The sequence below is a fragment of the Delftia sp. S65 genome, assembly GCF_016516495.1.
Taxonomy (GTDB): domain Bacteria; phylum Pseudomonadota; class Gammaproteobacteria; order Burkholderiales; family Burkholderiaceae_C; genus Comamonas; species Comamonas acidovorans.
Genome location: NZ_JACVUR010000024.1, coordinates 1 through 56,925 on the forward strand (window position 1 = coordinate 1; position 56,925 = coordinate 56,925).

51 protein-coding genes, 1 pseudogene and 1 riboswitch (1 of these 53 only partly in view) are annotated in these 56,925 nt (G+C 61.9%); of the genes and pseudogenes, 20 read left to right on the top strand and 32 right to left on the bottom strand.

Annotated elements, in window-relative coordinates; all coding sequences use genetic code 11:
• Positions 1-180: 180 nt before the first annotated feature.
• On the top strand, positions 181-1,392 hold the full coding sequence (gene trpB, locus IAE24_RS18470) for a tryptophan synthase subunit beta (RefSeq protein ID WP_197956305.1): 1,212 nt from the start codon (positions 181-183) through the stop codon (positions 1,390-1,392).
• Positions 1,393-1,534: 142 nt separating this feature from the next.
• A complete protein-coding gene (locus IAE24_RS18475; RefSeq protein ID WP_126312259.1) occupies positions 1,535-2,080 on the top strand; it encodes a PepSY domain-containing protein in 546 nt (181 codons plus the stop codon).
• A gap of 109 nt (positions 2,081-2,189) precedes the next feature.
• Here the strand turns inward: IAE24_RS18475 and IAE24_RS18480 are convergent, their stop codons facing one another.
• The 11 genes and pseudogenes from IAE24_RS18480 to IAE24_RS18530 all read right to left on the bottom strand — a co-directional run bounded on the left by IAE24_RS18480 (position 2,190) and on the right by IAE24_RS18530 (position 16,192).
• Positions 2,190-2,567, bottom strand: a complete 378-nt coding sequence (locus tag IAE24_RS18480) for a hypothetical protein (RefSeq protein ID WP_199962180.1) — start codon at positions 2,565-2,567, stop codon at positions 2,190-2,192.
• A 268-nt stretch (positions 2,568-2,835) separates the two neighbouring features.
• Positions 2,836-3,575, bottom strand: a pseudogene (locus IAE24_RS18485) (IS5 family transposase).
• Positions 3,576-3,623: 48 nt separating this feature from the next.
• Positions 3,624-3,887, bottom strand: coding sequence for an H-NS family nucleoid-associated regulatory protein (locus tag IAE24_RS18490; RefSeq protein ID WP_199962182.1), 264 nt, complete (start codon positions 3,885-3,887; stop codon positions 3,624-3,626).
• Between the two features lie 347 nt (positions 3,888-4,234).
• Positions 4,235-5,065 (bottom strand): EAL domain-containing protein, encoded by an 831-nt coding sequence (locus IAE24_RS18495; protein WP_199962184.1) that lies wholly within the window; start codon positions 5,063-5,065, stop codon positions 4,235-4,237.
• 79 nt (positions 5,066-5,144) lie between these two features.
• A complete protein-coding gene (locus IAE24_RS18500; RefSeq protein WP_157158276.1) occupies positions 5,145-6,089 on the bottom strand; it encodes an IPTL-CTERM sorting domain-containing protein in 945 nt (314 codons plus the stop codon).
• Between the two features lie 192 nt (positions 6,090-6,281).
• Positions 6,282-8,009 carry a peptidoglycan D,D-transpeptidase FtsI family protein gene (locus tag IAE24_RS18505; RefSeq protein WP_013802483.1) on the bottom strand — a complete coding sequence of 576 codons (1,728 nt, stop codon included), beginning with the start codon at positions 8,007-8,009 and terminating at the stop codon, positions 6,282-6,284.
• A 76-nt stretch (positions 8,010-8,085) separates the two neighbouring features.
• Positions 8,086-9,315 carry a D-alanyl-D-alanine carboxypeptidase family protein gene (locus IAE24_RS18510; RefSeq protein WP_199962186.1) on the bottom strand — a complete coding sequence of 410 codons (1,230 nt, stop codon included), beginning with the start codon at positions 9,313-9,315 and terminating at the stop codon, positions 8,086-8,088.
• Between the two features lie 24 nt (positions 9,316-9,339).
• Complete coding sequence (locus tag IAE24_RS18515) at positions 9,340-11,643, bottom strand: penicillin-binding protein 1A (RefSeq protein WP_199962188.1); 2,304 nt, start codon at positions 11,641-11,643, stop codon at positions 9,340-9,342.
• A gap of 422 nt (positions 11,644-12,065) precedes the next feature.
• Positions 12,066-12,173: riboswitch (glycine riboswitch) on the bottom strand.
• A 687-nt stretch (positions 12,174-12,860) separates the two neighbouring features.
• Complete coding sequence (locus IAE24_RS18520) at positions 12,861-13,109, bottom strand: hypothetical protein (RefSeq protein WP_199962189.1); 249 nt, start codon at positions 13,107-13,109, stop codon at positions 12,861-12,863.
• 287 nt (positions 13,110-13,396) lie between these two features.
• A complete protein-coding gene (locus IAE24_RS18525) occupies positions 13,397-14,977 on the bottom strand; it encodes an esterase-like activity of phytase family protein (protein ID WP_199962191.1) in 1,581 nt (526 codons plus the stop codon).
• Between the two features lie 114 nt (positions 14,978-15,091).
• Positions 15,092-16,192, bottom strand: coding sequence for a porin (locus IAE24_RS18530; protein ID WP_199962192.1), 1,101 nt, complete (start codon positions 16,190-16,192; stop codon positions 15,092-15,094).
• 598 nt (positions 16,193-16,790) lie between these two features.
• On the opposite strand from IAE24_RS18530, the gene IAE24_RS18535 reads away from it, so the two are divergent.
• Entirely contained in the window at positions 16,791-19,283 is a 2,493-nt protein-coding gene (locus IAE24_RS18535) for a hybrid sensor histidine kinase/response regulator (RefSeq protein WP_199962193.1), read from the top strand.
• Between the two features lie 54 nt (positions 19,284-19,337).
• On the opposite strand, the gene IAE24_RS18540 is transcribed toward IAE24_RS18535, so the two are convergent.
• The 7 genes from IAE24_RS18540 to IAE24_RS18570 all read right to left on the bottom strand — a co-directional run bounded on the left by IAE24_RS18540 (position 19,338) and on the right by IAE24_RS18570 (position 26,950).
• Entirely contained in the window at positions 19,338-21,065 is a 1,728-nt protein-coding gene (locus IAE24_RS18540) for a hypothetical protein (protein WP_199962194.1), read from the bottom strand.
• 185 nt (positions 21,066-21,250) lie between these two features.
• Positions 21,251-21,745, bottom strand: a complete 495-nt coding sequence (locus IAE24_RS18545; protein ID WP_139093425.1) for a discoidin domain-containing protein — start codon at positions 21,743-21,745, stop codon at positions 21,251-21,253.
• A gap of 177 nt (positions 21,746-21,922) precedes the next feature.
• Positions 21,923-22,870, bottom strand: coding sequence for a LysR substrate-binding domain-containing protein (locus IAE24_RS18550; RefSeq protein ID WP_199962195.1), 948 nt, complete (start codon positions 22,868-22,870; stop codon positions 21,923-21,925).
• 167 nt (positions 22,871-23,037) lie between these two features.
• Positions 23,038-24,201, bottom strand: coding sequence for an acyl-CoA dehydrogenase family protein (locus IAE24_RS18555; protein ID WP_012205503.1), 1,164 nt, complete (start codon positions 24,199-24,201; stop codon positions 23,038-23,040).
• A 57-nt stretch (positions 24,202-24,258) separates the two neighbouring features.
• Positions 24,259-24,654, bottom strand: a complete 396-nt coding sequence (locus tag IAE24_RS18560; RefSeq protein WP_012205502.1) for a cupin domain-containing protein — start codon at positions 24,652-24,654, stop codon at positions 24,259-24,261.
• A complete protein-coding gene (locus IAE24_RS18565) occupies positions 24,639-25,955 on the bottom strand; it encodes a CoA transferase (protein ID WP_199962196.1) in 1,317 nt (438 codons plus the stop codon). The genes IAE24_RS18560 and IAE24_RS18565 overlap by 16 nt, the downstream gene beginning before the upstream one ends.
• Before the next feature lie 11 nt (positions 25,956-25,966).
• Complete coding sequence (locus IAE24_RS18570) at positions 25,967-26,950, bottom strand: Bug family tripartite tricarboxylate transporter substrate binding protein (protein WP_199962197.1); 984 nt, start codon at positions 26,948-26,950, stop codon at positions 25,967-25,969.
• A 234-nt stretch (positions 26,951-27,184) separates the two neighbouring features.
• Between IAE24_RS18570 and IAE24_RS18575 the strand changes: the two genes are divergently transcribed.
• The 5 genes from IAE24_RS18575 to IAE24_RS18595 all read left to right on the top strand — a co-directional run bounded on the left by IAE24_RS18575 (position 27,185) and on the right by IAE24_RS18595 (position 32,415).
• Positions 27,185-27,637, top strand: coding sequence for an SRPBCC family protein (locus IAE24_RS18575; RefSeq protein ID WP_013802495.1), 453 nt, complete (start codon positions 27,185-27,187; stop codon positions 27,635-27,637).
• Positions 27,638-27,737: 100 nt separating this feature from the next.
• Positions 27,738-28,067, top strand: a complete 330-nt coding sequence (locus IAE24_RS18580) for a cupin domain-containing protein (RefSeq protein WP_013802496.1) — start codon at positions 27,738-27,740, stop codon at positions 28,065-28,067.
• 200 nt (positions 28,068-28,267) lie between these two features.
• On the top strand, positions 28,268-28,798 hold the full coding sequence (locus tag IAE24_RS18585) for a sigma-70 family RNA polymerase sigma factor (RefSeq protein WP_051940748.1): 531 nt from the start codon (positions 28,268-28,270) through the stop codon (positions 28,796-28,798).
• Positions 28,795-29,787, top strand: coding sequence for a FecR domain-containing protein (locus IAE24_RS18590; protein ID WP_199962198.1), 993 nt, complete (start codon positions 28,795-28,797; stop codon positions 29,785-29,787). Before IAE24_RS18585 ends, IAE24_RS18590 begins: the two co-directional genes overlap by 4 nt.
• Before the next feature lie 192 nt (positions 29,788-29,979).
• Positions 29,980-32,415: a TonB-dependent siderophore receptor gene (locus tag IAE24_RS18595; RefSeq protein WP_233626383.1), complete on the top strand. Its 2,436-nt coding sequence runs from the start codon at positions 29,980-29,982 to the stop codon at positions 32,413-32,415.
• A 9-nt stretch (positions 32,416-32,424) separates the two neighbouring features.
• Here the strand turns inward: IAE24_RS18595 and IAE24_RS18600 are convergent, their stop codons facing one another.
• Positions 32,425-33,222 carry a hypothetical protein gene (locus tag IAE24_RS18600; RefSeq protein WP_442778770.1) on the bottom strand — a complete coding sequence of 266 codons (798 nt, stop codon included), beginning with the start codon at positions 33,220-33,222 and terminating at the stop codon, positions 32,425-32,427.
• Positions 33,223-33,334: 112 nt separating this feature from the next.
• The gene (locus IAE24_RS18605; protein ID WP_197943360.1) at positions 33,335-34,861 is read right to left on the bottom strand and encodes an aminotransferase-like domain-containing protein; all 1,527 of its coding nucleotides are present in this window, start codon (positions 34,859-34,861) and stop codon (positions 33,335-33,337) included.
• A 126-nt stretch (positions 34,862-34,987) separates the two neighbouring features.
• On the opposite strand from IAE24_RS18605, the gene IAE24_RS18610 reads away from it, so the two are divergent.
• A complete protein-coding gene (locus IAE24_RS18610) occupies positions 34,988-35,623 on the top strand; it encodes a LysE family translocator (protein WP_199961805.1) in 636 nt (211 codons plus the stop codon).
• A 27-nt stretch (positions 35,624-35,650) separates the two neighbouring features.
• Here the strand turns inward: IAE24_RS18610 and mnmH are convergent, their stop codons facing one another.
• The 3 genes from mnmH to IAE24_RS18625 all read right to left on the bottom strand — a co-directional run bounded on the left by mnmH (position 35,651) and on the right by IAE24_RS18625 (position 38,712).
• Entirely contained in the window at positions 35,651-36,715 is a 1,065-nt protein-coding gene (gene mnmH, locus IAE24_RS18615; protein WP_199961804.1) for a tRNA 2-selenouridine(34) synthase MnmH, read from the bottom strand.
• A 240-nt stretch (positions 36,716-36,955) separates the two neighbouring features.
• The gene (locus tag IAE24_RS18620) at positions 36,956-38,086 is read right to left on the bottom strand and encodes a serine hydrolase domain-containing protein (protein ID WP_199961803.1); all 1,131 of its coding nucleotides are present in this window, start codon (positions 38,084-38,086) and stop codon (positions 36,956-36,958) included.
• A 47-nt stretch (positions 38,087-38,133) separates the two neighbouring features.
• Positions 38,134-38,712 (bottom strand): retropepsin-like aspartic protease family protein, encoded by a 579-nt coding sequence (locus IAE24_RS18625; protein WP_233626334.1) that lies wholly within the window; start codon positions 38,710-38,712, stop codon positions 38,134-38,136.
• Between the two features lie 137 nt (positions 38,713-38,849).
• Here IAE24_RS18625 and IAE24_RS18630 point away from each other — a divergent pair, with 137 nt between their 5' ends.
• Positions 38,850-39,617: a DsbA family protein gene (locus IAE24_RS18630; RefSeq protein WP_071955777.1), complete on the top strand. Its 768-nt coding sequence runs from the start codon at positions 38,850-38,852 to the stop codon at positions 39,615-39,617.
• Positions 39,618-39,683: 66 nt separating this feature from the next.
• Here the strand turns inward: IAE24_RS18630 and icd are convergent, their stop codons facing one another.
• The gene (gene icd, locus IAE24_RS18635; RefSeq protein ID WP_199961801.1) at positions 39,684-40,946 is read right to left on the bottom strand and encodes an NADP-dependent isocitrate dehydrogenase; all 1,263 of its coding nucleotides are present in this window, start codon (positions 40,944-40,946) and stop codon (positions 39,684-39,686) included.
• 209 nt (positions 40,947-41,155) lie between these two features.
• Between icd and IAE24_RS18640 the strand changes: the two genes are divergently transcribed.
• The 7 genes from IAE24_RS18640 (at position 41,156) to IAE24_RS18670 (ending at position 47,599) form a co-directional block, all read left to right on the top strand.
• Positions 41,156-41,377 carry a hypothetical protein gene (locus tag IAE24_RS18640; RefSeq protein WP_012205488.1) on the top strand — a complete coding sequence of 74 codons (222 nt, stop codon included), beginning with the start codon at positions 41,156-41,158 and terminating at the stop codon, positions 41,375-41,377.
• A gap of 214 nt (positions 41,378-41,591) precedes the next feature.
• Positions 41,592-42,044 (top strand): DUF192 domain-containing protein, encoded by a 453-nt coding sequence (locus IAE24_RS18645; protein ID WP_224986032.1) that lies wholly within the window; start codon positions 41,592-41,594, stop codon positions 42,042-42,044.
• Positions 42,045-42,053: 9 nt separating this feature from the next.
• Positions 42,054-42,425 carry a DUF2946 family protein gene (locus IAE24_RS18650; protein WP_043821811.1) on the top strand — a complete coding sequence of 124 codons (372 nt, stop codon included), beginning with the start codon at positions 42,054-42,056 and terminating at the stop codon, positions 42,423-42,425.
• Between the two features lie 122 nt (positions 42,426-42,547).
• A complete protein-coding gene (locus IAE24_RS18655; protein WP_199961809.1) occupies positions 42,548-44,755 on the top strand; it encodes a TonB-dependent receptor in 2,208 nt (735 codons plus the stop codon).
• Positions 44,756-44,769: 14 nt separating this feature from the next.
• Entirely contained in the window at positions 44,770-46,302 is a 1,533-nt protein-coding gene (locus IAE24_RS18660) for a PepSY domain-containing protein (RefSeq protein WP_199961799.1), read from the top strand.
• A 23-nt stretch (positions 46,303-46,325) separates the two neighbouring features.
• Positions 46,326-46,817, top strand: coding sequence for a MarR family winged helix-turn-helix transcriptional regulator (locus tag IAE24_RS18665; RefSeq protein ID WP_199961798.1), 492 nt, complete (start codon positions 46,326-46,328; stop codon positions 46,815-46,817).
• On the top strand, positions 46,814-47,599 hold the full coding sequence (locus tag IAE24_RS18670; protein ID WP_199961797.1) for a DNA alkylation repair protein: 786 nt from the start codon (positions 46,814-46,816) through the stop codon (positions 47,597-47,599). The genes IAE24_RS18665 and IAE24_RS18670 overlap by 4 nt, the downstream gene beginning before the upstream one ends.
• On the opposite strand, the gene fur is transcribed toward IAE24_RS18670, so the two are convergent.
• From fur to IAE24_RS18700, 6 genes are all read right to left on the bottom strand, one after another.
• Complete coding sequence (fur, locus tag IAE24_RS18675) at positions 47,586-48,035, bottom strand: ferric iron uptake transcriptional regulator (protein WP_013802513.1); 450 nt, start codon at positions 48,033-48,035, stop codon at positions 47,586-47,588. The genes IAE24_RS18670 and fur overlap by 14 nt on opposite strands.
• 17 nt (positions 48,036-48,052) lie before the next feature.
• Positions 48,053-48,613: a gamma carbonic anhydrase family protein gene (locus IAE24_RS18680; RefSeq protein ID WP_013802514.1), complete on the bottom strand. Its 561-nt coding sequence runs from the start codon at positions 48,611-48,613 to the stop codon at positions 48,053-48,055.
• Complete coding sequence (ykgO, locus tag IAE24_RS18685) at positions 48,610-48,759, bottom strand: type B 50S ribosomal protein L36 (protein WP_199961796.1); 150 nt, start codon at positions 48,757-48,759, stop codon at positions 48,610-48,612. Before ykgO ends, IAE24_RS18680 begins: the two co-directional genes overlap by 4 nt.
• A gap of 44 nt (positions 48,760-48,803) precedes the next feature.
• Entirely contained in the window at positions 48,804-49,694 is an 891-nt protein-coding gene (gene folE2, locus IAE24_RS18690) for a GTP cyclohydrolase FolE2 (RefSeq protein WP_199961795.1), read from the bottom strand.
• Positions 49,695-49,740: 46 nt separating this feature from the next.
• Positions 49,741-50,961, bottom strand: a complete 1,221-nt coding sequence (gene zigA / locus IAE24_RS18695) for a zinc metallochaperone GTPase ZigA (protein ID WP_199961794.1) — start codon at positions 50,959-50,961, stop codon at positions 49,741-49,743.
• Between the two features lie 66 nt (positions 50,962-51,027).
• Positions 51,028-51,426: a Fur family transcriptional regulator gene (locus IAE24_RS18700; protein ID WP_013802518.1), complete on the bottom strand. Its 399-nt coding sequence runs from the start codon at positions 51,424-51,426 to the stop codon at positions 51,028-51,030.
• Positions 51,427-51,779: 353 nt separating this feature from the next.
• On the opposite strand from IAE24_RS18700, the gene IAE24_RS18705 reads away from it, so the two are divergent.
• Positions 51,780-51,989, top strand: coding sequence for a hypothetical protein (locus IAE24_RS18705; protein WP_012205475.1), 210 nt, complete (start codon positions 51,780-51,782; stop codon positions 51,987-51,989).
• A gap of 112 nt (positions 51,990-52,101) precedes the next feature.
• Entirely contained in the window at positions 52,102-52,449 is a 348-nt protein-coding gene (locus IAE24_RS18710; protein ID WP_012205474.1) for an RNA recognition motif domain-containing protein, read from the top strand.
• Positions 52,450-52,603: 154 nt separating this feature from the next.
• Here IAE24_RS18710 and IAE24_RS18715 read toward each other — a convergent pair whose 3' ends face one another.
• Complete coding sequence (locus IAE24_RS18715) at positions 52,604-54,838, bottom strand: NADP-dependent isocitrate dehydrogenase (protein ID WP_013802520.1); 2,235 nt, start codon at positions 54,836-54,838, stop codon at positions 52,604-52,606.
• A gap of 338 nt (positions 54,839-55,176) precedes the next feature.
• On the bottom strand, positions 55,177-56,136 hold the full coding sequence (locus IAE24_RS18720; protein ID WP_233626333.1) for a helix-turn-helix domain-containing protein: 960 nt from the start codon (positions 56,134-56,136) through the stop codon (positions 55,177-55,179).
• Between the two features lie 87 nt (positions 56,137-56,223).
• On the opposite strand from IAE24_RS18720, the gene IAE24_RS18725 reads away from it, so the two are divergent.
• Positions 56,224-56,925 carry the 5' portion of a cytochrome P450 gene (locus IAE24_RS18725; RefSeq protein ID WP_199961807.1) on the top strand. Its footprint extends 798 nt past the window's final position, so only the first 702 of its 1,500 coding nucleotides appear in the window; it begins with the start codon at positions 56,224-56,226; its stop codon lies off the right edge, out of view.

Below are 56,925 nucleotides of genomic sequence, written 5' to 3' on the forward strand. Positions count from 1 at the left end.
AATTAATGTCGGTCGGCCGCCGGGCCGAAACCCGGCCTCGAAAAACAACCACCTGGCAGGGTCAAACAGCAAGAAACCCCGGTCAATCCAACCGGGGTTTTCTCTCTTCAGCGGCACAGAAGCCCTACGTAAGCTGCCACCGCCACCATCCGCCATTCCACAGAACACCCGCCAGCAACCATGACCACTACACCCCCCACCTTCGCCCCCATGCCCACAGCAGAAGGCTACTTCGGCCCCTACGGCGGCCAGTTGGTCCCGCCCCACCTCAAGCAGGCCATGGACGACATCAACACCGCCTACGCCGAAATCACCAAACGCCAAGACTTCCAGCAGGAACTGGCCCAGCTCTTCGCCGACTACGTGGGCCGCCCCAGCCCCATCTTCCACGCGCGGCGCCTGTCGGAGCAGCTCGGCGGCGCACAGATCCACCTCAAGCGCGAAGACCTCAACCACACCGGCGCCCACAAGATCAACCACTGCCTGGGCGAGGCCCTGCTGGCCAAGTTCATGGGCAAGAAAAAGGTCATCGCAGAAACCGGCGCCGGCCAGCACGGCGTGGCCCTGGCCACGGCCTGCGCGCTGGTGGGCATTCCCTGCGAGATCCACATGGGCCAGGTGGACATCGAGAAGGAGCACCCCAACGTCACCAAGATGCGCATCCTGGGCTGCAAGCTCGTGCCCGTCACGCGCGGCGCGGCCACGCTCAAGGAGGCCGTGGACAGCGCCTTCGAGGAATACCTCACCAACCCCACGGACTACATCTACGCCATCGGCTCCGTGGTCGGCCCCCACCCGTTCCCGATGATGGTGCGCGACTTCCAGAGCATCATCGGCCGCGAGGCGCGCGAGCAATTTCAGGCCAAACACGGCAAGCTGCCCGACCACGTGGCCGCCTGCGTGGGCGGCGGCTCCAACGCCATGGGCATCTTCACGGCCTTCCTGGGCGATGCCTCGGTCAAGCTCGTCGGCGTGGAGCCCTCGGGCGAAGGCACGGACAAGCCCGGCCGCCACGCAGCCACCCTCAGCATGGGCAAGCCCGGGGAAATCCACGGCATGAAGTGCTACGTGCTGGAAAACGCAGATGGCACGCCGGCTGCCGTGCACAGCATTGCCTCGGGCCTGGACTATCCGGGCGTGGGCCCGCAGCACAGCTACCTCAAGGACCTGGGCCGCGTGCAGTACGAATCCGTCACCGACAAGGAATGCCTGGACGCCTTCATGCAGCTGTCGCGCGTGGAAGGCATCATCCCCGCGCTGGAAAGCGCCCACGCCGTGGCCTGGGCCATGCGCGTGGCGCCCGGCCTGCCCAAGGACCAGCACATCCTCATCAACCTCTCGGGCCGGGGCGACAAGGACGCCGACTACGTGGCCAAGGTATTGGGTCTCTGACCCAAAGCCTGCGCTGGATCAAACAGCAGCACACCGGAGAGGGCAAAGGGCGCCCTCTCCGACAACCGCTCTCCGGGACGGTAGAGACAATGGCCCCGACCGTTGTCTTGTCCAACCCCATTCCCGGAAGGAGCCCACACCCATGAAGCCCGCCCCGTTCGCTCGCACTGCCGCCCTCTCCATCGCCCTGGCCCTGACCTGCGCCACCGCCGCCCTGCCCGCCGCAGCCAAGTCGGTGGCCGAATGGCAGACCATCACCAGCCAGGCCAAGATCCCGCTGGAGCAGGCCATCACCCGCGCCACCCAGGCCGTGCCCGGCAAGGCCATCGAAGCCCAGCTGGACGACGGCGACGGCATGGGCCCGCGCTACGAAATCGAAGTCATCACCCCGGGCGGCGACAGCGTGGAAGTCTGGGTCAACGCCATCACCGGCCAGGCCGCCCAGCACAAGAACGACGGCGCCGCCAAGCGCAAGGACCGCCAGCGCCTGGAAAAGGCCAAATCCACCATAGAGCAAGCCATCCAGGCCGCCACCCGCCACACTCCGGGCACGCCCGTCAGCGCGGAACTGGACTCCCACTGGGGCCAGACCAGCTACCAGGTCGAAGTGCTGCAGGCCAACGGCACGCTCATGGAAGTCAAGATCGACGCCGTGGGCGGCGAAGTCATCCGGGCCAAAAAGGACTGAGTCTCGACCCCAACCCGACAGCGCGCTTCAGCATGAGGCGCGCTTTTTTTCGCCCATTTTTTGCGTCGTTCCCGCCATATCCGCAGGCCATCCGCGCCTGCAGCACTCCTCAGGCCAACGCCACCGACACCCCCTCATCCGCAAACCGCTTCGCCGCCCTGAGCAGATAGCTCACGGCATAAAGAATGGGGTCGTCGGCCTCATCGCCATTGAGATGCTCCACCACCTCAATGGCATAGCCCAGGTTCACCGCCATGTCGTGCAGCAGGCCCACCAGTTCCCTGTCCTCCGGCTCCAGCGACTGCGCCTGATCGGCCTTCACGTAGTAGATGCGCAGCAGATCGCGGCACACGCAATTGATGGCCGTGACCTTGTGGCGAGCGTGCAGGTCCAGCACATCCAGCGCAGCGCCCATGTGCAGGACGGCGTCTATGGCCAGGTCTTCGAGTTTGGGTGGGGGTGTGGTGGCGAGGGTTGGCTGGGGCATTGGAGTCCTGTCGAGAGGGTCCCGATCCCAGAGCCACTGCACGCAGTGGAAGCGAGAGAACCGGACAGCAAAGCTTCCGGCTTTACCAAGTCTCTGTCTGCCACCTGTAGTTGGAATTTTGTAAAGAGGCAGAGAAGACAGAAGCTGATAAGAGGCCAAGCCTTCGGTCTGCCTTCAAGCTATGCAAGATGTTGGGGGTTGCGCCGGGGGATGTGGTAAATGAGGTGGATGGGCGAGTAGAAAGAAGTGAAAGCGGTATTTAGAGTGGCTAACACCACCGATCCACGAAGCGTGCACAGATGATCACCGCTGCCAGTTTCAGCAGCGCTTCGTGGATATCCAGTCGTCTTTCAAAGCGGATTCGCAACTTGCCAAAGCCTGCAAACCAGCTGTGCGTGCTCTCCACCACCCACCGGTGTTTGCCCAGCCGCTCGCTGCTCTCAATGCCTCGTCTGGCAATCCGGCCAATGATGCGCCGCTGCCTCAAGTGGGCTCGGCATCGCTTGAAGTCGTAGTCTTTGTCGGCGTGCATCTTGGCCGGTCTTTTACGTGCCTGTTCACACCGCTGAACAAGATCACCAGAGGAATGCCTCTGGCATCTACAACGATGTGTCGCTTGGAGCCGAGCTTGCCTCTGTCCCGTTGGGTTGGGTCCCGTTTCCTGGCCCCTGGGGGCTTGGTACCGAGGAGCCATCAATGCTGGCCCGGCTCCAATCGATTTGGTCATGTCCACGCAAGCGAGTCAGCATGGCCTGGTGCAACTGCTCCCAGACACCGGCGGCATTCCAGTCGTGCAGGCGCCACCAGCAGGTCATGCCGCTGCCATACCCAAGAAATTGGGGAAGTCTTCCCAGGGAATGCCTGTTTGCAGCACGAACAAGATGCCGCTGAGGGCGGCTCATCACTGACTGCGAGTTTGCGCGCACCGCCTTTGGCAGAAGGCACGAAGGCTGGGATGAGGGGTTGCAGCTGTCGCCACAGTTCTTTGCTTACGGGACGTCGTGCCATGAGGGCAGCCAGCGTAACTGCTTTGAGGGCACCTCTGATGGATTAGTTTTAGCAGTGCTTAATCAAATTAGGCGGTTTCCCTCTACCAGGCCGTGTTGATCCTGGCGTTGGATCGCGAGACTTTGCTCCATGTCCCGCATCTTGCGACTTGCGCGCATTAGAAGCAAAAACGTCCGCTGGCTTCAATTGAAATAACTCGATCAGATTTCTCGCACTGGCGATAGACTTGTTTTTCTCTGATTTCAGAATTTCAGCAATAGAAGCTTCAATCTCCGCCTTTTTCCTAAGTAGTGTCTCGTAGTCATCTGTCATTTGCATTTGTCGTATAAAATCTGTTTATGAGATAGAAATTCAACATCATTGCGACACCAAATCTATTTAGCCTTTCTTCTTAATCTAACTTCTTCCGCTGCCTTGAGGGCCCTGTCGTATCTGATATGCGACTGTTCTTGATAACTCCTCGCATCGTCTCTCTCGGCCTTGTAACACGTATCCCTGCTCACGCCATAGGCCTCGCACTCCGCTAATCTTTGTTCCATTCTATTTGCACAGGAACACATTGAAAGAATAAAGAAAATGGAAAAGAAAACCTTATGGTGTATTTTTTTGAGCTTAATGCTTCCGGCTTGTAAATATAACATGTTAAATCTGATCACTTTCTAAATGCTATGCCATGAAAGATTCTTACGACGCTGCAACCAGCGGACAGCCTCGCCAGGATCCATTGGTGCACTTATCAAAAAACCCTGTGCAGCATCACAACCAATGGTTTGAAGAAACAATAGATCCTGCTCTGTTTCTACGCCTTCCATCACGCTTTCAATCCTCAGTTTTTTAGAAAGGCTAATAATCGATTCCAATACTAAAAATGCATTTCTATGCTGATGGGCATTGCGAAGAAAGGTTTTGTCTATTTTTAGACCATCTACTGGAAGTGAGCTGAGTCTACTAAACGATGAAAAACCAACACCGAAATCATCTATGTAAATTCTGAACCCGCTGCTTCTTATTAATCGAATAGCCTCCGTAAGCCTCTCAGGAAATGCAACAAAAGCAGTTTCAGTTATCTCCAGGTCATAACAATTTGGAGAAAGATGGTGAGTTTTGAAAAACTGAAGAAATGACTCCACAAATAATGGCTCCAGAAAAACTGCTGCCGATACATTTATGGATATTGGAAATGACAATCCTAAATCAGACCAAGCTTGCTGCTGAGTAGCCACGGACTGTAAGACGAAGCTTGTTAACTCCTTAATTTGCCCTGTTTGCTCTGCAATACGAATAAAAACCTCTGGTGGAATATTCCCAAGTGATGGATGCACCCATCGTGCCAATGCTTCAAAACCGATGATCTGTCCTGTTTGGACTTGAATTTTAGGTTGGTAATAAACATCTATTTTAGAGTTCTTTAATGCATCCCGTAGGTCAGTTGAAATTCTTAGCTGAGATGATACTTTTATGAACTTTTGAGAACAATTTTCGGAAAGCATTAATTTCTTTCTTGATGACGACTCACATAGCCCGATCGAAACTATTCATTGGATGAACTTTTCTTACGAAAATTAGAAATTACGTCCTCCTGCGAAAACCACGAATACCAAAAAATGTAACCATTAGCGTTGACAATCCAATTAAGGAAATATGGCTCAACGTAGGCACTGCATGTGTTTTACCAGGCACAGGGTTCAGATCATTCTTCAATAAAATTTTCAAATTATATGAAGCACATGCAATTTCAGATTTAGAGTCACAAAGCTTGTAAGAAATAGTGTAATTGCCAGGCGAAAGTTTTGATGACACGTTGAGAGATCCTGCCTCCGTATTGAAGAAAATTTCTGCAGGCAATGTACTCGTAGTTGAAATAATGGCGTTGCCGGTCGAGCCAAGAGTTATGGACTTCCCATTGATTTTTTTTCCAGAAATTAGATCAATGGAGTGCTCTTGCCCTTTATCCAGAGTCAGCATTACATTCTCATTTTCATTTTCATTTTCAAAGCTGTACCATTTTCCGGTACCCCAAGTGATTAACCCGTAGGAGTCAGGATCTTCATAGATCTCTGGAATTTCACAGTTCTTCCCATAAACCGTATCACTGGGGCATTTTGCGTTAAACATCATTGTTGTCCCCACATCCTGAGCAATTGGTGATGAAAAAGGGCCTACAATTGTAAAAATATCATAAAGCGGTAATGAAGGATTTTTTGTCACAAAAGCAAACTCATAATTCACAATATTCCCATCATTATCAGTAATGACGGATGACGAACCTCGACCGGAACCAGGTGCGCTAAATTGAAGGGCAGGATCTGTATTAGTGATGGTGCGGATTCCGTTGTTGAAACTTGACTCTTCAATTAAGTTAAGTCCATTCGGCCCAATATCCGTGAATTGATCTAGATTTGAAGGCAGCCTTTTTTTTGTAACAATTCTCGCCGTAGCCCTCATTCCAGAACTAAATGGCTGTGGAATTGGAGCATATGTTGGAACGGGTATGCCGTTAACAATTTTGACCAAGATTACATGTGAATGGTACGGCTGACCGACATATACATACTCAGTGGCCTGAGCACTTCCAAGAAATAGAAGGAGCAGGGGCGACGTAATTTTGAGACAAATATTCTTGCAATTAGACATAATTCGATATCAGTAAGTTATCTATGTGAATAAACACAATGGGGAATTGATTAAAAATAGAGCCACAAGAGATTAATCTGAATTCTGCTTTCCCCTTTCAATGATTGTGTCAGGTTGATAGCCCATTAATCTCAAGCTTTCTGAAATTACAGAGTTAAATATCGGAGCAGCCACGGCACTTCCATAGTATTTTCCCGCCCTGGGCTCATCAATCATTACAGCAACAATAATTTTTGAATATGAGTTCGAAATTGGGGACATTCCGACAAACCAAGAACGATAAGACCCGCGTTGATAGACGCCATCAATAAGCTTCCTTGTCGTCCCTGATTTCCCACCAACCGAGTAGCCCTCAGTGTTGGCACGCGCATTTTTTCGTCCAGCCCCTCCAGAAAGCCAAATCATGTTTCGCAGCTCCTCTGCAACTTCTTCAGAGAAAACTCTAACGCTCTCAGGTGGCTTTGAGTTCTTTAATAAATAAGCAGGGCGTAGCCGACCATCACCAGCAATAGCTGTATATGCCGTAGCCAATTGAAGCAATGACATGGAAAGGCCATATCCATAAGCCATCGTTGCCTGCTCCACAGGGCGCCAGTTGTGCCAATGCCTAAGCCTTCCACCTGACGCGCCAGGAAACTCGATTTCTGGCTTACGCCCGATGCCGAGGAGACTGTACATATGCCACATTTCTTCGGGCTTCATAAGATCCGCAACTTTTACCATCCCTATGTTGCTTGATTTAGCAATGACCTCTCTAGCTGTTAGAACACCGAAATTACCCACATCGGATATCCGGCTTCCCTGGTAGTTAAGAACGCCGGGGCGTGTATCGAAAGTGGTTAGTGGCGTCAGTTTTTTTAGCTGCAAGGCGGCCCCCATTGCCAAAGGTTTGATAGCGGATCCGGGCTCAAAACTATCAACAACGGCAGTGTTTCTTGAGTTGGCAAAGGACGAATGGTTTCTGTCCAAAGGGTCGAAACTAGGATAATTAGCCAAAGCTAGAACTTCGCCAGTCATTGCATCCAAAACGACAGCACTGCCGGATGTCGCTTTGTTTTTTATGACTGCTTCGCTAATTTTTTGATATGTGTAATGCTGGATGGTGCTGTCAATAGACAATTGAATATCGGAACCGTTAATAGGAGCGACTTCCTCACCCACTTCGGCGATCACTTTGCCAAGCCTGTCTTTGAGTACGCGTCTAAGTCCTGGAAATCCACTTAGCTCGCTTTCAAAATTTAGTTCAATTCCCTCCTGGCCTCGTCCTTCCACATTTGAAAAACCAACCACTTGGGATATTGCTGCGCCGAGTGGGTAATGACGCTTATGCTCCAATCTCTCGTATATTCCTTTAATCTTTAAGGATGCAATTTTTTCAGCCAGGGAAAAATCAATGTGGCGTTTTAGCCATACGAAATTTCCTGCACGGACATTCGACAGTCTCTTTTCCAGATCCTTGGAATCTATTTCCAAAAGAGCAGCCAGCACTTGCAATTCTTCTTGGCTAGGTTTTGCTTGTTTACGATCGGCCCATATACTTTTGGCCGGTGCACTTGATGCCAGAACTCGACCATCCCTATCTAGGATATTTCCACGCATAGGAAGATGATTTACTGTTCTTGTGTATCGAATGTCACCTTGATGTAAGAAGAAATCGTTGCCAATAAACTGCACCCAAATGGCACGAAAGCAAATAATAGTAAATCCTAAGAAGAAGATAATCATGATGAGCTTGCTGCGCCACACAGGAGTCCTTGTCGCCAATAGGGGACTATTCGAATATGTTACAGATTTCACCAATTTCGATAAACCTAAATTCAGCAGATATTCGTAGTTGACCTAGATGTAAAACATAGAAATGCATCTAACATTTTCGCTATATCTTTGAAAATAACCCTAGAAATTGGTTTACTAGATTTTTCGAATGGATGATAAATGCATGAAAAAGTCTTTTTGGATAGCTACCTTTAATAATTTCCCGAGAAACCAATAAAGGATGTCGGCTTATAAAAACACCGTCTCTGGTCATTATTTTTACCCATCCTGCCTGCTGGCCTTTCTCAAGAGGCGCAGTTAACGGCTCATCCACTTCGAAATCAATGACCAAATTTTTTCTATCTGTTTCTTTTGGCACAGCAATGGACACATCTCGATCTACGACAAGTTCTACATTTAAGATGTCTCCTTGCCACACTCGCACTGATTTGACTACACGATTTTTCTCAAAAAGGCCCTCCCACCTGAAAGCACTGAACCCCCAGTTCACGAGTTTGAGTGTTTCAAGCTTCCGTGAATCCTTAGATGTGGCGCCCATGACAATGCTGATAAGTCTGCGGTCATGCCCATTTTCATCTTTGCGATGCGAGGTTGTAGCGAGGCAATACCCAGCAGCATCTGTATATCCAGTTTTTCCGCCATCAAAACCATGATCAATATCTAATAATGCATTTCTATTCAATTGCCTAATTCCATTAAACGTATATTCTTTTAATGAAAAATATGAATGAAACAGTTTTGGATGATCCTCCAGAATTTGACTCATTATTTTTGCTGCATCCATTGCACTCATTTTGTGATTTTCATTTGTCAATCCAGTCGAATTAACAAAATTCGTATTTTTCAAATCCCACTCTTTTGCTTTGTAATTCATCATTTGAACAAAGCCTTCCACTGACCCGCCAATTGCTTCCGCCAGTACAACAGCTGCGTCGTTACCAGATTGAACTATTAACCCGCTTAATAACTCATCCATAGTAGGAGACATTCCCATGGCCAAAAACATCAACGTACCGTTTCCCAGCCGCTCATCCCAAGCACGTTTTGAGACTGGCAGACGCTGATCGAGCGATATACGACGGTGCTTGACTGAGTCAAATGCCAGATAAGCTGTCATCAATTTGGTTAGCGAAGCAGGATGTACTGGATCGTTCGCATTATTTTCAGCGATGACCTGGTGTGTATAAGCGTCAATTAGCACATAGCTTTTAGCATCCAGAGGAATTGATCTACTAATCTGTGCAAAGACATGCTCGCTATTGAACAAAGTAGCACAACAAATTGTTAGATACAGATATACTTTTGGCAAAATTTTGGTAACTGCAACCATTTTCATACTCAACTGGATTCCTATTTACTTAATATCGCAAGAATAGGGAGATCGAACATAATTCGACATAGAGTTCGAACATATCCTTTTCTCGAGAAATTCTGTGTAAATATAATCTCCGCCAATAAGAGAAACTTCTGGTGGAACGGTTACTTGTATTTCAGGCCTACCGCTCAATGCTTGCTCCATGAATTTGATCCAGACCGGCAATGCGATTGTTCCGCCAGTGACAGCACCCAAGCTCTTTGGATCGTCATAACCAATCCAAGTGGTCGCCGCGATTCCTCCGGCGTAACCCGAAAACCAGAGATCCTTGGATCTGTTGGATGTACCTGTTTTTCCTGCGACATCCTCTCTTCCCAATCTAAGAGCCTGCCTGGCTGTTCCGCTGCGCACAACATCTCTAAGTAAGGAATCAACAATAAAGGCATTTCTTTCCGAAATTACCTGATGCCTAACGCTAACATCCGGTGCCTTATACAATAAATCACCATTACGCTGCCTGATGGACTTGATTAATATAGGGGACACCATCGCTCCATTGTTCCCAAACACAGAAAAGGCTTGTGTAAGATGCATTGGAGACGTCAAACCGGCCCCCAGAGCTAGAGGAAGCCCAGGAGGATGAAAATCGGGAATAAAACCAAAAGATAGAGCCTTGTTACGGACATAGTCCTCACCTGCGGCTTCCATCAAATTCACTGTTGCCACATTTTTCGACCTAATAAATGCGCGTCGAATGGTGATATCACCTTCATAGTTGTTTGCATAATTTCTTGGAGCCCAGGATGCGCTACCTCGCTGCGCCGGCTTGACTACTCGACGTGTGTCATCCACGATGAATCCGGGAAAGAATCCTTTTTCGATAGCTGCACCATACACAAACGGTTTGAATGTGGAGCCAGTTTGTCTTTGAGCTTGAGTGACATGATTAAAGTTGTTGAGAGAAAAATCAAATCCCCCAGTCATTGCAAGAATATTCCCACTTTGCATATCCATTGCAATCATGGCACCTTCCATATGTGGCTTCTGACTAAGCACCCATTTATTTTGGGCGTGCTGTTTTACACGTACCACCGTTCCTTTTTCAATTCGTCGTTTACGTGAAATAGAACTTTTTGTCAGTTCCAAGACGGAATATGCACCTGACTCAGAAAATAATGTAATCACCTCACCATTTCTGAACATTGCCTTGACAATTCCGTTGGGTAATACTTCGGTGATAACGGCCGCTTTTAATACGCCACTATCTGGGAAGTTAATGAGAAATTTTTCTATATTTTTTTTGTCCAGTACTTTTTCTTCGACATTAAATCTTCCCTCCACACCCTCCCATCCGCGAATTTTTTGCAAGCGCATCAGCCCATCTCTTAATTCCTTATGAGCAGCCTTTTGTAGGCGTGTATCTATTGTTAGTTCGACATCAAAGCCTTCCTTATATGTGCTTTCCCCATAGTGTTCGTAGATCATTTTGCGCGCTTCTTCGACTGCAAATTGCACAGAGGAATCCCTGGTGTTAGCCCTCTTTGTAATTTTTACTTCTTCTGAAATAGCTTGAAGAAACTCTTCTTGATTCAAATAATTAAGCTCCTTCATTCTTTCTAGAATATAGTTCTTCCTAATCATTGCTCGTTGATAGTTTGCGACTGGGTTAAAAGCTGATGGAGCCTTAGGGAGGCCAGCTAGCACAGCGGATTCTGAAATGCTCAACTCACTCAAACTCTTATTGAAATAAGTTGATGCTGCAGCTGCGAACCCATAGGATCTCTCACCCAGAAAGATTTCGTTTACGTAGATTTCAAGTATTTGATCTTTAGAGAAAAGTGCTTCAATCTTGAACGCCAACATGATCTCTGCAATTTTTCTTATATAGCTCTTTTCCTTGGAAAGAAACATATTGCGAGCTACTTGCATGGTGATCGTGCTGGCTCCCTGGGAATTTTCTTGGCTAGCAATATTTCTGACTACCGCTCTAAATACTCCAGAATAATCCACGCCTCTGTGATGGTAAAATTTTGCATCCTCTATTGAGATAATTGCATTTTTCAAAGCCCGAGGAAACTCTCTAATTGAGACTATCTCACGACGTTCTTCGCCATATTCAGCCAGCAGTTCCTCACTAGCTGCGTAAATTCGTAGAGGTTGGGCGGGTCGATGGTGAAAAAGGTTAGCCACATCTGGCAGAGTTTTTTCTATTTCATTAGCAACATAAATTATCACTGGTACGAAACAAATGAAAAATCCGCAAAAAAAAGCCAGGACAGTACGAATTGCGGAATAACCAGTACTTTTATATCTAGTGTTTTTTGTTTGATCTGCAACCATCATTGGCACCTAGCTCTATTGATTTTTGAGGCTATAAATCTATCAAGCAGCATTAACCGCCACATTGAATCCAGTGGTTTTATTTAAAGCCCAAAAATCAAAAATTAATGATCTATTAAGATCAAATCATCGAACCGACACGACGAATTTAACCAGTGCAAACGCAGATGGTTTTCCCGTGTGAATGTCGATCTTCTAAATCAGTGGATGTCTTGTGGGCGGTGGCCGGCACGCATTGCCATTCGCATCTTCTGAAATATTCGATTTCTCGCCGAAAAATGATGCGAGAGAACCAGAATTTTGAAGAATGCAAATAAGAACGGCAAAAAGACCCAATGCCAAGATAGCTTTGTAGCTCATGGCCAAATCTTTCATTGATGTATACCGTGTCTGAAATGGCGGTGGATGCCAAAGACGGTATAGATGCCGCTCCCCCTGTCCTCGGTACCTGAGAGATTCACCTGTTGACCAGACAACAGGCTTGCTCCTTCGGCGCGCTACAGCGATTGCAGCGACTCTCCAGACGGCGTGTTAGATGTGCAGTACATCCCCGGGTGAGGGGAACCTGAGCGTTTATGGGAGTTTGCGCCTTCGGCAGAGGTAAAGGCTACCTCTTTCTCCTGCCAGGTCATCTTACGTCAGATGCGCTATTTACTGGCTTTCAGTTTCCTTACCCTACTTGACCAAAGTCAAGTGTGTATATTTCGATGAAGCGAATTAGTTCTCGCAGAACTGTTAAAATTTGTTAATTGAGACAATTTTTAATATTTCGTCAGAATAGAGCGCCTGAGACCTAGGACGCATCGCACCCACCAAAAAAGCCTCGACAGGAAGTTCCTGCCGGGGCTTTTGTGTTTTGCCGAATGGACAGCTAGGCGGCAAGCAACTCTCTGATCAGCCACCCAATGCTCTCGCTTCGATGCATCCACGCTGGCGCGCAGCACAGCGGCCTTGAAGCCCCGGGCTTCCAGGTGCATTCGCAGCCTGGCGGCCCTGTGCTTTTTCTTCAGCACACAGCTGCATCAGCCAGCTTTCCCTGATGAGGGCCGCCGCCGTGAATGAGTTGCTGATCTTGCGCAACGGCAGCGCTGCTCTGTCCAGATGCCGGAGGAGGCCCCGCACTTGCCTGTCTTGAGGTCGCCCTCACGAGCCAGCCCAACCAGCCACTCACAGCCATGATCCCCAAAGCAAAATCGCCGTCCCCGCCAGCGGCGATCTGACTACCCTCCTCCACCCGAAGCTGCGCTCCATTCCCCATGATCCAAGAGTCTGAAGAGATTGCCCTGCTTCGCGAGGAAAACGCCAAGCTGCGGGCGCAGCTGGCGATTGCCGCGGCTGGCCATGCCAGCGCTGCGCAGGCCGCAAGCGCCAGCGATCAAGACCCTTTCTATGCGCAGGTCGCGGATCAGAAAACGCTGTTCTCGGATTTCATCGAGCATCTGCCGATAGGTCTGTGCCTGGTGAGCCATAGTGTGGGCAGGTGCTGATGTCCAATCCGGCCTAGCGCCATTTCCTGCCGGAAAGCCCTCCACCATCGCTTGTGGCGCCCGAGGAAGACCGGGGGTGCTGGCGCAGTTGGGACCAGGAAGGCAAACCGATCCCCAGGGACCAGTTTGTGGGCGCCAGGGCTGCACGTGGCGAGCTGGTTCGGCGTGGCGACTACCGAGCTGGACGAACCGCCCTGGAACAACGTGGCCCCGTTGTCTTGCCCATGCCATGCAGTCCCAGTCCCAGTCCCAATCCCAGTCGCAGTCATTCAAGGAGCGCCGTATTCGCTCAGCTTCTTGCTGAACCCAAAGGTCCACAGTCGCTGCGTGCGATCGTTGACGTCATTGGTGGTAAAGCGCAGGCTCGCCGCGCCCTTGGCGCATTGGCCATCGTTCACGATCTTGCCTTCGGCGTCCACCATGCATTTGGTGACGTCCGAGCCTTCGATTTCCTTTCCGCTGGCGTCCAGCACGGCCAGCGAAACACCGAAGTCGGTGTCGTTGGTCAGCGCCAGCGTGTAGTCATCGACCAGTGCCAGGCCTTCGGCCTTCTCGGCCACCCAGCCGGTGGCGTTCAGGTTGAAGAGCCGGGTCTTCTTGAGCGTCACGACCTTGGAATAGTCCGAGCCATTGACCGGCTTGCCAGTCAGGCTGCTCTTTTCCAGGTCGGAGCCCAGCGCGGTGATGTCGGTGGCGTTGGCCGGAAACTCGATCAGAACCAGGTCGTTGAAGACTTTTTTGTCCTTGCCCGTGCCTTGCTCGATGGCGACGAACTTCCCCTTGCCCAGTGAGACCACATCACCCAGCTTGGCATTGCCGGTCTTGCCTTGGTTGTACCAGCGACTGTCCACGGGCAAGGCAAACAGGCGGGTTTTCTCGGTGGTCGGGTCAAACTCCACCCAGCGCACAAAGCGAGCGTAGTCGCGCACGTTCTCCAGCTTGCCAGTGGCGCCGGGAACGGCAGCGGTGGTGTAGTCGGCCTTGCCGTCGTCCAGAGGGCTTTGCAGGAAACCGTGCAGCTTGCCGCTGGCCGCATCGATGCTCAGCCCCTCCATGCCACGGTTGGCGCGGCGCTTGGCGAGAATGGCCGGCAGATCGGCCGCGCCGGTGCCGGGCCCGTATTTCTTCTGGATGATGCCGGTCGCCGGGTCGATCTTCACGATGAAGGGCCCGTATTCGTCGGACACCCACAGCACATTGCGTGCGGCATCCACCACCACGGATTCTGTGTCCAGGCCGAATTCGCTGTAGCCCTTGGCCTTGCCGGGATAGGTGAAGGAGTCGTCCAGGACTTGCTCGCCCGTGTTGCCTGTGATGCCCCGTGGCTGCACGCGGCCGTTGGCGTTCTGTGTGGCGCCGAATCTGAGCGGCAGGGTGGAGACGAGCCTGGCTCCGTCCTTTCCGAGGGCGATCACGCCGATGGACGGAGTGAAGTTGGGCGAGGGAAACACCGTGGAACTGGCAAAGCCCGTGGGATTGGAGCCGTCGGTGATCTGCGTGACCGGGCCGGTGGTCGCGTTCGGGCCGCGATCGGTGATGGCGTAGAACTCCAGCGTGCCGTCGGCACGCCTGCCCTTCAAGGCCAGGCCCGAACCGTAGGCTGGCAGAAAGCCCTTGGGGAAATCGGCCTTGGTGGCGGGGTGTTGGCCTTCGTAGGGGAAATAGAACCTGTCGTCGAACTGGACGTCCTGGCGCGTGACGATGGCGCGGATGCTGCCGACGCCGGTGGTCTGCGTCACCGTCTCGGAGCCGGCGGCCTGGATCGGGCGGGTGTCGGCGCAGGCGCTCAGCAAGGCAGCCGCGGCGGCGATCACTGCCATCAGGCAGGAAGAAGAAGTGGGGGGTCGCATGGCGAGTAGGTCTTGAGAAGAAGAGGCAAGCCTGATAGGCAGATCGGCAGGCCCTGCGTGGCAAGGGCCTGCCCAGCCTTGAAGGCTTCGTTTCTGGAAAAGGCGCTGTGCCGCTCAGAACGAGTGGCTGATGCCCAGATCCACACCGGTCGAGCCGGCGTTGGCCACACCCGCAGGGCCGCCGATCAGGCCGACGCTGGCGCCGTTCTTGTTGTTGACGCGCGCCAGCCCGGCGTACAGAGAGGTGCGCTTGGAGAAGTCGTAGACATATCCGATCGAATATTTGTCGGCCTTGCCGCCGCTGCGCGTGAGGGCAGAGGCGTTGCCGCTGAACTTGGCGCTGGCGTACTTGACGCGCCAGCTGCCTGGCCCCATGGGGATGGTTGCGCCCAGGTAGAAACCGTCCACCTTCCCGGAGGTTGCGCCGTTGACGGGCTCCCACTTCAGGCTGTTGTATCCGCCATTGAGCAGGAAACTGCCGAAGTTGTACGAGGCGCCCAGCACCAGGTCTTCGAGATCGCTGGTTGCGGCGATGGCGCTGGGCGAAGCCACGGCTGCGGTGCCGTCAATCCTGCCGTAGCCGATACCCACGTTCAGCGGGCCAGAGCGATAGCCCAGGTTGCCGCCTATGTATCTGCGGGCCTTGCTTGCGCCAGAGCCGGAGGCGTTCTCGTCGCCAAAGGAAACCGAGAACTGGCCATAGACACCGCCCAGGTCGCTTGGCAGGAAGTAGCCCACGGCGTTGCTGATGCGCGTGCGGTCGACCACGCCGCTTTGGCTGGCGGCGTTATAGGCAGTCTGGCGGATCGTCTGGAACAGATTGGCCTGCACACCGGTGGTGGTGTCGGGGCCCGCGAAAGCGGTGAAGATGTTGTAGCTGGGGGTGTAGTCGCGACCCAGCCGGATTTCACCCCAGGAATTGTTGCTCAGCCCGATCGTGGAGCGGCGCTCGAAGCCAAGGGAGCCGCTGCTGCCGCCAGTGCCGACATCGGGGTTGAGGCCGCCTTCAAGCCAGAGCTGAGCTCGGTTGCCGCCGCCGAGGTCCTCCGTGCCACGCAAGCCAAGCAAGCTGGTCTTGCCTTGGCTGGAGTTCAGTGCATTGAGCCTGTTGCTGCCGGACTTGGCAATGGTGACACCGACGTCCACCACACCAAAAATGGTGACGGAAGATTGTGCCAAGGCCAAGCTGGAAGAAGAGGCGAAGAATGTGCCCATCGCGAGTCCCAGAATGCGCGAGCACGTTTTTTGATTTTTCATTGGCGAGATACGAACTGAACTTATTAATGAGAATGACGGTGGCCTCCTGCCACCGCTGCGGGAACTCTAAGCAACACATAAGTATTCTTCGTGACAGCTGTGCTGTGTGACATGAAAGTCACAGCAGCGGCGGTGCCTGCGGCACGTTTCCTGCAGGGAAGCCCTCTCGCCGCCACCCTTCAGCCATGGCCTGCACGACGGGGCAGATCATTCATTGCCGATTTGTTTGTTTCATATTCGAGAAATTGGCGGGAATATGCATCCTTTTGCCATTTTCCCAATAAGGTTCTCGACTTCCATATTTTCAATGGCACATTTCGAGCGTTCGTCGACCGATTCATCGGTCATTGGGTACCCAAATTCAGCCCATTGCACGGCCAGTTCAACCCCATAGTCCCTGGGAGGCCGAAAACCCACAAGAATTGCCGCACCGAGGACTGCAGCCTCAACATCGGTCGCACCAGCAGTCACAGCTATGATCCCCAGGCAGCATCGCCGTCCCCGCCAGCGGCGAGCTGCCCCCTCTCCTCCACCCAACGCCCCGCTCCATCCCCCCATGATCCAAGAGTCCGAAGAGATTGCCCTGCTTCGCGAGGAAAACGCCCGGCTGCGGGCGCAACTGGCGATTGCCACGGCGGGCCATGCCAGCGCCGTACAGGGCGCGGGCGCCAGCGATCAGGACCCGTTCAATGCGCAGGTGGCGGACCAGAAGACGCTGTTTTCGGATTTCATCGAGCATCTGCCTATAGGCCTGTGCCTGGTGAGCAAGGGCGGCAAGGTGCTGATGTCCAACCCGGCCTACCGCCATTTCCTGCCGGAGACCCCCATCCCTTCGCTGCTGTCGGCCGAGGAAGACCGGGGGCGCTGGCGCAGTTGGGACAAGGAGGGCAAGCCCGTTCCCCGCGACCAGTTTGTGGCTGCCCGCGCGTTCCGCGGGGAGCTGGTGGTGCCGGGTGTTGACTGCGTCTATGACACGCCCCAGGGGCTCGAAGTATGGACGCGCGTGTTCGGGGTGCCGCTGCGCAATGCAGACAAGGAAGTCGTGGCCACGGCCATCGCCATTTTGGACATCGATGCGGAACGGCGGGCGCTGGACCTGTTGCGCCAGAGCGAGGAACGGCTGGATGCGCTGGTGCGCTCCTCCTCGGAAGTGCGCTACTCCATCAGTGCGGACTGGAGCGAGCTGCACCAGCTGGCAGGCGGCGGGTTCATCCCCGACACGCAGGCGTCCAACACGAACTGGCTGGAAGACTACATCCCCCCGGAGGACCGCGACCTTGTGCGCGCGGAGATCGCGCGGGCCATCCGCACGAAGACGGACTACGTGATCGAGCACCGGGTGAACCGGGTCGATGGCAGCGTGGGCTGGGCGTTCTCGCGCGCCGTGCCGCTGTTCGATGCAGCAGGCGCCATCACCGGCTGGCTGGGAGCGGCCTCCGACATCACCGAGCGCAAGCAGGCCCAGGCCGCGCTGGAGCGCTTGAATGCCACGCTGGAGGAACAGGTGGCAGAGCGCACGGCCGACCGCAACGCGCTGTGGCAGCTGTCTTCCGACATCATGATGCGCTGCACGTTCGAGGGCATCATCACTGCGGTCAACCCGGCCTGGACCGAGGTATTGGGCTGGCGTGAAGACGAGCTGCTCGGCACCACGCTTTTTCATCTCATCCATCCGGAGGATCTGGCGCGCACCATCCAGGACACGCAGGAGCTGGCCACAGGCATGGCGCATGCCCGGTTTGACAACCGGTATCGCCATCGGGACGGGAGCTACCGCTGGATCTCCTGGTCCACCCGTTCGGCGGCAGGCCGCATCAATGCCGTGGGCCGCGACATCACCTCCGAAATGGCCAAGGCCGAAGCGCTGGCCAAGGTGCAGGAGCAACTGCGCCAGTCGCAGAAGATGGAGGCCGTGGGCCAGTTGACGGGCGGTCTTGCGCACGACTTCAACAACCTGCTGGCGGCCGTCATGGGCAATCTGGAGCTGCTGCAGCGGATGCTGGCGCGCGGCCAGGTGGACAACCTCACGCGCTTCATCCATGGAGCGCAGGGGGCGGTGCGGCGCGCCGCCACGCTCACGCAGCGGCTGCTTGCGTTCTCGCGCCGGCAGATCCTGGACTCCAAGCCCACCGATATGGCCGCGCTCCTGGCCGATTGGGAGGACCTGCTGCGCAGGACCGTGGGCGCCAGCGTGGACATCGACATCGTGCCGGCAGCCCATCTGTGGCATGCGCAAATCGATGGAACGCAGCTGGAGAACGCCATCCTGAACCTGTGCATCAACGCCCGCGATGCCATGCCCGAAGGCGGCCGGCTGACCATCAGGACAGCCAATATCGAGCTTGAAGAGGCGGCAGCCCGGGAGTGGGATCTTCCGCCGGGCGGCTATGTGTCGCTGTGCGTCACCGATACGGGCACCGGCATGTCGGAGCAGACCATTGCGCGCGCCTTCGAGCCGTTCTACACCACCAAGCCGGTGGGCCATGGAACAGGGTTGGGGCTGTCGATGATCTACGGTTTCGCACGGCAATCGGGAGGAGCGGTCAGGATCTTCTCCAAGCCGGGCCAGGGCACCACGGTCTGCCTGTATCTGCCCAGATGCGACGCCGCGCCCGTTGCAGAACGCGCGGTCGACGCGGCAAGGCAGGTGGTGGTTCCTGCCCAAAGGACCTTGCTGGTCGTGGATGACGAAGCCCCGATCCGCCATCTCATCGACGAGGCGCTTGTCGACCTGGGCTACACGGTGCTTGCCGTGGCCGATGCAGCCGCCGCGCTGCAGGTGCTGCGCGCCGGAACCCGGGTGGACATGCTGATCACGGACATGAGGCTTCGCGGCGGAATGAACGGCAAGCAGCTGGCCGACGAGGCGCGCCTGGCCCGTTCCGACCTGCCGGTGCTCTTCATCACCGGGTTCACCGAGGCATCTCCGCTCAGCCAGGAAAACCTGCACCCCGGGACGCAGCTTCTGACCAAGCCGTTCACATTGGACGCGCTGGCGCTCAAGGTGGCGGAGATTCTGGGCAGTACAGACGCTGTGCTAGCGGACTGAAGCTGACACGTGGGCACGTGGGCACGTGGGCACGTGGGCAGAGTCGATCGCCGACTACAGAGGCGCGCTGTCAAAGCGGGACGAGCACTCGGTGCCCAGCGCCTGACTGTCAACTTGATAGATTGCAGAGTAAGGCGAGAAATCGTTTTTCTTTGTCAAGGAAAAGGCATCCGGGCAAACCTCAATCAGTTCGCGCAGATGAGAAGAATAAGGTCCGTAAGTCCATTCTCCCGCATCGAAAATATATTCAGGTTTGAAATTGGCAAGTTCTTCAAGAAAGTCCTTGGGTGTCAATACACTCCTGTGTAGCTCTGGCCGGCCAATGATGGTCCTGTTGAAGAACATGCCATATTGATAGTTGCTGACAACAAAAATTCTTCGCTGATTATCTATGATATCTCGGTACACATCATTTGATTCGCCTCCAAATTGAGATATGAAAATTGCCTTATTCCCATCTTGCAGATTTGAATAATTCCGCTGATATGCAAGATATACGGATGAAGTCAACAGAACTACAGACACCGCCACGCAAATCGTATCCGTTGGAATTTTCTCTTGAAAATTGAAGATCCTTGGTTGTCTTGAAACATCAATACATGGATATCTTTGAATCAACAGATAATTGGCAAGAGCTGTGGACACAAACAGAACATGGATTCCATGGCGTTGTTCATAAGCACCTACGGTAAACCAAATAACCAGAAATGGCAGGACACAAAGAATCCAGAAAACCCTGCCCCTACCTGAAAACAAGGAGACCAGCATTGTCCCAATGAGAAGCATGCCTATATCCGGGGAATCGACGATGTACTTTTTCAGGGATAGCATGACTGACGCCATCCATCCGCCATTTTTCTTCACGATATCAAGCACCCCTTGATTTCCCGTGAACTCCGGGGCAACAAAGAGGGGCCAGATTGCTGCAAGCAGCATCGCTACAATGCACGCAGCCAATGCCGCAGGCCGCCATTTCCAACGCCATACGCCATAGATTATCAGCATGGGAAGCGTGGCAAGGCACCAGACCAATCCGGGTTGTTTGGTGAGAGATGCCAACAAACCGCAGAACAGCGACAGCATCAAGGGACGCAATTTGGCAGGCTTCTCGGAATACTGCAGCAAGAGCGTGAAGCTCAATAGAATCAATGCCGTAGCAAGCGGATCGGCATAGGCCCAAAACAGCAGATTTCCAAAACTTGCCAATGCTCCGAAAGTGAGCAGCAATGTCAGCCAGTTGATGAGTTGGCTGGAGCTTCTTGCAACAAGGTCGGAAAATGCAATAACGATGACGAGAGCGGGTATGCCGCACACAAGCTTCGCAGCGAAATGTGAGACGTGATTGCCTTGCGCCAGGAATACGGAGCCAAGTTCATATGCAAAAAACTGAGGATACGGAGCCTGAGTGTAATAGGTGTCATAGGGCTGACCCAAAAAATGCTGCACACCCCACATTCCCCAGCTATATATTTCGTCGTGCCTGATGAATCCTGTGCTTGTGGACTTCAGTGCAAAGAAACAAACGCCAAATACCAACAGCAAGGCAAATAAAAGCAAAGGCAGGTTTGCGCTAGTCAGCACCCCGGAAATAACACGTGCGAGGGCAAAGATCAAAAATATAAATCCCACAATCCATGGCAATATATACAACAATCTGGGCAGCTCAATATCACCATTATAGAACGCAAGTCCTACCGCCAGGAAAATCCCCACTAACGCAAATGCTGCATACTCCGATGCAGATATATCTGCAGAATTGAATTTTCTCTTAGAAAACAACATCAATATTGCCAAAGATAAGCCAGAAAACTCAAAGAATTAAAAAATACAGTGAGCATGCTTTTTCAACGTGGGGAGGTATTTGGCCAATTTTGCATAGCCACAATCAAAAACAGCCTCAATTTTCCCAATAAATTCTCAACAGGAATAAGAATTCAGGAGGCTCAGGCTTTTCCAAGAATCAACATCTATTGATATATCTCAATATCAGCCCATGCCACCCAAGATGGTGATGATATTGTTTCAACATAGACAACTCGCACAGGGTCTGGGCGGCGATTCTGAAATTCCAACCAAAGACCACCACTCGTGTAACTCGTGATTGCGCCGAGGAAGATCATTTTCCCTCCATTGGTTCTTCCCCATATTCGATGATTTGTATCCCCTGCAGGACTTTGCACCGTCAACAAACGAATAAGAGAAAAATTCCTTTCCCACCCAAGATCCAAGGCAATCCACTGGGTTGAAAATCCATTGGAATTCCAATATGTACCGGCATTTCCGTCAATTGCTTTGAGTGAATCCCCATAGTTTCCAGAAGCGCCAAAAATACCGAGCGGGATCTTGGTCCCATAGCTATTCGCAGATACGGTTTTTTCCTCAGAGAGTACTTCTGCACTGGCTGACAAAGCAGTTGCAGAAAGTAAAACGCAAAGAACAGATCCGATGAAATTTTCTCGCATGATTGCATCTCCTTCAATATTGCGCAAAATTGCGCAATGCAAGGCTAGGACGCAATAATGGCTAAGGCAATAAGACCAATCCTATTATTCGATCTACCATATTCAGGAGAGCGATGTATCTGCAGGCGACAACAGAAAACGTGTGGCCAGGGCCTCAAAAGGCGTAACCCATCTGTGTCAAAGCCCATTCGACTCTCTCAATACCAGACGCCGAACATGCTCAATAAACGCCTCCAGCACCGCCGCAGGCTGGTCCGCCCGCCAGGCCATGACAGCGGGCGTCATGGCCTGCTGCGGACCGCGCAGCGGCACGAACACCACGCCGTTCATGCCCACGTGCTGCATGCAGCTTGGCACCAGGGCCACACCCTGTTCTGCCGAGACCAGGGCCATGACGGTGAGCCACTGGCGCGCGGCGTGGCGTGTGTGGGGGTGGATGCCGGCCTGCTGCAGGCAGGCGATGACGTTGTCGTAGTTGGCCGGGGCCACTTCGCGGGCGAACATGACGAAGGTGTCGCGGGCCAGTTCGCGCAGGTCGATGTCCGGCTGCTGCGCCAGCGCATGCGTGGCGGGCAGGCAGCAGACAAAGGGTTCCTCGCCAATCGACAGGGTCTGCAGGCCGTCTGGCGGGGTGGCTATGTTGAGAAAGCCGCAGTCGATCTGGCCGCTGGCAATGGCCTGCAGTTGCTCGCGCGTGGACATTTCGTGCAGGCAGACTTCGACCAGGGGGCGTTCTGCGCGGAAGGCGCGGCAGAAGTCCGGCACCTGGCGGTAGACCATGGAGCCGGTGATGCCCACGTCCAGCCGGCCCTGCATGCCTTCGGCCACGCCGCGCACCACGTCGGCAGCATGCTGCAGCTGGGCGAGCACCTTGCGTGCCTCGACCAGGAAGGCCTCGCCTGCGGGGGTGAGGCGCACGTTCTTGGCGTCGCGGTCCATGAGGCTGGCGCCCAGGTCCTGCTCCAGGGTCTTGAGCGCCATGCTCAGCGGCGGCTGGGTGATGCACAGCCGCTGGGCCGCGCGGCCGAAGTGGCGTTCCTCGGCCAGGGCGACGAAATAGCGCAGCAGGTGGGTCTTCATGAGAGGCGGCGGATGGGGAGCAAGCGAGATGGCATCTTGCACCATGGCTACCTCTGAAATACAGATTGATAAATCATGGGACTTCAGATGGTTCGCAGCCACAAAACCCGCGCACCTCAACTTTGAGACACCGAGGAAGGGCCGCCCCGCACCGAGGGTGTCGTCCCCCTCCGCGCAGCGAGAAGGGGGAAGGCGCGAAGCGACTCAGGGGGTCAATACGATTTAGGCAAGCCCAATACCTTTTCGGCGATGAAGCACATGATGAGCTGCGGGCTGACGGGCGCCAGGCGCGGGATCCAGGATTCGCGCATGTAGCGCTCCACGTGGTATTCCTTGGCGTAGCCCATGCCGCCGTGCGTGAAGATGGCGGTTTCGCAGGCCTTGGCGCAGGCTTCGGCCGCCAGGTACTTGGCGGCGTTGGCCTCGGCGCCGCAGGGCAGGCCCCTGTCGTAGAGGAAGGCGGCCTTTTGCACCATGAGGTGGGCCGCCTCAAGCCCCATCCAGGCCTGGGCCAGCGGGTGCTGTATGCCCTGGTTCTGGCCGATGGGGCGGTCGAAGACCACGCGCTCCTTGGCGTACTGGGTGGCACGCGCCAGAGCGGCGCGGCCCAGGCCCACGGCCTCGGCGGCGATGAGGATGCGCTCGGGGTTGAGGCCGTGCAGGATGTACGAGAAGCCCTTGCCCTCTTCGCCGATGCGGTCCTCGGCGGGGATGCGCAGGCCGTCGATGAACAGCTGATTGGTGTCCACGCATTTGCGGCCCAGCTTGTCGATCTCGCGCACCTCGATGCGTTCGCGGTCCAGGTCGGTGTAGAACAGGCTCAGGCCTTCCGTGCCCTTGCACTCTTCCACGGGCTTGGTGCGCACCAGCAGCAGGATCTTGTTGGCAACCTGGGCGGTGGAGATGAAGACTTTCTGGCCATGGACCACGTAGACGTCGCCATCACGCACGGCGCGGGTCTGCAGCTTGAGGGTGTTGAGGCCCGCATTGGGCTCGGTGACGCCGAAGCAGGCCTTGTCCGTGCCCGCGATCAGCGGGGGCAGCCAGCGGCGCTTTTGCTCGTCCGTGCCGAAGACGACGACGGGGTGCAGGCCGAAGATGTTCATGTGCACGGCCGAGGCGCCCGACAGGCCTGCGCCCGTGGCCGAGATGGTGTGCATCATCAGCGCCGCCTCGCTGATGCCCAGGCCCGCGCCGCCGAATTCTTCGGGCATGGCAATGCCCAGCCAGCCCGCGTCGGCCAGGGCCTTGTGGAAGTCGTGCGGGAAGCCGCCTTCATGGTCCTTGCGCAGCCAGTAGTCGGCGTCAAAGGGGGCGCAGGCGCGCTCGACGGCGTCGCGTATCTGTTCCTGTTCTTCGTTCCACAGAAAGTCCATGGTGTGTTCTCCGTTGCTTGTTGCTGTTCGCTTGTTATGTCTGTGGGGTGACGGGGCTCAGGCTGCCGGCCGGCGCACGCGCTCGGGGTTCTCGCCGTAGGGCGGGCTGTAGAAGACCAGCAGGCGCACGGGCTCGGCGCTGGTCACGCGGAAGATGTGCATGCAGTCCTCGGGGAAGAAGCAGGTGTCGCCGGGCTGCATGGCAAAGCGTTCCTTGCCGTCCGGGGTGTCGATTTCCACCTCGGCCGTGCCGGCCAGCAGGTAGCAGGCCTGCTCCATGCCGGGGTGGGCATGGGGCAGCGCGCCACCGCCCTGCTCCAGCGTGCCCAGCACCAGCTCCATGTGGCGCGCGCCCACGTTGGCGGCGCTGACCAGGCGCCGGTTGACGGTGCCGTGGTGGTTGGCGGGGCTGTAGCCGGGCACGTCTTGTTCGCGGATCAGGTAGCGGGGCATGGGCGGTTTCCTTCGGTTTGTGTTTGTGTTTGTGTTTGTGCTTGTGTTTGTGGTGGGGCGTCTTGCAGCGCGGCAGCCTGGCTGCAGGCGCGGCTGGCCTGCAGGGCGGCCAGCTCGGCCTCGGTCAGGCCCGCGTCGCGCAGCACCTGCAGGGTGTGTTCGCCCAGGCGTGGCGCGGGGGCGGCGCGTTCTGCGGGTGGCGTGGCGCTCCAGCGCGTGGGGCTGGCCGTGGTGCGCAGCCGGCCTTCGCTGGGGTGGTCTATCTCGTGCACGAAGCCGGTGGCCTGGTGCTGGGGGTCGGCGATCAGGTCCTCGGGCGAGGCCATGGGCATGTTGGGCACATCGGCCGCGTCCAGCAGCGTGCGCCATTCGGCGGTGGTGCGCCCTGCCATCAGCCGCGAGACTTCGGCATAGACGGCATCGATGTGCAGCGCGCGCTGGCTGTGGGTGGCGAATATGGGCTCGGCCATGCGCTCGGGCTGGCCTATGGCGTTGAAGAAGCTGTGCCAGTGCTTGTCGTTGTAGATGAGAACGCACAGGTGGCCGTCGCTGGTGCGATAGGGCCTGCGGTGGGCCGTGAGCAGGCGCGCATAGCCGGGGCCGCCCAGCTGCGGCTCGAACGACAGGCCCGCCATGTGGTCGCCCAGGATGAACTGGGTCATGGCCTCATACATGGGCACGACCACGGCCTGGCCCTTGCCGGTCTTCTCGCGCGCATAGAGGGCGGCCGTGACGGCGTAGACCGCGTGCAGGCCGGTGACGCGGTCGCCCAGGGTCATGGGGGCATAGGCCGGCTCGCCACCGCCGTATTGCTGCGCCAGCCAGGGCACGCCGGTGGCGCCCTGGATGAGGTCGTCATAGGCGGGCCGGGCCGCGTAGGGGCCGCGCTGGTCGAAGCCGCAGCAGCTCACGTGGATGATGCGCGCGTTGCGCGCCGCCACGTCCTCATAGGCCAGGCCCAGGCGCGCCATGGCCTGGGGCCGCACGTTGCTGACCAGCACGTCGCAGCCTTCGGCCAGGCGCAGCAGGGCCTCGCGCGCGGCGCCCTGCTTGAGGTCCAGCACCACGGAGCGCTTGCCCTGGTTCGCCTGCAGGAAGATGTGGCCCATGGCGGGGTTGCGCATGGGGCCGACGTGGCGCATGTTGTCGCCCTCGGGCGATTCGACCTTGATCACCTCGGCCCCCAGGCCCGCAAGGATCTGGGTGGCAAAGGGGCCCATGACCACCGAGGTCATGTCCAGCACCTTCACGCCGGCAAGAGGGCCTTGCTGCCCTTGCTGCCCTTGCTGCGCTTGTTCCATGCGGCTCTCCTTCACTGCGCCTCGATGCCCGCCTGCTTGACCAGTTGCCCCCAGCGGGCCATCTGGTCCTTCACATAGGTGGCGAACTCGGCGGGCGTGGCCGTGGGCCAGACCTCGAAGCCGACCTGGGCCAATTGCTCCTGCACGGCCTTGTCCTTGAGGATGACCTGCAGCTCGGTGTTCAGCCGCTCGGTGATCTCGGCGGGCATGCCGGCCGGGCCGAAGATGCCGTTCCAGGAGGTGATGTCGAAGCCCGGCAGCGTCTTGCCGATGGCCGGCACATTGGGCAGGAGGGTGGAGCCCTTGGCCGCCGTCACGGCCAGGGTGCGCACGCGGTCGGTCTTGATCGTGCCCCAGGCCGAGCCCAGGTCGGCCACATAGACCTGGATCTGGTTGCCCATGAGGTCGGTCAGCGCCTGCGGGCTGGACTTGTAGGGCACCGAAGTGATCTGGGCGTGCGTGACGTACTTGAAGGTTTCCGAGGCCACCAGCGAGGTGCTGTTGGGCGTGCCGTAGGACAGGCGGTCGGGATTGGCCTTGGCGTAGTCGATGAGTTCCTGCACGGTCTTGGCCGGAACGGAGGGGTGGACCAGCAGCGCGAACGGCAGCTCGCCCACGCGCGCCACGGGCGTGAAATCCTTGACGGGGTCGTACTTCAGGCCCTTGACCAGCCAGGGGTTGGCCGAGTGTGAGGTGTTGGTGGTCATGAACAGCGTGTAGCCGTCCGGCTTGGCCTTGGCCACATGGTTGGCGGCGATCTGGGCATTGGCGCCGGCCTTGTTGTCCACGATCACGGGCTGCTTGAGCCGCTCGCCCAGCCGGGTGGCCACCAGGCGCGCCACGGCGTCCGTGCCGCTGCCGGCCGCGAACGGCACGACCAGGGTGATGGGATTGGAGGGGTAACCACCCTGCGCCAACACGGAGGGCGCGGCCACGGCCGCCATGGTGCTGATAGCGCCAAGGGCCAGGGCCCTGCGCAACGGGGAATGCTTCATTTGCTTGTCTCCTGTTTCCTATCCTGTTTTCCTATGGAAAGCGGCGCTGTGTGTCCAGCGCTCGCCGCCATGGTGCGGGTGTCAATGATTCAAGTCCAATTCTTTAAAACCAATCAAGGATTCGATTTATGAATCATTGAGTCCTGCGTCAGGCTCCATGTCCCGCCTCTTGCGCAAGGACTGCATCGGTGCGAGGCTGGCAGCCTTGCACGACACCACGCCAAGGAGTTCCGCATGTCACACACCGTCCACACCATCCGGCTGCACCGCGTCCTCAAGGCGCCGCCGCAGCGCGTGTACCAGGCCTTCACCACGGCCGCTGCCCTGGCCAAATGGCTGCCGCCCCACGGCTACATCTGCGAGGTGCCCGAGTTCGACGCCCGGGTCGGCGGGCGCTACCGCATGGCCTTCGTCAATCTGTCCACGAGCGGGCGCAGCGGCTTCGGCGGGGAGTTCCTGGACCTGGAGCCTGGCCGGCTGGTGCGCCATACCGACCGCTTCGACGACCCGCAACTGCCTGGCGAGATGATCACCACCATCACGCTGCGCGAGGTGTTCTGCGGCACTGAAATGGATGTGACCCAGGAAGGCGTACCCGCCGTCATTCCCGCCGAGGCCTGCCACCTGGGCTGGCAGGAATCGCTGCAGTTGCTGACCCTGCTGGTGGAGGCCAGCGTGCCGGGCTGAGACCCTGCACAAGCCCCTGCTGTCACACAGCTGCGGTTGATGGATTGCCGTGCTTCGGAGGACAATGGCAGTATTGCCCGCCAACGCCCGGAGGTCCGCCATGGCCACCCCCTTTGCACTGACCGCTCAAGCCATCGATGTCCTGCCGTTTGGTGCGCGGCTGGCGGGCGCCCGGACCTGCGCCCTGTTCAAGTCCCAGGACATGGAAGTCATCCGCGTGGTGCTGCGCGCCAGCCAGTCGCTGCCGCCGCACAAGGTGCCGGGCAGCGTCAGCCTGCACTGCCTGGAAGGCGAGCTGGAGGTGATGCTCGGCGAAAGCCGCCAGTCCTTGCAGGCCGGCCAGCTGATGCACCTGCCGGCCAACATGGCGCATGCGGTACGCGCCATCGAAGACACCTCCGCTTTGGTCACCATCGTTCTGTGCAGCTGAACGGCTAATGCGGATCATGCAGCCTCGCGCACGGCCTGCCCGCGTGCGAATGGTTGTGCCTGCGCCTCATTTGCGATTCATTCTCATTACCAAATCTATAATCACGCCTTTCTCGTTAGCTCACGCCATGGACGCAGCCGCCGCCAGCCCTTCGCAATGCATGACGAGCCCCGTGATTGCATTCGTTGAATGGACGCTCCATGGACGCGCAGATTTCCCAGTCCGCCAAGGCGGCAACCAGCGTGGAAAGCCTGTACCACAGCCACCAGAACTGGCTGCAGGGCTGGTTGCGGCGCCGGTTGGGCGACTCCTTCGACGCGGCCGACATGGCGCAGGACGTGTTCATGCGCCTGCTCACCCGCCAACCCGGCCCTGACGCAACCGGCCTGCGCCAGCCCCGTGCCTACCTGAGCACCATTGCCCATGGCCTGCTGGTGGACCACTGGCGCCGCCGCGAGCTGGAGCGTGCCTGGCTGGAGACCCTGGCCCTCATGCCCGAGGCGCAGGCCCCCTCGCCGGAAAGCCGACTGATCTTCCTGGAAACCCTGGTCGCCATAGACCGCATGCTGGATGCCTTGAAGCCCCGCGTGCGCAGCGCCTTTCTGTGGGCGCAGCTGGAAGGACTCACCTGCCCGCAGATCGCCGAACGACTGGGCGTGTCCCTGGCCACGGCCGAGCGCTACATCGCCACGGCCCTGCGCCACTGCTACGCACTGCGCTTCGGGGCATGAGCAGCGATCTTTCGCCCGGCCTGATCGACGAAGCCATCCAGTGGTCCGTACGGCTGGACTTCAACACGCCCAGCCCCGCCACACGGCAGGCCTTCGAGCAATGGCTGCATGCGCAGCCCGCCCACGCCCTGGCCTGGGATCGGGTGCAATCACTGAGGACCGACTTTGGCCGCATGCCGCATCGCCTGGCACTGGACACGCTGGATGCAGCGCAGCGCCTGCGCCAGTCCCGCAGCGTCTCGCGCCGCCGCGCCCTCAAGCTGCTGTCCTTGTCCGGAATCGCCACGGCAACGGGCTGGATGGCCTACAGCCACACGCCTTGGCAGCGCCTGCTGGCCAGCGCCAGCACCTCGGTGGGCGAGCAGCGCACCGTCAGGCTGGACGATGGCAGCACCATCGTGCTCAACACGGACACGGCCATCCGCACGGAGCTGGACCTGCAGCAGCGCCTGGTGGTGCTCAGCCGTGGGGAAATCCTGGTGACCACGGGCGCCGACGAGACTGCACCCGGCCACCGGCCCTTCAGAGTGCGCACGCCGTTTGGCGATCTGCAGGCCCTGGGCACGCGCTTCGTGGTCAGGCTGCACAAGCATCGGGCCCTTGTCAGCGTGCAGGAAGGCGCCGTACGGCTGAAGCCTGCAAAGGCCGCAGACAGCGCCGCACGGCAAACGGCGATGCCCGGCTCGCCGTGGTGGCTGTCGGCCGATGCCAGTACCCCGGCACCTCCCCCCGACTTTGGTGCGGACGACTGGGCAGATGGCGTGATGGCAGGCCGGGCCATCCGCCTGGGTGACCTTCTGGCGGAACTGGGGCGCTACCGCCATGGGCACATCAGTTGCGACGAGCGCGTGGCAGGCCTGCGCCTGTCGGGCACCTTCCATGTGCGCCAGACCGAGCAGGTGCTGCAGCTCATCGCGCAGACGCAGCCCGTGAGCATCAGCCGGCGCACGCGCTGGTGGGTTCATGTGGGGCCGGCATCCGGCCTGTGATTTCCACTTTTTTTTCAGAAAAAGTGAGGGGATCCGGATTTTCGTACGGCCTGGGAATGAGTCCTTCAATCCTTTCCCGTATTGCATCCAGGAGAACCCAGCATGTCCCGTCATCACCCGTCCAGGCCCGGTAGCCAACCACAGTGGCGTCCCCGGCCGCTTGTCACCCTTGTGCAAGCCGCCGTCATCGGCATGGCGATGTCCGCCTTGGTGCCTTCAGGCGCAGCATGGGCGCAGACGGCCACAGGCCAGGCCGGAGCGCTCACGCGCGATTTCAGCATTGCAGCAGGTCCGCTCGATGCGGCACTGGATCGCTTCTCCCGCGCAGCGGGCGTCAGCCTGTCCTATGACCCGGCACTGGTGGCGGGCCTGCGCACGGGCGGGCTGACCGGCAGCCACGGCGTGTCTGCCGGGTTGCAGCAACTGCTGGCGGGCAGCGGCGTGGCAGCCGAGCAGCAGCCTGGTGGAGGCTTTTCACTGAAGGCTGCCGCGCCCTTGCCTGCTGCGGCAGGCCCCACCCCACCGTCTTCCGCCAGCACGCTGCAGACCGTCAATGTGACGGCCGATGCGGAGCGCAGCAGCGCCACGGAAGGTACGGGCTCATACACCACGCCCAGCATGGCCAGCGCCACGGGGCTGAACCTGTCGCAGCGCCAGACGCCGCAGTCCGTGAGCGTGGTGACGCGCCAGCAAATGGATGACTTCCACCTGAGCACCCTGCAGGACATTGCCAAGGTCACGCCCGGGCTGTACGCCAAGAACCCGGCCGTGACCGATTCGGAGTCCACCTTCTACGCGCGCGGATTTGCGCTGGAGCATGTGAATGTGGACGGCCTGCCGCTGGACGTGACGGGCTTCAATTCGCGCAATGTCTCGGCCGACCTGCTGATATATGACCGCGTGGAGGTGGTGCGCGGCGCCACGGGCCTGATGGATGGCGTGGGCGCGCCTTCGGGCTCGGTCAACCTGGTGCGCAAGCGTCCCACGGCCCAGCCGCTGCTCAATGCCACGCTGGGCCTGGGCAGCTGGAACAACCGCCAGGCCTCGCTGGACGCAAGCCGTGCGCTCAATGCCAGCGGCAGCGTACGCGCTCGCGTGGTGGGCGGCTGGCGCGACAGCGACAGCTTTGTCGATGTCACCAACACCCGCAATGCCAGCCTGTACGGCATCGTGGAAGCGGACCTCACGCCCGACACCACGCTGGGCCTGGGCGCCTACCGCCAGCGCACGCGCACCAAGGGCGTGTTCACGGGCCTGCCCACCCTGCCCAATGGCGGCCATATGGACCTGCCGCGCTCCACCTTCCTCAACAACGCGGAGTCTTTCCAGAACCGCGACAACGATGGCGTGTTCGTTGATCTGGAGCAGCGCCTGCGCAATGGCTGGACGGTCAAGCTGGGCATCAACCATGTCGAGGCCGATTCCGACATCCGAAACACCACCAACAGCCGCGTCGCGGGATCGACCACACAGCTGGAGCAGTCCGAGACGGGCTGGCGCTACGGCACACGCCAGACCGTGGCCGACCTGCGAGCCCGGGGCCCGGTCGAGTGGTTCGGGCGCGCGCACGAGATCGCCGTGGGCGCCAGCTACCGCAATGACAGCTCGCATGCGGCCGAGACCTGGGGGTCGTCGGCCTCGCGCATCGTCGACATTGCGAACTGGAATCCCTACTCCGCGCCCTGGACCGGCTCAGTGCCGGCCAATGGCGACCTGTGGGGCCGCAAGACGCGCGAAAAAGCCATCTACGCCAGCGGCAACTTCAGCCTGGCCGATCCGCTGCACCTGATTCTGGGCGGGCGTCTGGGCTGGTACGAGCAGGACACGACGGGCTGGTACACCGGCACGCCCAACTGGAAGCGCAGCCTGGACGAGAGCGCCAGGTTCGTTCCCTATGCGGGCCTGGTCTATGACGTGGATGACAGGCATTCGGTCTATGCCAGCCTGACACAGAGCTACCAACCCCAAAGCTCTATGGACGTGCGGGGCAACACCCTGGACCCGATGACAGGCACCAACTACGAGCTGGGCGCCAAGGGCGAGTACTTTGACGGGCGACTGCATGCCAGCGCCTCGGTGTTCCGCATCACGCAGCGCAACCGTGCCGTGCGTGACGATGCCAATTGCCCCACCAGCGGCGCCATCAGTTGCTTTCGCGCGGCCGGCGAGATCCAAAGCGATGGCCTGGAGTTGCAGCTGTCCGGACTGCTGCAGCCCGGCTGGCAGGTTTCGGCCGGCTACACCTATGTGCGGGCGCGCTACACCAAGGACCGGATTGCCACCAACATCGGCCAGCGCGTGAGCACCGACGAGCCCCAGCACCTGCTCAAGCTCTACACCAGCTATCGCCTGCCCGGCGAGTACGGGCGCTGGAGCCTGTACGGATCGCTGCATGCGCAAAGCAAGATGTTCCGCCGCGAAACCGGCTTCGAGACCACGCAGCGCAGCTACGCCCTGCTGGGCCTGGGCGTGGGCTACCAGGTCAATGCCAATGCCCATGTGCAGCTGAGCGTGGACAACCTGCTGGACCGCCGCTACTACCAGGATCTTGGCTATTCATGGTCGGGGGGCCTGGCGCGCTACGGGGCACCGCGCTCGGTGGCCGTGACGCTCAGCTACAGGCTCTGAGGCCGCGCCTCAACGCACGGGCAGGAACTGCATGAACGGCCCCGCCACCAGTCCCTGCCCGTAGCCGATGAAGGAGCGCCTGTAGCGCTCGGTGGTGTAGTTGGCGATCAGGTCCAGCCGGCCGATGATCTTGCCCATCTCGCGCTCGAAGCTCAGGTTGCGCGCGTCGTCGCCCAGGTGGTTGGACAGCAGCAGCGGCCCGCCCGCTGCGTTGCGCCGTGAGTTGAGAATCCAGTTGGCCACTTCCACGTTGCGTGCGGCGTTGTAGATCAGCTGCGGGTCCAGCCCATGGACCAGGGTGAAGCTGGTGCGCCCGCCGTGGGCGGTGATGATGGTGTCGGCCAGCGCATGGACGAAGGCGGCCACGCGGTCGCCCTTGAAGTCGGGCTGCAGCGCCAGCGAGAGCGCGGCCACGTCCTGGGCACCGTGCAGGTCGGCCCAGGGCTGGTGCTCGGTGATGGCGATGCGCACGTAGGCGGATGCAGCCTCGCGGCTTTCGGCGGTTTTCTTCCACTCGGCGGGGTTGCGCAGGTACAGCTTGTCCATGATGCGCATCAGGCTGTCCAGGTTCTCCTTCATGGCCAGGGTGGCCATACGGTTGCTGTCGGACTGCACGATTTCGCTGGGCTCGAACGAGGCGCCTTCCACCTTGCCGCGCGGCGCGGGCGTGTCGGCACAGCCCGCTGTCAGCAGCAGCGCCAGCACCGGCGCCAGGCGGCGCGCCGCGCCGCCTCCCGGTCGGGGCCGGCTGTCGTTCACCCCGGCTCTGCGGCCGGCCTCCCCTGGCAAGACAAGCTCAATAGTCATCCCGGAACGATAGCAGCGCACTACCGGGGCGCCGAGGCCCGATGCCCTGTCTTACATACCCTGGCGCCGGCAGCGTCAACCTCCCGTCAGGCAGTGTTGCTGCACCATCCGGTCATCCACCGCCCCGGTGCTGCGCCAGCAGGTGGCCAAGGATCTTCCAGGTCTGGGGCTGCTCCACCATGGGCACGGGAATGCGCAGCATGCTGCCCGCTGCCTGCCTTGGTGAAAACAGCAGGCCCGGTGCCAGCAGCAGGCCCTGCGGCGCGGCATGGCGGGCCAGCACCTCCGAGTCCACGCCGCAGTCCACCCAGGCGAACATGCCGGCCTGCGGTTCGTGCGGGGCGCGGCAGTCCAGGGCTTCGAGCATGCGCAGGCAGCGGTTGCGCGCGCGGTCCACGCGCTCGCGCAGGCGGTCCACATGCTTGCGGTACTGGCCATCGGCCAGCACGCGGTGCACCACCTGCTCGCCCGGCAGCGCCGTGGTCAGCCCGCCCAGCAGCTTGAGGTCGGTCAGCCGCCGTATCAGGTCGGTGTGCGCCGCCACATAGCCCACGCGCAGGCTGCCGGCCAGGGTCTTGGAGTAGCCGCCCACCAGGAGCACGCGCTGCAGCCGGTCCATGGCGGCCAGGCGCACGGGCACGCCGGGCAGGAAGTCGGAGTAGGTGTCGTCCTCGGCCAGGTAGAAGTCGTGGCGCTCGGCAATGCGCAGCACCTCGTGGGCCACGCCGGCCGACAGGGTCTGGCCCGTGGGGTTGTGCACGGCCGTGTTCAGGATGAAAAGCCGGGGCTGGTGCTGGCGGGCCAGCCGCTCCAGCGCCTCCACGTCGGGGCCGCCGGGCAGGCGGGGCACGCCGACCACGTTCACGCCCAGGGCGTTGAGCCGGCCGAAGATGAGGAACCAGCCCGGGTCTTCCACCAGCACGGTATCGCCGGGCCGCACCAGGCTGCGCACGATCAGGTCCAGGCCCTGGGTGACGCCGGCCACGGTCATCAGGTGGGCCTCGGGGTGGGCGGGCACGTCCTGGGCCTGCAGCACCGAGGCGATCTGCTGGCGCAGCGGCAGATAGCCCTGGGGCACGCCGTAGGTCAGCAGGCTCGGCCCCGTGCTGCGGCCCACGGCGCGCAGGGCCGAGGCCAGCATCTCCTGGTCCAGCCATTCCGGCGGCAGCATGCCCGCGCCACCCGAATGCTCCATGCCCTCGCGGAACATGCTGCGCAGCAAAAAGGCGGTATCGAAGGCCGCGCCCTGCTCCAGCGTAGGCAGGGCATCGCTGGCGCGGGGCGCCGCCTGGGCCGCACGCCGGGCGCTGACGAAGACGCCAGAGCCGCGCCGCGAATGCACCAGGCCCTGGGCGGCCAGCCGGTCATAGGCCTGCACCACGGTGTCGCGGCTCACGGCCGCCTCTTGCGCCAGCGCACGCACGGAAGGCAGGCGCGAGCCCGCGCGCAGGCCGTGGTGGCGGATCAGGCCGCCGTAGTGGTCCACCAGCTGGTCCACCAGCGAGAGGTCGGAAGACCGCAGCGGGCGCCAGGGCGCAGCGGCCTGGAAAGCCGTATCGGAGGATGCGCGCGGTGCCTGCGGTGTCTGCTGTGCCTGCGCTTGCTTCGGCGTGGCTGCGGGATCAAGTGTCAGGGTCATGTGGGCAGGCCAGTTGGCAAATTGTTCTGGCAAAGTGTACTGCTACTGTACCGAACACTGCCATTAGCATGGCCTGACGGCGCCGCGGCCTGCGGCATGCGCAGACAGGGCGCCGGATTCCCTGTCATGCCTGTTGCCACCATGCCCTTCGATACCGCCCACACCTCGTTCCTGCTGCCGCTAGCCATGTTCTCCTTCGTCAGCTCCGTCACACCCGGCCCCAACAATGTGATGCTGACGGCCTCGGGCGCCAGCTTCGGCTACCGCCGCACGGTGCCCCACATGCTGGGCATCACCCTGGGCGTGGTGGTCATGGTGCTGCTGGTGGGCGCGGGCCTGGGCGCGGTGTTCGAGCGGCTGCCGGTGATCTACACCGCGCTCAAGTACCTGGGCGCGGCCTACCTGGTCTGGCTGGCCTGGAAGATCGCGGGCAGCGGCGGCATCGACGGCGGCAACGCGGGCGCCCGGCCCTTCGGGTTCTGGCAGGCGGCGGCCTTCCAGTGGGTCAATCCCAAGGCCTGGATCATGGCCATCGGCGTGATTGCCACCTACACGCCGCGCGAGGATTTCTTCGTCAATCTGGTGCTGGCGGCGCTGGTGCTGGGCATCGTGAACTATCCCAGCGTCAGCGTCTGGACGCTGTTCGGCAGCGCCGTGGGGCGCGCGCTGCGCTCGCCGCAGGCACTGCGCCGCTTCAACTGGGGCATGGCCGCCCTGCTGCTGCTGTCGCTGTACCCGGTGCTGGCAGATTCACACGCCTGATTCAAACGCCTGATCCACGCGGCTGCTTCATGCGGCCGATGCCGCATCCAGCGCCAGTATCTGGTGCGCCAGCGCGGCGATGCCGGCCTCGCTGAGGTCGTCGGCCTGCACACTGCGGCGCGTGCGCCACTGCGTGAAATGCCGCTCCTGCGAGCGCTCGTAGTGCGGGTCGTAGTGCTGGGCCATGAGCTCGGAGAACAGCGGCGAGAGGCTGCGCTCATGCGCCCAGGACTGCCAGCGCGAGATGGTCTCCTTGCCCTGCAGCTCCTTGAGCCAGCCCAGCTTGTCGGCCAGCGTCTGCGGATCGTCGCCCAGGTAGGCGTAGTCGCGCAGCAGGTAGGCCAGGCGCGCCTCGGGCGTGGCATCGAGCCCAATCACGGGCGACTGGCGCATGTGCTCGACCAGCACCAGCGGCAGGGACACGCGGCCGATCTTGGCGCTCTCGCCTTCCACGTACACGGTGCGCGACGGATCGAAACTCTCCAGCTGCTGGGCCAGCAGCGTCTCGAAGTATTTCTGGCTGGGCTGCTCCACGCCGGGCAGGTTGCCCAGCAAGGAGCCCTTGTGGCTGGCATAGCCCTCCAGGTCCAGCACCTGCTCGCCGGCCTCGGCCAGGGCGTGCAGCACGCGGGTCTTGGCGCTGCCGGTGGCGCCGCACAGCACCTGCAGGCGCAGCTGGGGCACCAGGCGGTCGATCAGCTCGATCACATGGCCGCGATAGGACTTGTAGCCGTTGGCCAGTTGCTGGGCATCCCAGCCGACCAGGCGCAGCCAGGTGACCATGGAGCCGCTGCGCAGGCCGCCGCGCCAGCAGTAGACCAGCGGCTTCCAGTTGGCGGGCTTGTCGGCGAAGGTTTCCTGCAGATGGCGCGCCAGGTTGGCCGAGACCATGGCCGCGCCCAGGCGCTTGGCCTCGAAGGGGCTGACCTGCTTGTAGATGGTGCCGATCCGGGCGCGCTCCTCGTTGTCGAGCACGGGGCAGTTGATGGCGCCGGGAATGTGGTCCTGCGCGAATTCGGCAGGCGAGCGGGCGTCGATCAGGGTGTCGAACTGGTGGCGGTCGGCGATGCGGATGGGCTGGCGGTGGGACACGGGCAAACGGTGATCTGGCGATCATGCGGGAGGCAGAAACAACCGGCGCCATGGCCTCAGGGGCTCATGGGCCGGCACCGGAACCAGGAAAGTGGATCGAGCCTCGACACGCACCGGCCCGCCCCGCTTCGCGCCCTGCTTGCGCGAGCCGGGCATGCGGCCGACCTTGGAAGCCGGGATTCTCGCACGCCCGAAGTGCCCGCGCTCGGCTGTCAGGGCAAGGCTGTCAACGCTAGGCAGTCAACGCAAGGCAGCGGCGATCAGGCCCTGCACGGCGCCCACGCGCTGCACCTGCTGGGGGCTGTCGTAGTTGCCCATGAAGACGGCATACACCAGCGAATGCTGGGGCACGACCACCAGCCGCTGGCCGCCCAGGCCGATGGCCATGTAGTACGCCAGGCCGGCGCGGGTCTGCCCCACGTACCAGTGGTGGCCGTAGCGCAGGCCGGGCCAGGCGTCCACGCGCGGCTGAATGGATTGCACAATCCAATGCCGGGGCACCAGCGCCCGTCCCTGCCATTCACCCTGTTGCAGCACCAGCTGGCCGATGCGGGCCAGGTCCCGCGCCCGCAGGCGCAGGCCGGAGGCGGCGGCCGCCTCGCCGTTGGTGCCAGGCGTCCACTCGGCCTTGTCGATGCCCAGCGGAGCAAACAGCTTGTGCCGCGCATAGTCCAGCAGCGGCATGCCGCTGCCCTGCGCGATCAGATGGCCCAGCAGGGCCGTGGCCCCGCCGCTGTAGCACCAGCGTTCGCCGGGCGGGGCGACGATGGGCTGCTCCAGCACGTAGCGGTAGCGGTCGCTGCTGCGCTCCATGGCGATTTCGCTGTTGCGCGGGTCGGAATACGGAAGGTCCTCGTCCCATTGCAGGCCCATGGTCATGCCCAGGGCATGGGAGATGAGGATGCCGCGCCGGCCCTCATCGGCCGCCAGATCGCTGTAGGCGGGAAAGGCCTGGACCAGGGGCGTGTCCAGCGCGGGCACCTTGCCTTCGGCCAGGGCCATGCCGTACAGCAGGCCGACGATGCTCTTGCTGACCGAGCGCACATCGTGCAGGGAGTCGGCGTTGAAGGCCACCTTGCCCAGCGGCTCGCCCCAGCGTTCGTCCTCGCCCTCGAAATAGCGCTCCAGCGCCAGCCGGCCGTGGCGCATCACGACGACGGCGTGCAGGTTCGCCAGTTCTCCGCTCTGCACGCCCTGGTCCAGGCGTTCGCCCAGGTCCTCGGCCAGGCCGGTGCCGGTGCCGGTGCCGGTGCCGGTGGAAAAGGCACCGCCCTGCCCCACGCTGGCACAGGCCGTGCAGCCCAGCGTCGCCAGGGCTGCGCCCGTCTGCAGCCACCTGCGCCTGTCGGTGCGAAAGCCGTTGTTTGTCATGTCCCTCTCCCTTGCTTAGCTAGTTAGTTACTTAGTTGCTTACGTACTTACCGCTTGGGCGAAGACCCGCTGCCGCGCGGATGGATCAGCATGCGGTCGCCGCGTATTTCCACATCGAACTGGCGCAGGAAGTTCTGGCCCAGCAACGCATCCCTGTCCGTGCTGCCGGTATAGCCCGTGCCCACGCGCAGGCCGCTGACCACCAGGGAGGCCACGCGCACCTGCTCGGCCACCACCATGCGGCCGTCGCGCTCGCCATTGGCGGTGCGAAAGCGAACCGGCTCGCCGCCGTCCAGGCCTGCGCGCTCGGCCAGCGGCTCGGTCACGCCGACCATGCTGGCGCCCGTGTCCACCAGGAACAGCACGGGCTGCCCGTTGACGGCCCCTTCCACGCGGAAATGCCCGTCGCGGTCACGCGCAATGGCCACCGTGCCATCGGCCTGGACCTTGACGCCGGCCGGCTTCAGGTACATCTGCATGGCCCAGTACAGCACGCCCATGACCAGCAGCCAGAACAGCAGAAAACCCAGCATGCCGCGCCGGGCGACGGACTGGACGCTGGGCTCGGCGGCCGGGGTGGAGGAATCGGACGGATCGGACGGGGGCGGCGTGGATTTGAGGCGCATGGCAATGCAGACGGGATCGGCGATGGCAGCACGGTGGCTGCACGGCGGCAGTCGCCCATTCTGCCTGCGGCCCTGCCCCGTCACGGGCAAGCCAATAGCCGCTACAGTGGGCGCCTTCATCACAGCCCGCTCCTGCCATGACCACGACCGCGCAGCCGCCCTTTGTCCTCCACTACATCTTCGACCCGCTGTGCGGCTGGTGCTATGCCGCCGCGCCCCTGGTCAAGGCCGCGCGCAGCGTGCCCGGCGTCACGCTGCAATGGCATGGCGGCGGCATGCTCACGGGCGCCCACACCCGCACCATCACGGCCGACTGGCGCGGCCACGTGATGCCGCACGACCAGCGCATTGCCGAGATGACGGGCCAGCCCTTCGGCACGGCCTACTTCGACGGCCTGCTCAACGACCTGGGCGCCGTGCTGGACTCCGAACCGCCCACCACGGCGCTGCTGGCCGCCGAGGAACTGGCGGGCCGGGGCCTGGACATGCTGGCGCGCCAGCAGCAGGCCCACTATGTCGAAGGCCGGCGCATCAGCGATCCGGCCGTGCTGCTGGAACTGGCCCGGGACCTGGGCCTGGACGTGGCGGCCTTCACCGACGCCTTCCAGCGCCTTTCGGGCGCCGCAACCCAAGCCCATATCGCCCAGTCGCGCGAATGGCTGGAGCTGGCCCAGGGCCAGGGTTTCCCGACCTTCGCGCTGGAGTTCGATCACCCCGAGGCAGAGCAGCCGGGCCAGCGCGCCATACAGCGCATCGACATCGGACCCTGGCTGGGCGATGCACAGGGCTGGGCAACGCAGCTGGGCGAGTGGGTGCAGCAGGTTGCGGCCATCACCGCCGGCGAGCAGACCGCGCCCCAAGGCGAGGATTGCGGGCCCGATGGCTGTGCGCTGCCCAAGAACTGACCCGTCAACGCCGGTCAAAGAAAAACCGCGCCCTGGCGCGGTTTTTTCATGGAGCGCGGACGCCCGTCAATCCATCTTGGAGATCATCACCTCGCCAAAGCCGGAGCACGACACCTGGGTGGCGCCGTCCATCAGGCGGGCGAAGTCGTAGGTCACCTGCTTGCTCTGGATGGCCTTTTCCAGCGCGCTGATGACCAGGTCGGCCGCCTCGCGCCAGCCCATGTGGCGCAGCATCATCTCGGCCGAGAGGATTTCGGAGCCCGGGTTCACATAGTCCTTGCCCGCGTACTTGGGGGCCGTGCCGTGCGTGGCCTCGAAGCAGGCCACGGAGTCGGACATGTTGGCGCCGGGCACAATGCCGATACCGCCGACCTGGGCCGCCAGCGCGTCCGAGATGTAGTCGCCGTTGAGGTTGAGCGTGGCCACCACCGAGTACTCGGCCGGGCGCAGCAGGATCTGCTGCAGGAAGGCGTCGGCAATGGAGTCCTTGATGACGATGTCGCGGCCCGTGCGCGGGTTCTTGAACTTGAGCCAGGGTCCGCCGTCGATGGGCTGGGCGCCGAACTCGCGCGCGGCCAGCGCGTAGCCCCAGTCGCGGAAGCCCCCTTCGGTGAACTTCATGATGTTGCCCTTGTGGACCAGGGTCACGCTGGGCTTGTCATTGTCGATGGCGTACTGGATGGCCTTGCGCACCAGGCGCTCCGTGCCCTCGATGGACACGGGCTTGACACCGATGCCCGAGGTCTCGGGGAAGCGGATCTTCTTGACGCCCATCTCCTTGACCAGGAAGTCGATGAGCTTCTTGGCGTTGTCGCTGCGCGCCTCGTACTCGATGCCCGCGTAGATGTCCTCGGAGTTCTCACGGAAGATGACCATGTTGGTCTTCTCGGGCTCCTTCAGCGGCGAGGGCACGCCCTTGAAATACTGCACGGGACGCAGGCAGACGTAGAGGTCCAGCTCCTGGCGCAGCGCCACGTTCAGCGAGCGGATGCCGCCGCCCACGGGCGTGGTCAGCGGGCCCTTGATGGAGACCACGTACTCGCGCAGGGCCTGCATGGTTTCCTCGGGCAGCCAGACATCGGGGCCGTAGATGCGCGTGGATTTCTCGCCTGCGAAGACCTCCATCCACTGGATCTTGCGCTTGCCGCCATAGGCCTTGGCCACGGCGGCATCCACCACCTTGATCATCACGGGCGTGATGTCCACGCCGGTGCCGTCGCCTTCAATGAAAGGAATGATGGGCTGGTCTGGCACGTTCAACGACATGTCGGCGTTGACAGTGATCTTCTGGCCCTCGGCCGGCACCTGGATGTGCTGGAAGCGGTTCATGGGGACGGGTCTCCGTTGGCTGGTGCACGAGGCAAGAGTGAATGCCCGGAACGGGCACGAATTTGGTGCAGAAAATTCTAACGACAATCGGGCCGCCCTCCTGTCAACGGCGATACAGTAAGCGCGTTGAGCATGTGCGGTGCATCAAGAATTTCGCACCGTTGTCTGATTCAACTTGGCTTCTACCGCTTTTCTAGGAAATGGCATATATGAAAAAACTCCTCGCTGTCCTGATCGCCGGTTCGTTTGCCGCAGGCGCCTTCGCACAGGCCGCCGCAGCACCCGAAGCGCCGATGTCGGCTCCCACGGCCGCTTCCGCAGCTGCTCCCGCTCACACAGCCAAGAAGGCCAAGGTCGCCAAGAGCGGCAAGCACTCCGGCAAGAAGCACGCCAAGCGCTCCACGAAGAAGGCACACAAGGCCGTGGCCTGATCCATGCCAAGGGATGCCAGCAGGCATCCCCTCAAAAAAGCCCGCAAGTCAGCAATGCACTGCGGGCTTTTTGCCGCCCGCCCGGCCATGATGGCCCGGCCAGGCCGATTTTTGCGTCCGGCCACGCGCCCCCTGCGACAGAATGTGCAAGATGACGAAGCCTTCGACACCCCTCCACACATCCCTTTCCCGCCGCGCGCTGCAGCGGTTGCTCATGGCCGCCTGCCTGGCTGGCGCCGCCGTATCGGCAGGCGCACAGCCCCAGGGCAACCCCCAGATGAATCTGCGCCGCGTGGAGTTGACGGCCGGAATCCACCGCATCGATGCCCAGGTGGCCGCCTCGGACCGCGAGCGCGCCATCGGCCTGATGTTCCGCCAGGACATGCCTGCGCAGGAGGGCATGATCTTCGTCTTCGAGGTGCCCGCCGTGCAGTGCTTCTGGATGCGCAACACCCTGCTGCCTCTGACCGCCGCCTTCGTGGCCGATGACGGCACCATCGTGAACCTGGCCGACATGAAGCCCATGACCGAGGACTCGCACTGCTCGGCCAAGCCCGTGCGCTATGTGCTGGAGATGAACCAGGGCTGGTTCGCCAAGCGCGGCCTGAAGGCTGGCGTCAAGCTGGGCGGCAGTCTGTTCACACCGACGCCAGCCCCCAAGCCATAATCACGCCCCATGCAAGCGCTTCGCTCCTCGTTCTGGCTCACCCGGCTGATATTGGCCTGGTTTGCCGTGACGCTGGGCGTTGCCGTGGCCTCACCCCTGGTCCATCCCCAGGGATTCGAGCTGGTCTGCACGGCCAGCGGCGACGTCAAGCTGGTGGCGCTGGGCGACAGCGCGGCCCCTGGCATGGGCCACCACCAGCTTGACTGCCCCATGTGCCTGCCCGCCGGCGCACCGCCGCCGGCCCTGCCGGCGATGGCCGTGCCCCACCAGCAACCGCTGGCCCACGCGCTGCTGCCGCTGGTGGCGGCGCACATTGCCTCCGTCACACGCGCGCCGCTGCCGGCGCGCGGCCCTCCCCCGCTGACTGCCGTGTTCTCTTGAATCGCCGCCGGGCCTGCTGATGCGCGCCCGGCCCGCCTGTGCCGCGCCTGTGGCCCAGGACTGCGCCGCATGCGCGGTGCAAGACCCGGAGTCAGTTCGTGAATTCTTCCCTTTTCCCCGCGATGGCGGCGCCGGTGCGCGCGTCCACGCACGCCTTTCGTCTCCATCCCCTGGCCACGGCGCTGTGCTGCGCGCTGGGCGCCGCATGGGCACCTGCCGCGCACGCGCAGGCCCTGGCCGAGGCGGCACTGCCCGCCGTCGAAGTCTCCGACCAGGCCACGGCCGACGCCAACGGACTGCTGCCGCTGAACAAGACCGTGGGCACGGCCAGCCGCCTGGGCCTGACGGCGCGCGAGACACCGGCCTCGGTGCACATCGTGGACCGCGCCGCCATCGAGGCGCGTGGCGCCCAGGACACGCAGGAGATCCTGCGCTCCATTCCGGGCGTCACGGCCTACAGCCCGCCCGGCAACATAGGCATCAGCTACCGGGGCTTCGGCACGGGGTCGGTCAGCCAGCTGTTCAACGGCATCAACCTGCAGTACTCCATTGCGGCCCGGCCCGTGGACAGCTGGATCTACGACCGGGTCGAGGCGATTGGCGGCGCCTCCGGCTTTCTCTATGGCGCAGGCGGCGTGGGCGGCACGCTGAACTACATCACCAAGCTGGCCCAGCGCGACAGCTTCACCGAAGGCCAGCTGCGCCTGGGCAGCTACGGGCTGAAAGAAGCCTCCGTCGGGCTGAACCGCCGCCTGGGCGATGCCGGCGAAGGCCAGGGCACCACCCATTACCTACGCCTGGACCTCAACCACCGCGATGCCGGCAGCTGGGTGGGCGGCACGCAGTCGCGCTCCACGCAGCTGGCGGCCTCGCTGCTGTCCGACCTGGGTGGCGGCCTGACGCACACCCTGGCCTACGAAGCCCAGCATGAGCGCGTGGACCGCCCCTACTGGGGAACGCCGCTGCTCAACCCGCTGCGCGGCCAGGCGCGCATTGACGAGGCCACCCTCGGCAAGAACTACAACAGCGCCGACGGCCTGTACGCCCAGCGCGTGCAGTGGCTGCGCTCCATCACCGAATGGCGGGCCAGCGACCGGCTCAAGCTGAGCAACACCTTCTACGCCTATGACGCGCTGCGCGACTACCGCAACGTGGAGACCTACCGCTTCACGCCCGACAACAGCGCGGTGGTGCGCTCGGCCGCGCTGCTGCAGCGCCATGACCAGCGCATGGTGGGCGACCGCATCGAAGGCAGCTACCTGGGCGAGCTGGCCGGCCGGCGCAGCGAATGGGCCTTTGGGCTGGATGTGAGCGTGAACCGGCAGACGCGCTTTCCGAACAGCCTGTCTGGCACGGTGAGCACGGTCAATCCCTACGATTTCACGACAGAGAACTTCTACGACATCCCAGGCATGGCGCCCGGATTCAGGCCTGACCGCGACAACAAGGTCACCACCACCGCCCTGTACCTGGAAAACCGCACGGCCCTCACCCCGGCCCTGCACCTGTTGACCGCCCTGCGCCATGAACGCATCGATGTGGACCTGACCAACCGCCGCGATGTAACGCCCGCGCTGCCCGCCAGCTACAGCCGCAGCTACAGCCCGACGACCGGGCGCGTGGGCCTGGTCTGGGATGCCACGCCCGAGGCCAATCTCTACGCCCAGTTCTCCACGGCGGCCGATCCGCCGTCGGGCATGCTGATGGGCGCCTCGTTTGCCGACGCCATCAACAACACCGGGCTGACCACGGGCCGCCAGGTGGAGGCGGGCAGCAAGCTGTCGTTCTGGCAGGGCAAGGGAACGGCGGCGCTGGCGGTCTATCACATCACGCGCCGCAACATCTCCACCCAGGACCCGCAGGACAGCACGCGCACGGTGCTGGTGGGCCAGCAGTCCTCGCGCGGGGTGGAGCTGTCCATGGGCCTGGCGCCCACGCCACGCTGGTCGGTCCAGGGCAACTGGAGCCATGTGGACGCGCGCTATGACAACTACCAGCAAGGCGGCGTGTCCCTGGCGGGCAATCGGCCCACGAACACGCCCGCCAGCGTGCTCAACCTCTGGACCAGCTACCGCATCACGCCGGCGCTGGAGGTCAACGCCGGGCTGCGCCGCGTGGGAGGCATCTATGCCGATGCGGCCAATACCCTGTCCTGGCCCGCCTACACCCTGCTGGACCTGGGCGTGAGCTACCGGATCGACCCGCGCATGACCGTGATCGCACGGCTGCGCAATGCCAGCGATCGTGTCTACGCCGCCAGCCTGACCAGCACCATGGCCTACCTGGGGGCGCCGCGCACGGCCGATATCACGCTGCGCGTGGCGTTCTGAGCGAGGGCCGCGCCATGCGCCTTCACCTCAAACGCTGGCTGTTCCTGCTGCACCGTTGGCTGGGCATTGCCGTGTGCCTGTTCTTTGCGCTGTGGTTTGTCTCGGGCATGGTGATGATGTACGTGGGCTACCCCAAGCTCACCGAAGCCGAACGGCTGCGCCACCTGCCCCCGCTCGATGGCAACGCCGTCCTGCTCGCACCCGCCGAGGCGCTGCGCGCGGCCGGCATCGAGGGCCCGCTCAAGGATCTGCGCCTGCATGCCGGCAGCGCCGGCCGTGCCAGCTACCTGGCCACGCCCGAGGGGCGGCGCCAGCCCGTGGCCATCGATGCGGCCAGCGGCCAAGTGCTGCCCGCCACCAGCGAGGCACAGGCCCTGGCCAGCGCCCGCGCCTTCGCGGGGGACGGCACGGGCCTGCACTACCTGGGCACGGTGGATGAGGATGCCTTCAGCCACTCGCGCGCGCTGGACATCCACCGCCCCCTGCACCGCGTGCAACTGGACGATGCCCAGGGCACGCTGCTCTACATCTCCGGCCGCACGGCCGAGGTGGTGCGCGATGCCACGCGCACCGAGCGCGGCTGGAACTACCTGGGCGCCTGGCTGCACTGGCTGTACATGTTCCGGGGCAATGCCTTTGACGGCGCCTGGGCCGACATCGTCAACGTGTTGTCGCTGGTCGGCATTGCCGTGGCCATCACCGGCACCGTGGTCGGGGTGATGCGCTGGCGGTTCAGGCAGCCCTACCGCAGCGGCCGGCGCACGCCCTACCCGGGCCGCGCCATGCGCTGGCACCATGTGGCGGGCCTGCTGTTTGCGCTGACCACGCTGGCCTGGATCTTCAGCGGCCTGATGTCCATGAACCCCTGGCGCCTGTTCGACACGGGCACGCAACCACTGCACATGGCCCGGTGGCAGCAGGGCCCTCTGCGCCTGACAGGGGGAGACGCCACGCCGCAGTCGCTGATTGCCGCAGCGGGCAGCCCCGTGCGCGAACTGCGCTGGCTGCGCACCGCAGGCCGCACCGAAGTGCTGGCCCAGCCCGCAGCCGGCACGCCCCTGGTGCTGGACAGCGCCAGCGCCGCGCCCGTGGCCCATTCGCGCGAGGCCCTGCTGGACCGGGCGGCCGTGCTGATCGACGCACCCGTGCTGCGCAGCGAATGGCTGACCGCGCACGACCTGTACTGGTACGAGCGCGCCGAGCACACCATGATGGGCGGCCATGACAAGCCCCTGCCCGTGCTGCGCGTGGTCTTTGGCGATGCCGCGGCCAGCTGGGTGCACATCGACCCGCACACGGGCCAGGTGCTGGGCCGGCTGGACGGCACCCAGCGCCTCAAGCGCTGGCTGTTCGCCATGCTGCACAGCTGGGACTGGCTGCCGCTGCTGCAGCGCCGGCCGCTGTGGGATGGGCTGCTGCTGGCCTTCAGCCTGGGCGGCCTGCTGATGAGCGCCACGGGCGTGCTCATAGGCGTGCGCAGGCTGCACCGCAAGCGCAGCCATCGCGCACAGGCCACTGCTTGCCTGGAGGCACAGCCACATGGTTAGCCGCCATACTGTATGCTTGCCGCATGCAACTCGAACAGAAATACCAGGCCCTGCTGGCCGAGGCCGAGCGCCGCAAGCTGGACGACGTGGACAGCATGCGGCTGTGCTTCCAGACCCTGTCCCTGGCTGCGCGCATCGACCGTGACTGCGCCGCGCTGCTGGCGCCCCATGGCCTGTCCGAAGGGCGCTTCGTGCTGCTGTTCCTGCTGGAATCCGCCAGCGAAGGGCTGGCGCCCAACCACCTGGCCGAGCAGGCCGGCATCACCCGCGCCACCGTGACGGGCCTGCTGGACGGCCTGGAACGCGAGGCCCTGGCCGAGCGCCTGCCCGACCCGGCCGACCGCCGCGCGCTGCGCGTGCAGCTCACCGCCAAGGGCCGCCAGCTGGCGCGCAAGCTGTTTGCCCGGCACAGCGAATGGATCGCCGGCCTGTTTTCCAACCTGTCGCCCGCCGAACGCGGCCAGTTGGGAAAGCTGCTGGCCAAGGCCGCCGCAGGCGTGGAGGCCAGCGCATGACGGCGCCCGCCCCCCGGCGCAAGGGCGCCAACCGTACGGCCGATATCACTCCCGAACTGCTGCAGGCCCTGTCCCTGGGCGAGATCGAGACCGCCACGCTGACCGAAAGCCTGGCCGTGGACCAGGCCCGGCTGCTGCAGGCCGTCTTTCCCGACGCGTGGCCGCAACTGGAGGACACGGCGCAGGCGCTGGGCCAGCTTGGCATTCTCAAGCGCATGGAGTGCATTGGCGGCCTGCTGTGGCAGGCGCTGGGCCAGGCCGGCTGGCAGCGCTGCCTCACTCACCGCTCTGACACGGTGCGCGGCTGGGCCTGCTTCATGGCCGGTTCGCAGCCGGGCCTGACCCTGAGCCAGCGCCTGGAGCTGCTGCAGCCGCTGGCCGATGACTCGCATTTCGGCGTGCGCGAATGGTCGTGGATGGGCGTGCGCCCGCATCTGGCCAGCGACCTGCCGCAGGCCGTGGCCGAGTTGTCCCGGTGGACAAGGCGGCCCTCCGACCGCCTGCGCCGTTTCGCCAGCGAGGCCTTGCGGCCGCGCGGCGTCTGGTGCAGCCATATCACGGCGCTCAAGCAGCAGCCGGAGATCGCCCTGCCCCTTTTGCGGCGGCTGCGCGCCGATGCCTCGCCCTATGTGCAGGACTCGGTGGCCAACTGGCTCAACGACGCGGCCAAGAGCCGGCCCGACTGGGTGCGCGCACTGTGCGCGCAATGGCTCCAGGAATCGCCCGTGCCCGCCACGCGCCGCATCTGCGAGCGTGCGCAGCGCAGCCTCAAGGAGAGCTAGCCTCCTGCCGGCCCGCCAGCCGCTCGCAGTCGGGCTTGATGCAGCGCCCGTAGAGGATGTGGGAGTGCTCCACGATGGCAAAGCCATGCGAGCGCGCCAGCAGCTTCTGGCGCTGCTCGATCACCGCATCGTGGAACTCCTGCACCAGGCCGCAGCGCGTGCAGATCAGGTGGTCATGGTGCTCACCGTCGTCGAGTTCATAGACCGCCTTGCCCGCCGCAAAGCGCTGCTGGCGCAGCATGCCGGCCTGCTCCAGCTGCGCCAGCACGCGGTAGACCGTGGCCAGGCTGGTGCCCCGGCCCTGGTCATGCAGCTGGCGGTAGACCTCCTCCGCCGCCAGATGCCGCTGGTCCCCGTGGCGAAAGATGTCCAGTACCCACAGTCGCGCCAGCGTGGCCTTCAGCCCCAGGTTCTTGAGGTCAGCGGAATCGGACATGCAGCCCTCCCGGCCGGTCAGAACTCATTGTGGATGGCCTTGTAGCCGCGCACCAATTCGTTGTTGGTGCGGACCACGTCCTCGGAGAAATCGCTGGCGTCGGCGGGCACCTGGGCCAGCGTGGACAGATCGGTCTCCGGGCCTATGCGCGCAGTGGACGGCACGTAGAAGCCTGGCGGCAGGTGGCATCCATCGACCACGGCGTTGTAGCGCACCACGCAGCCGTCATCGACCACGCAGTTGAACAACACGCTGTTGAAGCCGATGAACACGCCATTGCCCACGGTGCAGGGCCCGTGGACGATGGCGCGATGGGCGATCGAGGTGTGCTGCCCCACGCTGACGCGCGCGCCGGACTTGGAGTGGATCACCACCCCGTCCTGGATGTTGGAGTGCGCACCGATCACGATGGGGTCGATGTGGCCGTCCGCATCCATCTCGTCGGCACGGATCACCGCATAGGGGCCGATGAAGACGTTCTCCTCCACGACCACCAGTCCGCACAGGATGGCCGTGGGGTCCACGAAGGCGCTGGCATGGATGCGCGGCAGGTCGCCGCGCGGGTTCTTGCGGATCATCCCTTGCGCCTGTTCTTTGCGCCGCCCTGGCGGGCCTTGAAGCGCGGGTTGCTCTTGCAGATGACGTAGATGCGGCCGCGCCGGCGCACCACCTGGCAGTCTCGATGGCGCAGCTTGGCTTGCTTGAGTGACGAGAGAACTTGCATGGAAAACTCCTTGGGTTGTAGAGAAACGGGTGCCGGCTCGCCGGTCATGCCCAGGCCACGGCATCGTGCGGATGCAGGCTCTCCATGTGGCGCACATGCACGCGCGGCCGGGCGTAGATGCCTTCCAGCGCGGCCTGTATGCGGCGCGCCGCATCCTCGACAAACATCAGGTTGCGGCCGTTGAGCGCGGCAAAGGCCTGCTCGTCGGCGCGCTTGACGGCCGTCTGCACGGGCGTGCCCAGCGCCTGCTCCACCCGGGCGATCAGGGGCAGGATGCCGAGGTCGGGCGCATCACAGGCCAGGTCCACGCTGACCTGGGCCTCGCTGCGCTGGCTGTGTGCCGTGGCCAGAGTGCCATGCCGGCGCAGCCAGGAGGCCACCTGGTCCGGCTCCACCAGTGGCTCGCCCGCAAAGGCCTGCAAAAAGCCATGCTCCAGCAACTGGCGCGACAGTGCCGCCGAGCAGGGGCAGGTCGAGGAATAGCCCACGCCCACCTGCAGCCGCAGCTGGAACACGCCTTGCGCCAGCGTGGCGTCCAGGCGCACGGGATAGGACTTCCAGCCCGACAGATCGTGGGTGACCAGGGCGGGCCGCTGGGCCAGCAGGTCCAGCGACAGGCGCATTCGGGCGCTGCGGCTTTGGCAGTCGAGGTGGCTGTCGATCATGGCCTGCAGCGCATGGCGCAGCGCCAGGGCAGACAGCGCGGATTCCTCGGCCAGGCTGTCCAGTTGCCGGTACAGCCGGGACATGTGTATGCCCTTGACATGGACCGCAGGAAGATCGACCTGCACATCGGCACGCGCATGCAGCTCGCGCCAGTAGCCGGGCTCGGCCACGGTCACGGGCAGGTCTATGCCCTGCATGCCCACCCATTGCAGCGGGCTGAGGCTGGGCGCGGGATCGGTCAGGGAAACATCGGGAAGAGGTGCAGGCATTCAGGGCTCCAGTGGCCACGCCGACCCAGGCCGGCGCGGTATTCGTTCAATTCCAGTCGGGAAACGGGTTGTCCCATTGCGCCCAGGCCTGCGGGCCTCCGGCCATTTCTGCATCGGTCAGCAGGCACTCGTCCAGGCGGGCGCGCAGCGCGTCCTCGTCCATGCCCATGCCGATCAGCACCAGTTCCTGGCGCGCGTCGCCCACGCCATCGACCCATTTGTCCAGGATGCGCTCCACGCTTTCGGGGTCGCGCGGCCAGCGCTCGGCCTCCACGGCGGCCCACCAGTGGCCGGCCGGCCCATGGCGCGCCACGGCGCCGGCCTGCGACCAGGAGCCGGCCAGCGCCGGATGGCTGGCCAGCCAGAAAAATCCCTTGGAGCGCACTACTCCCGGCCATTCGCTTTGCACCAGGCCGAAGAAGCGCCGGGGATGAAAGGGGCGACGGGCGCGGTAGACAAAGCTGGCAACGCCATAGGCCTCCGTCTCGGGCTGGTGCGTGCCACGCAATTGCTGCAGCCAGCCAGGCGCCCTGGAGGCCTCCTCGAAATCGAACAGCCCGGTATCGAGCACGCGATCCAGCGGCAACTGGCCGAAGGAGGCGATCTCCAGCCTGGCACGCGGGTTGAGCCCGCGCAGAATGGCCATCAGCCGCGTGCAGTCCTCCTCGGTGACCAGGTCGATCTTGTTGAGCACGATCACATCGCAGAACTCCACCTGCTCGATCAGCAGATCGACCACGGTGCGGCGGTCCTCCTCGCCCAGCGATTCACCGCGCGAGCGCAGGCTGTCGCGCGAGCCATAGTCGTGCAGGAAGTTGAAGGCATCGACCACGGTCACCATGGTGTCCAGCCGCGCCACATCGCCCAGGCTGCGCCCGTCCTCGCCCGCGAAGGTGAAGGTCTCGGCCACCGGCAGCGGCTCGGAGATGCCCGTGGACTCGATGACCAGCTGGTCGAAGCGGCCCTCGCCCGCCAGCCGCGCCACCTCCAGCAGCAGGTCCTCGCGCAGCGTGCAGCAGATGCAGCCATTGCTCATCTCCACCAGCTTTTCGTCGGTGCGCGACAGGTCGGCCCCGCCATCGCGCACCAGGGCCGCGTCGATGTTGACCTCGGACATGTCATTGACGATGACGGCCACGCGCCGCCCTTCGCGGTTGTGCAGGATGTGGTTGAGCAAGGTGGTCTTGCCCGCGCCCAGAAAACCCGACAGCACGGTCACAGGCAATCGGGCATGCGGCGGCTGAACCGGCGCTACGGTATGCATCATGGAATCTCTCGAACAGGGACAGGGAGCGCGCGGCGGACACTGCAGCCGCATGCGCAGGAAGGGTTCTCAGGCGGGGAGCGCGGTGCAGGCGGAGCACTTGCCATGCAGCTCGATGTTCGAATGGGCGAGCGCAAACGCATGGCCATGCGCCCAGCTGCCCAGGCAGCGGTTGAGCGCGTCGTCCACGAACTCATCGACCTGGCCGCAGCTGTCGCAGATCGCAAAGGCCGAGAAATCATGGCTGCCCTCGTCCGGATGCGAGCAGCAGACATAGGCATTCAGCGACTCCAGGCGATGGACCACGCCCTGCTCGGCCAGCTTGTCCAGCGCGCGGTAGACCTGGGTGGGGGCCGTCAAACCATGGTCCCGCAACTGGTCGAGCAGCGCATAGGCCGTCAGCGGCGCGCCGGCCTGGCGCAGCGTGTCGAGCACGCGTTGTTGCTTGGTGGTCAGGGAGTGGGACATGGTGGTTTCCTGGTCAAAAAGGGCGGGCAGCGACCTTGCCCTGCATCAAAACAGTTATGTTATAACATAACAAAATCGGCGGCCACGCACTGTTTTACAATTAAAAAGAATATTAAGTTGCGCTTAAATACACAACAGGATATAGTCAGCTCCGTTGTTGAGGCCAAGCGTTTAAGCTGCCCACTTCCCTTCCCTGCACAACGGCTGTCCGCCGCTCCCCGCAGGATGTCTCTTGCGACCTTTGTCGCACAGTTGGTCTGTAGAGCTGCAGCCAACCGAGTTCCCAGATGCTCACGCAGGCCTGTTCAAGGCTGCGAACCTGACTGAACCACATTTCAAACACCGGCATTCCCATGGGCAAGTACGTCGTCTCGCCCTCGACACACCCGACCGACTGCGGCCGCTTCCGCGCCTCCTTCGCGGTCCATCGCTCCCAAGGCAACGGCAGCTACTGCCGCGTATTTCGTTTCGACAAGGCGTTCGCCTCCCGCGAAGCAGCACGGCTGTTTGCCGTCACCCAGGGCTGGCTCCAGACCTGCATGCAGCACCCGCCTGCCTGCTGACGGCCCGGCTGCCTGTCGCCTTCCCACCCATTCACCGCCGCGGATGCACAGTCCGCCGCATGCATGCCAACGGTGCGCCCTTTTGCGCACATCCAATCGAAGAGGTTTTCCTATGACCACCAAAATCTACGTGGGCAATCTGCCCTACTCCGTGACCGACTCCAGCCTGGAAAGCAACTTTGCCGAGTTCGGCAACGTGGCCTCCGCCAAGGTCATGATGGACCGCGAAACCGGCCGCTCCAAGGGCTTCGGCTTTGTGGAAATGGCTTCTGCCGAAGTCGCCCAGGCCGCCATCACCGGCCTGCACGGCATGTCCGTGGACGGACGCTCGATCGTCGTGAACCTGGCCCGTCCTCGCGAAGAAGGCCGCAGCTCCGGTGGCTACAGCCCGCAGGGTTACGCAGGCAAGCGTTCTGACGTCGGCTATGGCAATGGCGGCCACGGCGGCGGTCGCTACTGATCACGGCGCAGCTTCCAAAAACCGGCTCTCTGGGCCGGTTTTTTTTCGCCTGCAGTTTTCTTTCCTGCCGTCGCAGGCATGAAAAAACCGGCCGCCCTTGCGGGTCGGCCGGTCATGGCTGAAGCCTGCCGGGGCCAGGCCCCGGCACAGCGGCTTACAGCAGCGCGTCGATGGCTGCGTTGAACGTGGCGCTGGGGCGCATCACGGCATCCATCTTGGCCACGTCGGGCATGTAGTAGCCACCGATGTCCACGGCCTTGCCCTGCACGGCGCGCAGCTCTTCGATGATCTTGGACTCGTTGTCGGCCAGTTGCTTGGCCAGCGAAGCGAACTTGGAGGCCAGTTCGGCATCTTCCGTCTGCGCCGCCAGGGCCTGTGCCCAGTACAGGGCGATGTAGAACTGGCTGCCACGGTTGTCCAGCTCGCCGGTGCGGCGCGAAGGCGACTTGTCTTCGTCCAGCAGCTTGCCCGTGGCTTCATCCAGGGTCTTGGCCAGCAGCTTGGCGCGGGCGTTGTCGTTCTTGATGCCCAGGTCTTCCAGCGACACGGCCAGTGCCAGGAACTCGCCCAGCGAATCCCAGCGCAGGTGGTTTTCTTCCACCAGCTGCTGCACGTGCTTGGGAGCCGAGCCGCCAGCACCCGTTTCGTACATGCCGCCACCGGCCATCAGGGGCACGATGGACAGCATCTTGGCCGAGGTGCCCAGTTCCATGATGGGGAACAGGTCGGTCAGGTAGTCGCGCAGGATGTTGCCGGTCACCGAGATGGTGTCCAGGCCGCGGGCCACGCGCTCCAGCGTGTAGCGCATGGCGCGGACCTGAGACAGGATGTGGATTTCCAAGCCCGTGGTGTCGTAGTCCTTCAGGTAGGTGTTGACCTTCTTGATCAGCTCGGCCTCGTGCGGACGATAGGGGTCCAGCCAGAACACGGCAGGCATGCCGGAGTTGCGGGCACGCGTGACGGCCAGCTTGACCCAGTCGCGGATGGGAGCGTCCTTGACCTGGCACATGCGCCAGATGTCGCCCTGCTCCACGTTCTGGCTCATCAGCACTTCGCCGGTGGCCAGATCGACGATGTTGGCAACGCCGTCTTCCTCGATCTCGAAGGTCTTGTCGTGCGAGCCGTACTCTTCGGCCTTTTGCGCCATCAGGCCCACGTTGGGCACGGTGCCCATGGTCTTGGGGTCGAAGTTGCCGTGCCACTTGCAGAAGTTGATCATCTCCTGGTAGATGCGGGCAAAGGTGGACTCAGGCATCACGGCCTTGCAGTCATAGGGCTTGCCGTCGGCGCCCCACATCTTGCCGCCCTGGCGGATCATGGCGGGCATGGACGCGTCAACGATCACGTCGTTGGGCGAGTGGAAGTTGGTGATGCCCTTGGCAGAGTCCACCATGGCCAGCGCGGGACGGTGTTCCTGGCAGGCGTGCAGGTCACGGATGATCTCTTCGCGCAGCGAGGCGGGCAGCGTCTCGATCTTCTCGTACAGCGTGGACATGCCGTTGTTGACGTTCACGCCCAGCTCGTCGAACAGCTTGCCGTGCTTCTCGAAGGCTTCCTTGTAGTAGATCCTCACGCAGTGGCCGAACACGATGGGGTGCGAGACCTTCATCATCGTGGCCTTGACGTGCAGCGAGAACAGGATGCCGGCGTCGCGGCAGTCGTCCAGTTCCTTTTCATAGAAGTCGCACAGCGCCTTCTTGCTCATGAACATGGAGTCGATGATCTCGCCGGCCTTCAGGGCCACCTTGGACTTGAGCACCACGGTCTTGCCGCTCTTGGTGGTCAGCTCCATCTTGACGTCGCGTGCGGCGTCCAGCGTGATCGACTTTTCGCCGTGGTAGAAGTCGCCGTGCTCCATGTGCGAGACATGGGTTTGCGACCACTGCTTCCACTCGCCCATGGAGTGGGGGTGCTTCTTGGCGTAGTTCTTGACGGCGGCAGGAGCGCGGCGGTCGGAGTTGCCCTCGCGCAGCACGGGGTTCACGGCCGAGCCCAGGCACTTGCCGTAGCGTGCCTTGATGTCCTTTTCCTGGTCGTTGGTCGGATTCTCGGGGTAGTCGGGCAGTGCGTAGCCCTTGCCCTGCAGCTCCTTGATGGCAGCCGTCAGCTGGGCCACCGAGGCGCTGATGTTGGGCAGCTTGATGATGTTGACATCGGGCTCCAGCGTCTTCTTGCCGAGCTCGGACAAGGTGTGGGCCACGCGCTGGTCTTCGGCCAGGAATTCGGAGAACTCACCCAGGATGCGGTGGGCCACGGAGATGTCGGCGGTCTCGACATTCACGCCGACGGGTGCGGCAAAGGCGCGCACCACAGGCAGGAAGGCACTGGTGGCAAGGCGCGGAGCCTCATCGGTCAGGGTGTAGATGATGGTGGGTTGCTGCGTGCTCATCTCTTGTCTCAGGTAGTGAAAAGGTAGGGGTCGCGCCGCAGGCCGTCGAACCGGGCATCCGCTAGGGGAAACGGGGCCGGTGCAGCCTGAGGCAGTAGGACCGTCACGCAATGCCCCGTCGCGCCAGCATGCTGCCCCGGCGTTTTCTGCAATGCGATCCCACAATACAAAATTCTAAGCGGAACCCGCCATATTTTTTAAGTCTTGTAGAAGACTTAGGGTTTTACAGCGGCATTCGGGACCTGTTTTCACAGGGAAACGGCTTGCAGCCCCCGAGTTTTCTACCATGCAAAAAATGCTGTAGCGTGACGGACACGCAAGCGAAGCAGACCCCCGGGTCAAACCCAGAGCCGATACATCCAGAACGATTCATCGTGCTCGAAGCGCCGCGCAAACTCCCCCGGCGAAAACCCCGTGATCTGGCGCACGGCGCGGCACATATGGGCCTGGTCGGAGAAGCCCTCGTCCAGCGCCAGCGCGGCCCAGTCCAGCGCCTGTCCCTGTTCATGGTGGCGCCGCGCCGCATGGAACAGGCTTTCCGTGCGCACCATGCCCTGCCATTGCCGCAGGGAGCGGCCGCTGAACTGCTTGATGCGCCGCTCCACCTGGCGCGCGCCCAGCGTTCTTTGCCATTGCAGCGCCTGCATCCCCAGCCAGGCCACCCAGTGGCGCCCATGCTCGCGCAATGAGGGCAGCACCTGCAGGGCGCTCCCCCGGACCTCGCGCCAGCGCGGCGCCAGGTGGCGCTGCAACGCGTCCAGGGTGCCGGCATCGTCCTGCGCATGCAGCAGGGCCTGGCACAGCGCGGACCAGGACGGCCCCAGCACCCCGGATGCCGCGACAAAGCCATCCTGCGCCTGCAGCACGCCGGGGCCGAACAGCTGCAGCGCGGCATCCAGGTGCAGGCAGACCATGCCGCCACGGCCCGGCCCGCTAGCCCAGCTGGCCGTCGGCGCTGTCTGGCTGCCCGAGAGCATGACGGATGCCTCAAAGGGCTCGCAGCCCTGCACGCCCACCAGGCCTGCGGCCATGTCCTGGTACCAGGACAGGCAGACCATGGGGGTGGCGGGAAAATGCGACAGCCGCTGCGCATCGTCCAGGACCACGCCCCGCGTATCGCGGCAGACGACGGCCACCACCGCACCATGCAGCCCTGCCGGCGCGGGATACAGCATGGAGTGCGGCTGCCGCCCCTGGCCTGCCCAGCGCGCGGCCCTGGCATGCAGGGGCGGACAGGCAGCAAAGGCACTGGGCGTACAGGCTTCGATCGCGGCTTCGGGCATGACGACGGCATCCATGGAGGCGCAGTGTAGGCCTTGCCGCCCGCCGATCCCGTGACGCTTTCGTTCAAGACCACGGGCGGCGTGACCAGCGAGCATGGGAACATGAACCGCCCGAATTCCACGCAAGATACCTGCACACCGGCGCCGTCGAACGCGGCCTCCTGCCCCTTTGCCACGCAAGCGCCGCAACCCGCGCAAGCGCCGCAACCCGAGCAATCCGAGCAGACGGCCTCCACGGCCTGGCCACCCGGCCCGGCACCGGGGCTCATGGGCTGGGGCCTGCTGCGCCGCATGTCGCGCGACCTGCTGGGTACGCTGGCGCAATGGCGCGGCGAGCACGGCGATGCCATCCATCTGCGCATCTGGCCAGAGCACCAGGTCGTCGTCACGGATCCCGAACTGGTGCGCGAGCTGCTGGTGGGCCAGCACGATGCGCTAGTGCGCTGGGAGCACGGCATCTCGGTCTTTGCCCAGCTGCACGGCCACAGCGTGCTGGTCAGCGAAGGCCAGCCCTGGCGCAGCAAGCGGCAGGCGCTGTTGCCGGCCTTCTCCCCCAAGGCCGTGCAGGCCCAGATACCGGCCCTGGCCGCAGCCGCCCAGGCCGCGCTCCAGGCCTGGCCACAGCAGTCCGAGGACTTTCCCATGGAACAGGCGCTGACCGCCCTGGCCATGGATGTGATCATGCGGCTGATGTTCTCCGGCGCCATCGGCGAGGATGCGCGCTCCGCGGAGCAGGCCATCCGCGAAGTCAGCCATGCCGCCCACAGCGAGTTCTACTGGCCCCTGCGCTGGCCCGATGCCATG

Bases quoted from the DNA above. Each gene is read 5' to 3' on its own strand.
- trpB (WP_197956305.1), top strand. From the start codon at position 181: ATGACCACTACACCCCCCACCTTCGCCCCCATGCCCACAGCAGAAGGC.
- IAE24_RS18475 (WP_126312259.1), top strand. From the start codon at position 1,535: ATGAAGCCCGCCCCGTTCGCTCGCACTGCCGCCCTCTCCATCGCCCTG.
- IAE24_RS18480 (WP_199962180.1), bottom strand. From the start codon at position 2,567: ATGCCCCAGCCAACCCTCGCCACCACACCCCCACCCAAACTCGAAGAC.
- IAE24_RS18490 (WP_199962182.1), bottom strand. From the start codon at position 3,887: ATGACAGATGACTACGAGACACTACTTAGGAAAAAGGCGGAGATTGAA.
- IAE24_RS18495 (WP_199962184.1), bottom strand. From the start codon at position 5,065: ATGCTTTCCGAAAATTGTTCTCAAAAGTTCATAAAAGTATCATCTCAG.
- IAE24_RS18510 (WP_199962186.1), bottom strand. From the start codon at position 9,315: ATGGTTGCAGTTACCAAAATTTTGCCAAAAGTATATCTGTATCTAACA.
- IAE24_RS18515 (WP_199962188.1), bottom strand. From the start codon at position 11,643: ATGATGGTTGCAGATCAAACAAAAAACACTAGATATAAAAGTACTGGT.
- IAE24_RS18520 (WP_199962189.1), bottom strand. From the start codon at position 13,109: ATGGCTCACCAGGCACAGACCTATCGGCAGATGCTCGATGAAATCCGA.
- IAE24_RS18525 (WP_199962191.1), bottom strand. From the start codon at position 14,977: ATGCGACCCCCCACTTCTTCTTCCTGCCTGATGGCAGTGATCGCCGCC.
- IAE24_RS18530 (WP_199962192.1), bottom strand. From the start codon at position 16,192: ATGGGCACATTCTTCGCCTCTTCTTCCAGCTTGGCCTTGGCACAATCT.
- IAE24_RS18535 (WP_199962193.1), top strand. From the start codon at position 16,791: ATGATCCAAGAGTCCGAAGAGATTGCCCTGCTTCGCGAGGAAAACGCC.
- IAE24_RS18540 (WP_199962194.1), bottom strand. From the start codon at position 21,065: ATGTTGTTTTCTAAGAGAAAATTCAATTCTGCAGATATATCTGCATCG.
- IAE24_RS18545 (WP_139093425.1), bottom strand. From the start codon at position 21,745: ATGCGAGAAAATTTCATCGGATCTGTTCTTTGCGTTTTACTTTCTGCA.
- IAE24_RS18550 (WP_199962195.1), bottom strand. From the start codon at position 22,870: ATGGTGCAAGATGCCATCTCGCTTGCTCCCCATCCGCCGCCTCTCATG.
- IAE24_RS18555 (WP_012205503.1), bottom strand. From the start codon at position 24,201: ATGGACTTTCTGTGGAACGAAGAACAGGAACAGATACGCGACGCCGTC.
- IAE24_RS18560 (WP_012205502.1), bottom strand. From the start codon at position 24,654: ATGCCCCGCTACCTGATCCGCGAACAAGACGTGCCCGGCTACAGCCCC.
- IAE24_RS18565 (WP_199962196.1), bottom strand. From the start codon at position 25,955: ATGGAACAAGCGCAGCAAGGGCAGCAAGGGCAGCAAGGCCCTCTTGCC.
- IAE24_RS18570 (WP_199962197.1), bottom strand. From the start codon at position 26,950: ATGAAGCATTCCCCGTTGCGCAGGGCCCTGGCCCTTGGCGCTATCAGC.
- IAE24_RS18575 (WP_013802495.1), top strand. From the start codon at position 27,185: ATGTCACACACCGTCCACACCATCCGGCTGCACCGCGTCCTCAAGGCG.
- IAE24_RS18580 (WP_013802496.1), top strand. From the start codon at position 27,738: ATGGCCACCCCCTTTGCACTGACCGCTCAAGCCATCGATGTCCTGCCG.
- IAE24_RS18585 (WP_051940748.1), top strand. From the start codon at position 28,268: ATGGACGCGCAGATTTCCCAGTCCGCCAAGGCGGCAACCAGCGTGGAA.
- IAE24_RS18590 (WP_199962198.1), top strand. From the start codon at position 28,795: ATGAGCAGCGATCTTTCGCCCGGCCTGATCGACGAAGCCATCCAGTGG.
- IAE24_RS18595 (WP_233626383.1), top strand. From the start codon at position 29,980: ATGGCGATGTCCGCCTTGGTGCCTTCAGGCGCAGCATGGGCGCAGACG.
- IAE24_RS18600 (WP_442778770.1), bottom strand. From the start codon at position 33,222: ATGACTATTGAGCTTGTCTTGCCAGGGGAGGCCGGCCGCAGAGCCGGG.
- IAE24_RS18605 (WP_197943360.1), bottom strand. From the start codon at position 34,861: ATGACCCTGACACTTGATCCCGCAGCCACGCCGAAGCAAGCGCAGGCA.
- IAE24_RS18610 (WP_199961805.1), top strand. From the start codon at position 34,988: ATGCCTGTTGCCACCATGCCCTTCGATACCGCCCACACCTCGTTCCTG.
- IAE24_RS18620 (WP_199961803.1), bottom strand. From the start codon at position 38,086: ATGACAAACAACGGCTTTCGCACCGACAGGCGCAGGTGGCTGCAGACG.
- IAE24_RS18625 (WP_233626334.1), bottom strand. From the start codon at position 38,712: ATGCGCCTCAAATCCACGCCGCCCCCGTCCGATCCGTCCGATTCCTCC.
- IAE24_RS18630 (WP_071955777.1), top strand. From the start codon at position 38,850: ATGACCACGACCGCGCAGCCGCCCTTTGTCCTCCACTACATCTTCGAC.
- icd (WP_199961801.1), bottom strand. From the start codon at position 40,946: ATGAACCGCTTCCAGCACATCCAGGTGCCGGCCGAGGGCCAGAAGATC.
- IAE24_RS18640 (WP_012205488.1), top strand. From the start codon at position 41,156: ATGAAAAAACTCCTCGCTGTCCTGATCGCCGGTTCGTTTGCCGCAGGC.
- IAE24_RS18645 (WP_224986032.1), top strand. From the start codon at position 41,592: ATGGCCGCCTGCCTGGCTGGCGCCGCCGTATCGGCAGGCGCACAGCCC.
- IAE24_RS18650 (WP_043821811.1), top strand. From the start codon at position 42,054: ATGCAAGCGCTTCGCTCCTCGTTCTGGCTCACCCGGCTGATATTGGCC.
- IAE24_RS18655 (WP_199961809.1), top strand. From the start codon at position 42,548: ATGGCGGCGCCGGTGCGCGCGTCCACGCACGCCTTTCGTCTCCATCCC.
- IAE24_RS18660 (WP_199961799.1), top strand. From the start codon at position 44,770: ATGCGCCTTCACCTCAAACGCTGGCTGTTCCTGCTGCACCGTTGGCTG.
- IAE24_RS18665 (WP_199961798.1), top strand. From the start codon at position 46,326: ATGCAACTCGAACAGAAATACCAGGCCCTGCTGGCCGAGGCCGAGCGC.
- IAE24_RS18670 (WP_199961797.1), top strand. From the start codon at position 46,814: ATGACGGCGCCCGCCCCCCGGCGCAAGGGCGCCAACCGTACGGCCGAT.
- fur (WP_013802513.1), bottom strand. From the start codon at position 48,035: ATGTCCGATTCCGCTGACCTCAAGAACCTGGGGCTGAAGGCCACGCTG.
- IAE24_RS18680 (WP_013802514.1), bottom strand. From the start codon at position 48,613: ATGATCCGCAAGAACCCGCGCGGCGACCTGCCGCGCATCCATGCCAGC.
- ykgO (WP_199961796.1), bottom strand. From the start codon at position 48,759: ATGCAAGTTCTCTCGTCACTCAAGCAAGCCAAGCTGCGCCATCGAGAC.
- folE2 (WP_199961795.1), bottom strand. From the start codon at position 49,694: ATGCCTGCACCTCTTCCCGATGTTTCCCTGACCGATCCCGCGCCCAGC.
- zigA (WP_199961794.1), bottom strand. From the start codon at position 50,961: ATGATGCATACCGTAGCGCCGGTTCAGCCGCCGCATGCCCGATTGCCT.
- IAE24_RS18700 (WP_013802518.1), bottom strand. From the start codon at position 51,426: ATGTCCCACTCCCTGACCACCAAGCAACAACGCGTGCTCGACACGCTG.
- IAE24_RS18705 (WP_012205475.1), top strand. From the start codon at position 51,780: ATGGGCAAGTACGTCGTCTCGCCCTCGACACACCCGACCGACTGCGGC.
- IAE24_RS18710 (WP_012205474.1), top strand. From the start codon at position 52,102: ATGACCACCAAAATCTACGTGGGCAATCTGCCCTACTCCGTGACCGAC.
- IAE24_RS18715 (WP_013802520.1), bottom strand. From the start codon at position 54,838: ATGAGCACGCAGCAACCCACCATCATCTACACCCTGACCGATGAGGCT.
- IAE24_RS18720 (WP_233626333.1), bottom strand. From the start codon at position 56,136: ATGGATGCCGTCGTCATGCCCGAAGCCGCGATCGAAGCCTGTACGCCC.